This is a genomic window from Phycisphaerae bacterium, from assembly GCA_017999985.1.
GTDB lineage: Bacteria > Planctomycetota > Phycisphaerae > UBA1845 > Fen-1342 > JAGNKU01.
Genome location: JAGNKU010000002.1, coordinates 173014 through 229839 on the forward strand (window position 1 = coordinate 173014; position 56826 = coordinate 229839).

Below are 56826 nucleotides of genomic sequence, written 5' to 3' on the forward strand. Positions count from 1 at the left end.
GTGGGGCACCATGAGACCCTCGCGGCCCGCCGCCGTGACGGCGTATCGCGACAGGTCGACACCGGTGCGCACCACCGTGGTTCGGGCGCGGCACTCGGCCGGCAGCTTCGCGCGCTCGCACTCGTTCACCAGCAAGCTGACGTCATGGGTGCGGACCCAGGCGGCTTCCGCCCGCGGCAGGCGCTGCGCCTCCAGCCGGTAGAGCCAGCTCAGCGGCGGCGTGCCGTGCTCGGCATAGCTCGCCCACTTGCAACTCTCGACGTCGTTCATGTCCAGCACGCGGCGCGTGGCCTGCACCCGCTCCGCGTAGAGCGACATGACCGGCGAGAAAGTCAGAACGGCATCGAATCCCACGCTCGCGCCCCAGCGCTGCACGATGTCGGCAAGGCGCTGATCGAAGAAGTAGCCCTCCGTCAGGCTCCGCCCGGCCAGCAGGCTCCAGCCCCCGCGCAGCAGTGACTTGAATCCGGAGCGCACCACCACCGCGACGGCGCGACAGCGGCGGCGGGCCTGCGCCAAATGACGGGGCCAGGGCGCCGTGCGGTCCACGCACGCCAGCCACACATCGTGCCGCTGCGCCAGGTACTCCAGCTCGCCCCAGGCGCGAATGGAGTCGCCGCGCACCGGCGGATACGGAAAACGATGCGTAAGCATGAGGATCTTCACGGTACGCTCGTCATCCTGGAATCGACCTGGACAGCCACGCACCCAGCGCGCGCGTCACCACCAGCGGCAACTGCTGCCACGCGCGGCGCGCCAGCGCAAAACGCGGGTTGGAGGGCCGCAAGTCCGGTGCCTGCCGCCCCGGGGGCACGTAGCGCTGATAGCCCAGCGGCCGCGGCTCAAAACCCTGGTTCTTCTTGAAGCCCACCGCGCCGCTGTTGCCGGCCCGGCTCCGCCCGTAGTCAAAGGTCCGCAGGCCCGCCGCAACCGCCCGCTCCATGACGGACCAGTACAGCAGGTTCGCGGCGCCGTCGCAGCGCACGCGATCGTCGGCCCCGAGCACATAAGGCATGATCGTTTCGCCGAAAACCAGGCTGAGCGTACCGGCCAGCGGCCGCGCGCCGCCGTGAGCGACCGACACCCAGGCCCGTTCACCAAACCGGGCCACCAGCTCCTCAAAGAAGCGGTATGGATAGTTGATCGAACCGATACGCCGCATGCTGCGGCTGTAGAGTTCCCACATCGTGCGCAATTGGTCATTGTCGTGACGGACAACCACGCCATCCCGGTCCCGCGCGTGCCGCGCCGCGGCGCGGGCGCGCTTGGGCAGGAACGCAGCCACGTCTTCCGGTCGCTCCGGCAGCGTCCGCGTAAACCCGAGATAGCCCTCGAGCGGCGTGAACTCCGGGACGACGGCCTCCGCCGAACGCAGCTCCAGCACACGCGCTTGGCGCTCGTCGGCCACGCGCACCGCCTCCGCGGCCAGTTCCTGCGCCGCCGCCGGATCATCGGCCAGGAGGCCGCCGTACGTACCGTACGGCACGCTGACGTGCAGCCGCCCCGCGAGGAAGCTGTCAACCTCCATCAGCGGCAGGATGCCGACCGTCTCGGTGCCGCGCGTGGCGCGCAGGTGCAGCGGCCGGTGGCCGAACACCGCGGCGACGCTGGCACACCACTCGGGAGTATGAAAGACGCTGGCCCCATGCGCCGATCGCACATAACTCGCCCAGGCGCTCAGGCCCGCAGCGTCGTCAAGCGGGCGCACCAGCACGTAGCTGGTCCGCGACGTCGGGCGCGGCGCAGCGGCGTTAGTGGTAATAGTAGGAAGAGTAGTAATGCTCATAATAGCCTGCGCCGCGCTCGCGATAGCGTGACAGTATCGAGCCTAGAATCTTGATGTTGTTGGCCTGGAGCGTCCGCACCGCCTGCTGCACTGTCGGCTCCGGCGTGCGGCGCATCTGTATCACCACGATCACGCCGTCCGACTGCGGCGCCAGCAGGCACACGTCCGAGACCGTCGTGATCGGCGGCGTGTCCAGAAACGTGTAGTCGAACCCGTTACGGAACTCCTCGAGTGCGGCGGCGACGGCATTTCCGCCGAGCAGCTCAGCGTAGCCGTTCTCTCCAGTCCGGCCCGCGGTCAACACCTTGAGATTGGGGAACGGCGTCGGCTGCAGGGCTTGTGCCAAGCCGATTTCGCCGCGCAGGACCTCGGCCAGCCCCGGCTGCTCCGGGATGCCGAGCATGCGTGCAATCGACGCGCGCCGGAAGTCAGCATCCGCCAGCAGAATGCGGTGCTCGCCGCCCTCGGCCATCACCAGGCTCAGGTTCAGCGCCGTGACGCTCTTGCCTTCCTCGGGGATGGCGCTCGTGATGCCGATTACCTGGGCCGCCCGGCTGGTGTTGATGGTCAGCAGGCGCGCCCGCACCGAGCGGTACTGTTCGCAGACGGCCGAGTACCGGTCATGAAAGGCAACGACGACCGGGTCGACGCGCTGGGGATTCCAGGCACCGGGAGGCTGTCTGGGCGCGCGCTTCGGCGGCGCGGTGCTCCCCGAGCGCCGCGCACCAGACTTGTCCCGGCGCGGCGCCGGCGCGGGGACCGGTTTCGGTTGCGGCGGCGACGGCACGGGCGATGGGTGCGAAACCGGCGGCGACGTCAGCGGCGCGGCCGGTGGTTCCGGCGCTGGCGGCACGAGCGATTCAGGTTCGGTTGGCGCCTCGGCCGGCTCAAGCGGCGGCGGTTGAGTCTCAACGGGCGTGAATTCCGGTTCGGGCGACACACATTCGGTCACCGGCAGGTCGGCCACCGGCGTGGGCAGAGTCTCCAGCCCGGATTCGAGCGCCTCGTCCTCGACAAACGCGGAGGCGCGCGACTCTGCCTGCCCGCTGGGCAAGCCCTCGGGGGCGGGCGCGGCCGGCGCTTCCGCCGCGAGCACCGGTTCGGACTCCGCCGGCGCACCGTCGGCCAGGATCTCGGCGACAAATGCCTCGGAGACCGGCGCCGGCGACTCCGGCGGCGTGACGACTGACTCCGGGGAGGTCAGCTCGCCGGCCGGAAGTGGTTCCGACGGCATCCCTTCCTCCTGGATCTTGCGCATTACGTCCGCCATCGATCCCACGGCACTACCTCATCCCGTCGAGTGCTGGTCGGAGCGGTACAGGGCCGCAACGCCCAGCGCGTTCAGCACATGATCCACACGCTGCATCGTCCGCTGGTGCAGGTCGGGACGGGCCAGGCTGGCGTATGCCAGGCCGGCCGTCGTGACCAGCGCCAACACGAGCGCGGCCAGCGTCGGGGCCCAGACGAGCCGCCCAATCAGCGTTCGGCGGCGCTCGCGCGGCGTGGGAATCACGCCAACACATTCGAGCACCGGGATTCCCAGCGTCCTGGTGACCTGTCCCATGGAGCGGAACGAGCGGTCGAAGAGTTCGGCCAGCGCCACGGCCAGCGCCGCCGCCGCTAGACCCAGCCCCGAGCAGACCAGGAAGATCGACGCGACGCGCGGCTTGGTGGGCAGGGTCACGTTCTTCGGTTCTTCGATCAGGCTGAACTGCGTGCCGCGCTCGCCGCTCTCTGCCGTCATGATGCGGTCCAGGCTCGCCAAGTGCGACTGCCACAGGCCAAGCTCGACCGCCCGGTCACTGCGGCGTTCCCGCAACTGGCGGAGCTCGTCGCCGTTCTCCACGAGCTGCCCGTAGAGCGTGGTGAAGCGCGCGACGCGCGCGTCAACTTCCTCCCACTGCCGTTTGGTCGCGTCGAGCTGGCGGCGCAGCGAATCCAGCTCCAGGCTGATGCGCAGTTGCTGGGCCTGCCACTCGCGCGGCACCGCGGTGACAGCCGGCGGCGTCTGCGCGACTGTTACGCTGTCCGGCGTCGGGGTCGCATCCACGAGCGTCCGGCGCAGGTCCTCCAGCGCCTCGAGTTGACCGAGCAGCCGCTTTACATCGGGATGCTCCATCGTCATCCGCCGCCCGGTGACCAGCTCCACCACCTGTGCCTTGACGCTCTCGATCCCCTTGCGCAGCACGGCGTCCGCCGGGTCGACGCCCGCGGGCACGACCAGCGCGGGGGCGGAGGACGTGGGGTCCGGCGGCAGCACGTAGTATTCCGGCGCCTCGACCAGGAACTGCTCGCGCGCGGCGATCTGCGCCTCCAGGTCCGCCTTGCGCTGCTGCACGTTGTTGCGTTCGGCGCGCAGGGCCTCCAGACGGCTGCCGACGGCCACGAGGTTCGTTGGGTCCAGGCCGGGGAACTCCTCGAAGTCGCGCTGCAGCGCCTGCTCCGTCTCGACAATCTCGCGCTGGATGCGCTCGACTTCCGACTTGAAGAAATCACGCGTGCTGGTCAGGATTTGGCGGATGCGCTCGCGCGTGTCCGTGATGTAATTGTCACGGATCGCGACGACAAACTGGCGCGCCATGCCGGGGTCATTCGCCACGCAGACGAGCTGGATCGTGTCCAGGCTGGCCGAACTCTGCAGGAGACCCACCGACGGCCGCAATCCGTGTTTGCCCAGCACGCCGTCGAGCGCGCGCCGCTCCGTCTCGGACAGCGCCCCCGTGCCCGCGTCGGTCTCGGGTGGCAGCAGTCCGGCGGTCACGGCCGCCTTGAGCAACGCCCGCGACCCGATCATGTCCATCGTCAGGGTCGTTTTCATGTGGCTGAAGCTGTAGGGCGAATTGCTCTGGATGAGGTTCTGGAGGACCGCATCGTCGCGCCGCTCGAACAGCGTGGTCGCGGTGTACTCGCGCGGCAGGAACTGGCTGTACCAGAAGGCGGCCGAGCCGACGACCGACAGCCCGATCAGGGCCAGCCGCCAGCGGTGCCGGATGATGCGCAGACACCCGCTGAGAGTGTTGCGCAGGTCCTCGAACGCCTGGCCTTGCTGATTCGTCATGCGCGCCGTCGTCAATAACGTGGCCACTGCGTGCGGCGTCGGTCGCCATCGTCGCCCGACCCGAACTCGTCCTCGTACGCGTGCGTCGCCGTCATCGGACCGGCCGGCAGCGTGTACGCACTCATCAACGGCCCCACGGGGTACAGCACTTCGCGAATCCGGTGCCCGACCCACGCCATCGGCGTCGGCGGCACTTCGATCACGTCGCCTTCCTGAAGCAGGATGTCGTTCGTCAGGTCGCCGCGCTTCGTGATGTCATCGAGGTTCACCGTGATCGTGCGGGCCTCGCCGTCCTTGGCCGACGGGCGGGTCAGCTTGATCTGCGAACGCCAGGCCAGGAACGTCGGCTGCGCTTCGGCCAGCGCCTTCAGCAGCGTGTCGCGCCCCGTGTACAGGCGCGGCCCGGGACTGCCCACTTCGCCGAAGATGTAGAAGTACTTGCTGCGGTAGCCGACCACCTCGACCATCACATCCGGCTCGACGTAGTAGCGGCTCAGCAGCGACTTCAGTTTCGCCGCGATCTCCCCGGTCGTCAGGCCGGCCACATCCACCTCGCCCAGCAGTCGCAGCACGATCTTGCCGTCCGGCCGAAGCGTCTGCGAAGCACCATCCAGCTCGGGGACGTCCGCGGAGTGGATCGCGACCGTGTCCGGCGGGCGCACCACGTACGAGCCCGAGGACACTTCGACTTCGTGCGATCGCAGGAAATTGCTGCGCTGTCCGTGCGTCGAGGCGCAACCGGTCGTCCAAAGCGCAGCGCTCAGAGTCAGCCAACTCGCGTACCGCAGGCGTCGCGCGGCAGTCCGCGGGATTCGGCGGCAAGACGCAACCATCGAATGGTCCCTTAGCTTCCTGTAGCCACGTTGGCTCACACCAGTTTCCGGCCGTCCGTGGCCACGCTCCGCGCCTCCTGCCAACGCAGTTATCGACCGATTCCCGCTTCGCATAAAACATGGTCCGCGAAGAAGTAACGACACGGTTATCGGAAGTCGAGCGCCACACCGCGGCGGAGTTCGTCTTCGCTTTCAGCGCCTCCCGAACCTAGCCGATAACAGAGGTGTTGCCGGGGGATGCGCAGTGGCGGCGATGGAAACGTATCGGTTCTTTGGCTTGAACGCGGCCCCCTTCGACGGCCAGCCCGACCCGCGCTTCTTCCATGCCACCACCTCCCATGCCGAGTCGCTCGCCACGCTCCAGTACGCGCTGCATACCGGCAAGACCTGCACCGTCGTGGTCGGTGAATCCGGGTCCGGTAAAACGCTGCTCGGTCGCCTTCTCACCCAGACCGCCCCGCGGCGGACGGCGCTGCTCTGGCTGCATGGCATCGGGCAGCCCAAGGGCGAGACGCGCGTCACGGTGTGCCCGCCCGGCAACCCCACGCAGAACAACGCCTTTCAAGCCAAGAACGTCACCGAGACCACGCTGGCTGACTGGACACGGACCAATCTGCGCACACACCACGGCACGGTCGTCATCGCGGACAACGCCGACAGCCTGCGCCCCCACAACTGGGAAGACCTGCTCGCTCTCGCGACGCGCGAGGTCCGCACGCCCAAGCCGGTCAACCTCATCCTGCTCGGCCTCCCCACCCTGCTCGACGTGCTCGCGGCGCCCACCTTGCTCCGGCTGCACCGCCGGGTGTTTCGAACCTGCCACCTGGCACGGCTCGCGGAGGCGGAGGTGGACACCTACATTCGCCACCGCCTGAATGTGGCCGGCGGGACGACGATAGATATCTTCACGCCGGACGCAGTGAACCTGATCCACCGGTTCTCCGCGGGCAACCCGGCTCTCGTGAATCAGCTATGCGACAATGCGATGGTGGACGCATTCAGCGAAGACCGTCGCCTGATCGACGCGCGGCACATCGTTGCCAGCGTGCACGCGATCACCGGCGGTACGTCCCGCAAGCGTCGCAGCCTCCCGACCCCGCGGCTCGTCCGCCCGGTGCCGATCAAGGTGCGCGCGGTAGCCCTGCCGTCGCGGCCGCCGGCGAAACTGCAACCCATCACGCGCGCCGTATCCACCGCACTCGCGACCGAGCGCATGGACCGCGTGGCGCAGCTCTGCAAGATGGCGCCCATCGTCACCTATGCCCCGCTGGATGACCGTCTGCGCAGTCTGGAAGCGCGTCTGGCCGAGGCACTCACGCGCGTTCGCGAGGCACGTCAGCGGCCCGCCGCGCTATCGGCCGCACCGCTTGACGTGGCCGTCGAAGACCCCGCGGGCTAGCGAGGGCGCACGTGGCTGACTTTCCCGCGTCAGACTACCCCCGTCCGGCATGCACGGTCATCCAAGCCACGCAGGCGAGCCCGCTCATCGAGCTGCGCGAGCTGTGGCGCTTTCGCGAACTGCTCGGGTTTCTGGCGTGGCGCGACATCCGCGTACGCTACCGCCAGACGCTGCTGGGCGCGGCCTGGGCACTCCTCGAGCCCCTCATCAACGTCGTCCTGTTCACACTGCTGTTCAACCGGCTGGCCGGCCTGGACTCCGGTGCCATCCCCTATCCGCTCTACTGCTATGCCGCGCTGGTGCTGTGGAGCTTCTTCGGGCGCGCGTTACGCACGACAACCATCAGCCTCGTCGCCAATGCCGGGCTGATCACGAAGGCGTACTTTCCGCGGCTCGTGCTTCCGCTCGCCGGACAACTGGCCACGCTGATCGATTTCGGCTGCGCGTTGCTCGTGTACTTTGTGTTAATGGCTCACTACGGTGTCGCTCCCGGACTGGCCTTCCTGACCGTGCCGCTCTGGGTCTTGCTTGCCGCGGTAAATGCTCTGGGAGTGGGCCTCATCTTGGCCGCGATCAATGTCCGCTATCGCGACATCTCCCAGGCCGTACCGTTCATGACGCAGATCTGGATGTTCGCGACGCCCGTGGCGTACCCGCTGAGCGCGATCCCGGCGCCGTGGCAGTCCCTATACGAGCTGAACCCCATGGTCGGCGTGGTCGAGGGCATGCGTTGGGCGCTTCTACCCGGCTACAGTTTCGACCCGGTGCTGCTCGCACCCAGCGTGCTCGTGGGCGCTGGCTTGCTGGTCGCCGGCCTCGCGTGGTTCCGTTGGGCCCAGCGGCGCTTCGCGGACATCGTCTGACCTGTCAACCAGGCATGCTCCCCAGACAGACAGGTTGCCCAGCCGAGAAATCCCGCCTGGGCAACCCTCCAGCTTCACGCCGGATCGGACGCTTCATGGTCCAGTCTACGAACGCCGTCGGCGGCCAGTACTCACGTCCCCCCGTCGCGAAGTCCAGCCGCGGCGGGCACAAAAAAAACAGCGTCCAGATCCCTATTCCCGTCTGGACGCTGCCCCTGGCCCCGGGCCAAAAGGCTCGGTCTACCAAGATACGAACGACAACGCTTTCAGAATCTAACCTGAAATTATAGAATGTTTCAATTCAGTCATCCGCAACCGCTCCCGGTCGCGTGCCGCCCCCCGCCCCGCTTCATAATCCAGCGTCTGCCACTTACGGCTTCAGCGATGCCGGCTTGACGGCCGGCTCTTTCTTGGCGGCCGCCTGGAGGTCACGAATTTCGCGGAGCAGCGTGACGGCTTCGGCGAGCTTCTGATTGGACGCTTTCAGCTCCGAGATCATCTCGATCCGTTGCTGTCCGCTATCGGGCACCTGGCCATAGGCCCGGGGTGGGTCCGCGAGGCTCTGCCAGAGCAGCCCGGCAGCCATCACGGTCAGGCCGCCGCCGACGTACGCCGACCACAAGCGGCCCCTTCTGGTGAATGTAGACATGTGTGCTCCTTGCGCGGTGCTCATGGTTTCGGTGGGGTTGCGGCGCGCAGCCCGAGCTCGTCGAGCTGATCCTGCGCGACGGGACTCGGGGCCCCGGTCAGCAGACACGTGGCCCGCGCGGTCTTCGGAAAAGCGATCACTTCGCGCAGGCTTTGCAGCCCACCCAGCAGCATGACGATCCGGTCCAGACCCAGCGCCAGCCCCCCGTGGGGCGGCGGACCGTATGCGAGCGCGTTCAGCAGAAAGCCGAACCGCGCCTGTTGCTCCTCCGGCGACATCTGCAGCATCCTGAAGACGCGCTGCTGCACGTCCGCGCGGTGGATACGCACGCTGCCGCCGCCGATCTCCACGCCGTTCAACACCACGTCGTATGCCTTTGCGCGAGCCTTGCCCGGCTCCACGTCAAACGTCGCGACATCCTCGTCGCGCGGCGACGTGAACGGGTGATGCACAGCGTACCAACGCCCGTCCTCGGGGTGGAATTCAAACATCGGGAAATCGACCACCCACAGGAAGTTCCACAGCCCGGACGGAATCAGGTTCTTGCGTCTGGCCACGGTCTCTCGCAGCCACGCGAGGTGGCGGCACACATCGGCCTCCGGACCGGCGGCGAAGAACAGGACGTCGCCCGGTGCCGCCCCCGTCGCCGCGACCAGTTCGCCGATCGTCTCCGGGGTGAAGAACTTGGCGATGCCGGTCTGGAGGACCAGCTTGCCGCCCTCGTCGGCCACCTTCACCAGCGGCAGGCCGCCGGCGCCGATCCCCTTCATGTCTTCCGCCAGCGTGTCGGTCTCTTTGCGTGTCATGGCTCCGCCGCCGGGAACCCGGATGCAGCGGACCACGCCCTGCTTGGCCAGTGCCTCGGTGAACACGCCGAACGTGGTCTTCTGGGCGATGGCGGACACGTCCTTGATCCGCAGGTCGTAGCGCGTGTCGGGACGGTCGATGCCGTATTCGCGCATGGCCTGGTCATACGTCATGCGCGGCATGGGCAGCGGAATCTCCACGCCGAGCGTGGTGCGCATGATGCGCGCCAGGCAGCCTTCGACGACGTGCATGACGTCCGCGGGCTGCACGAACGACATCTCCATGTCGAGCTGCGTGAACTCCGGCTGGCGGTCCGCCCGCAGGTCCTCGTCGCGGAAACAGCGTACGATCTGCACGTAGCGGTCGAAACCGCTCATCATCAGCAGTTGCTTGAAGAGCTGCGGCGACTGCGGCAGCGCGTAGAACCAGCCCGGGTTGATCCGCGAGGGCACGAGGTAGTCGCGCGCCCCTTCCGGCGTGCTCTTCGTCAGGAACGGCGTCTCGATCTCGACGAAACCCTGCTCGTCGAAGTAGTCGCGAATGGTCTTGGCAATGCGATGCCGCAGCAGCAGTGCCTGCTGCATCGGCCGGCGGCGCAGGTCGAGGAAGCGGTACTGCAAGCGCGTCTCCTCGTTGGTGTCGATCTCGTCCGCCAGCTCGAAGACCGGCGTCTCCGACGCGCTGAGGATGTCGACTTCGCGCACCTCGATCTCGATGGCGCCCGTCTGCATCTTCGGGTTGACCAGCCCCTCCGGGCGCGGCACGACGAGCCCGCGGACAGCGATGCAGAACTCCGTCCGCAGCTTGCCGGCGGTCGCGTGGCTCTGCGGGTCGGTTTCCGGGTTGAACTTGAGCTGCACCAGCCCCGTGCGGTCGCGCAGGTCCACGAATACCATGCCGCCGTGGTCGCGGCGGACATGCACCCAGCCGCAGAGCAGGATCGACTGACCGACGCGGTCGAGCCCCACGTCGCCACAGTAGCAGGTGCGTTGGTTGTACGGCAAAGCCACGGCTATCTCCTCATAGGTCGCGCAGCAACCGCGAGATGCTATCCGTGACGCGCGGCGCGCGTCAAAGGTCGCCGGATTTACGGACCGGGCGCCCTTTGCGCCCGCCGGCCCCCTCTGCCGCGTATGAAATCTTTCGCGGCGCCCTGTTGCAGTCGGCCCCGGGCCGCTACAATCCTGACGGTTGGTTTGCTGACTCAGGTCGTACGCGATGCTGCACTTGTCCCGCACCTCCTAGATCACCCGCCTACCTTCTCGGCCGGAACTGCGGCCGCTTTCACATGCGATCCTGAAAGCGAAACAGTGGGTCGCCAAAAGCGTTATCGGAAGAGAGCAACGCAATGGGTAAGAAACTGTATGTGGGGAACCTGGGCTACAATGTCACGAGTGCTGATCTCGAGCAGCTTTTCGCGGCCCACGGTTCGGTGCAGAGCGCACAAGTCATCGAAGACCGCGACACCCGTCGCAGCAAGGGCTTCGGTTTCATCGAGATGAGCACGGACGAGGAAGCCCGCAATGCCATCGCCGCACTCAACGGCCGGGACCATGACGGTCGGGCGCTGACGGTCAACGAGGCCAAGCCGCGTGAGAACCGCGTCGGGGGCGGCGGCCGCGGCGGCTACGGCCGGCGCTAGCCAGCTTCGCGCATACCGCATGGTCCGCCGTGCGGTCGCGGCTGAGCAGCGGACCACACCCACGTGAGGTCCGCCGGACTTTGCAGCGGGAGCCTCCACGACCCGTGGACGGCTCCCGCTATCTTCGTCTGGTCGCCGGGGCGGCAGCGAAACCGCACACGGCGACATCGGAGAATTGGATGCCTGCGAAGTACCCGAACAAGTGGAACGTGCCGAAGCTCTGGCGCTTACGCGGCAAGGCACCGGATGGTGTCACCGTCACACTTGGGCGCTACGCAACTGCCGAAGAGGCCGAAGCAGATTGTCAGAAGCACGCGGCCGAGGGAGAGTACCGCGACTTGGCCATCCAAGCCATCGAACCTCCGCCCCAGCCGCTGACGGCCTGACTCGTGATGATCTGAGCAGCACGCTGCTCCGTCCCCTCCTTCCTGATTCGCCCGTCCGACGGCAAAACTCGCGACATTTATCGCTGCGCGTGTGGACAGAATCCACCCTCCGGCCACTATTGCGGTAGATGGCCATCTTCCAGACGGAGGTGCCGGCGTGGCGGCTTCAGACGGAACCCTGGTTCTCGGTGTGCGAAACGGCGATCGCTCGGCCTTTGCCGAGCTGTATGACCGCCGGGCACGCCTGGTTCGGGCGATCTGCTACGACGAAGTGCGGCACCTTCCCACGGCGGCCGACCTGACGCAGGAAGTGTTCCTGCGGGCATACAGGAATCTCAGCCGCCTCCACGATCCGAATCGGTTTGCCGCGTGGCTCGTCGGCATCGCGCGCCAGGTGTGCCGCGAGTGGCGGCGGAAACGCCGCCGGGAGCAGCGCGGCCTGGCGGGGTACGTCACCCGGGTGGCGCCCGGCCAGCAGGTCGTCGCGCCGCCGGAGCAGCGTCTCGTCGAGCTGCGCGACCAGATCGCGGGGTTGATGCGGCACGAGCAGAAGTCCGCGGCGGCGCTGAGCAACAAGGAGCGCCTGGCTCTGCACGTGTACTACCTGCAGGACCGCAACGTGGAGGACGCCCGGGCGATCCTGGGCCTCTCGAGATCGGGTTTCTATCGCGTGTTGTCGTCCGCGGTCAGGCGACTGCGGCAGTTGTTGGGGATGCAGGAGGTGCGGCCATGACGTGTCCGCGCACCGCAGAATGGGACCTGTTGGCCATGGAGACGTTGGCCGATGAGCCAGCACAGGCATTACTCGCCCATGCCCGCCTTTGTCCAACCTGCCGCGAGCTCTACGCCGCCGCCCGGCGCGATCATACGGACCGGGTGCGAATGTATGAAGCGTTCGACCGCGACCACGACGAGCAACGCGAGCAACTGATGGCGGCCCTGCCCGCGGAAGCACCCTACCGGTCCCCGGTGGACCCGCTGGTGCGCGGCTGGTACCGCCTCGGAGATTACGCCATGAGTTTGGGGAAGACGACCGGACGACAGACGGCGGCGCTGGTGGTGCCGGCTGCGGCAGTGATACTGATCGCGTTGTTCCTGATTTCGCCGGGGCAGAAGAGCGCCTTCGCAGCCGCCATCGAGCACCTGAAACGCGTGCACACGATCGTGTGTCGTGTGAGCATGCCCGAAGGCATCGAGATGCATGGAATGAAGATCCAGGGCGAAGGCCGGCTGCAGATTTCTGACCAGTTCGGCAGTTGCTCCGAGATGTCCGTGAACGGCCTGCTCGTTACGCGGCACTACGCGCCGGTGCACGGACCCATGATCGCCGTGCAGCCGATCACGAAGACCTGGATTGAGGTGGACACCAGTCAGATGGCCATGCTCGACGTCCATGAGCAGAGCCCCGATGCGTTCCTCCTCGCGCTTCGGAAGCTAACCGCCGACGCCGGGCAGGAGATCGGCCGCGAAACGATCGACGGACGAGCGGCGATCGGCTATCGCGTGCCCGGCGAGAAGCTCGGCTTCCAGTCATCGCGCGGCGCGGCGGCGGACGCGGCGTACGCGGAACTATGGATCGACGTGGAGACGCGCCTGCCGCTGAGGTTCCTGCTCCACACGCGGCCCGGCCCGGGCGGCCAGCCGTTCCAGATGGCGTACGACCAGTTCCAGTGGGACGTGCCGCTGGAAGCGAGTGCATTTGAGCCGAATCTGCCGGCGGACTACACGAAGATTGATGCCAAGCTCGCCCTGCCGACCGAAACGGCGCTCATCAACGCGCTGCGTCGGATCGGCGACCTGACGAACGGGCGCTATCCGACCGCGCTGGATGGCGTCTCTGTGCTCACGCAGCTGCATGGGATGATCCCGCCCGAGAACTTCACCAAGTTCGACGAGCTGGGCACCGCGGGCGTGACGCAACTGGGCCTGGAAATCGGCAGCGGCGCCATGTTCTACATGAAGCTCGTCCGCGACGGTTGCGAGCCCGAGTACTTTGGCGACGAAGTCACTGCCGCCGATGCCGACCAAGTGCTTGTGCGGTGGAAGCAGGACGACGGGCGGATGCGCGTGATCTACGGCGATTTGCACGCGGAGACGCTCCCGGCTGAGCAGTGACCACGCCGAGCGACACAGTTCACGCGAGCAGTCGGCCAACGGGCTGGCTGCTCGCTGCGTGTTCGCCCCCCATTGCCGCGATCAGCTCTTCGATCAGCTCACACACGCGGGCGCTTGCAGTGCCCTGCTCCAGCGGCCGCACGATCTCGTCGAGTTGCCGCGTCATCAGTGCGCGCCAGGTCGTATCGGTGAGCAATTGACGCGCCACCCCCGCGATTTCATCGACGTCCCGCACAAAGGGCATGAACTCCGGCACGATCCGTGCGCCCGCGAGGATGTTCATGAGCGACAAGTGCGGCGTCGTCACCAGCCAGCGCCGGAGCAGGCGATACGGCCAATACACCAGCCGGCCGGCGTCGTACATCACCACCATCGGCCTGCGGTAGTACGCCACGTGCAGCGTCGCCGTGCCGGACGCCACGAGCACCAGGTCGGCGGCGGTCAGCAGGCTGGCGTTGTCCGCAACGAGAATGTCAACCTTGCCCTCGCCGTCGGCCGCCCGCAGACCTTCGATGCGCTCGCGCTGTTCCGCGGACACGCACGAGATGACCGCGTGCACATCCTGTCCGGCAGCGCGGAGTCGCCGCACGACGGCCAATTGCAGCGGCAGCATCGTGTCAATCACGTGACCGCGCGATCCTGGCAGCAGCGCGACGAGCGGTCGCCCGGCCGCCTGCGTGCGCAAGCCGGCGACAGTCGCGGCGTCTGGGTGCTCCTGCCGCAACGTCTCAAATAGCGGATGACCAACAAACTCCGCGCGGAATCCCTCGTTCCCTTGATCCCTTGATCCCTTGATGCCTGCGAAGTACCCCTCTTCAAACGGCAAGATGCACGCCAGCCGATCGATGTCGCGAACGATCTGCCGGTTGCGATACGCGCGCGACGCCCAGGTCTGCGGCGCGATGTAGTACAGCACCGGAATGCCGAGCGCACGCGCGCGCCGGGCGAACTTCAGGTGCAGCTCGGGGGAATCGAGGAGTACAACCACATCCGGGCGTTGCGCCCGCCAGGAGCGCTCGACGACGCGCAGGGCGGCGTACGCCCGCCCGAGCACGCCCAGCACGCCGCTGAGCATAGCTGCGTGCGATGCGAAGTCATAGACCGTCTCAACCCCCAGCGCCCGCAGCCGCGGCCCGGTCAGCCCATAGAACACAGCCCGCGGCAATTGCTCGCGCGCCGCCCGCACCAGGGCTGCCGCGTGCACGTCGGCCGAGGCCTCGCAGACGGAGATGAAGATGCGCCCGCCCGCACTCCCTCGCAAGTCCGTCGCGGCCGTGGCGTCACCGGTCATCGAACGTGTTGTCCCACGTGCGCATGCAGCCTTCGCACCACGTCGGCGGCCGCAGCCCGATCGAGGCGTTGCGCCGCCGCCAGATCCTCGTAGCAGAACACCGTCCCGTACGGCGTCAGCGCATCCAACCCGTGCAGTCCGGGTGGCAGCGCGTGGCCGGTGTCGGTGACGAGGTCCATAAGTTAGCGCAGGTTGTGTGTCCGCGGAAACGCGACACCCAACTCTGACAACAGAGCTTTCAGCAGCTTCTCGGCCGCCTGCTGGCAATGAAACCCGATGATTTCATCCGTGACGCGCGCGGAGTCGAGCACTTCACCCAGCAGCGCCAGATCGTCCGCGGCCTTCTGCCGGAACAACAGCGCCTGCTCATGCAGTCTGCTCATACAGCACCTTGCCCTCCGCCGCCGCCGTCGAGTAGATGTTGCCGGGCGTGTCACGCCAGTGGCGAAACTGGTCCGCCGTCGCAACCAGCAGGTCCACCGGGAGCCGCAGCGGGCTGAGCACGCGATTGAGCCGCACCATCTCCGCCATGCGGTCGCAACTCTGCGGCACCACAACCAGCAGATCGATGTCGCTGTCGGTCCGCGCATCGCCGCGCGCGTGCGATCCAAACAGGATGATCCGCGTCGGCTGCGCGGACTGGCACAGCAACCGCGTCACGTTCGCCAGCAATAATTCGTCAACGGCCCGCACCATGGACCTTCTCCGGTCACCAGTATACTCATCTCGCGGACGCGGAACGCATGGTCTGCGCTCCTGCGCCGCTGAGCGACACGCGGCTATTTCTGCTCCAGCTTCACTTCCTCCCCACCCTTCTCCACATTCTCTTTCGTGTACACGCGCGTCGGCAGCGTGATCCGCTTTTCCACCTTCTCGCCCGCGAGAATCTTCATCGCGATATCCAGCCCCGTCTCGCCCGGCGTTGGATAGAGCAGTGTCGCCGTCAGCTCGCCGCCCTGCACCCAGCGCTGCCCTTCATCCGGCAGTGCGTCGATGCCGACGAACTTCATCTCGCGCTCCCGGCCGGCGGCTTTTGCCGCCAGGAACGCACCATGCGCCATTGGATCGTTGTGCGCGTACACCAGGTCGAGCTGCGGGTTCGCTTTCAACGCGTCCTGCATGACCGAATGCGCCTTGTCCTTTTTCCAGTCGCAGTCGAGGCCACCCAGCACCTTGATCCCCGGTTCTTTGTCCACCACCTCGTGGAACCCGTCGCGGCGTTCCTGCCCCGGCGTCGACGCCAATCCGCCGCAGATCTCGAAGATGATCCCCTTCGCCTTGCCCGGTCCGCCGAGCATGTCCACGGCGACCTTGCCGGCAGCGCGGCCGATGACCTTGTTGTCGCCGCCGATGAAGCAGGCGTAGCCCTTGTAGTTCACGTCGCGGTCCAGCACGATCACCGGGATGCCGGCCTCGGTCGCTTCCTTCACGACGCTGGTCAGGCCCGCCGACTCTTTCGGGCTGATGAGGATCGCGTCCACGCCCCGGCGGATGAACGTCTTCACATCGCCGACCTGCTTCTCGGTCTTGTCGTCCGCGTCGAGCATGTCGAGCTGCACATTGGGATACTTCTTCTCGGCGTGCTCCTTGAGCCGGCGGTTGAACTCGACTCGCCAGGGCTCCTTGACGGTGCACTGCGAAAAGCCAATGACGTACTTCTCTTTCGCGGGCGGCTTGGGGGTGTCCTGAGCCGGGGCCGCCGACACGAAACCCAGACCCAGCACAAAACCGGTGACGCAGACGAGACGGTGCATGCGGTTCCTCCTTGGTTCACGGCGGCCGGCGTCCAGGTGTGCCGGCCAGAGCCTGACCACGACAAGGTATCGCCGCCCGCGGCAACCCGCCAGCGGCGCGCGTGCACGCTTGTCCGCCGCGCCTGGGCGGCCTAACATATCGGGTTCGAGGTTCGGTCTCATGGCGCCTACTGCGAAGAAGGAGAGACACTTGCCCGGCACCAAGCACCATAAGCACCTGTTCACATCCGAGTCCGTCAGCATGGGCCACCCCGACAAGGTCGCCGACCAGATCTCGGACGCCATCCTGGATGCCATGCTCGCCCAGGACAAGTACTCCCGTGTCGCCTGCGAGACCCTCGTATCCACTGGCATGGCCGTCGTCGCCGGCGAGGTGACCACCAAGGCCTACGTCGAAATCCCCGACGTCGTCCGCGACACGATCAAGGAGATCGGCTACACGTCCGGCGATATGGCCTTCGACTACGAGTCGTGCGCGGTCTTGACCTCCATCAAGCGACAATCCCCCGACATCGCGATGGGCGTCGATCGGGACGGCGCCGGCGACCAGGGCATGATGTTCGGCTTCGCCTGCCGCGAGACACCCCAGCTCATGCCGCTGCCGATCCAGCTTGCGCACCGGCTGGTCGAGCACCACGTCGGCGTGCGGCGCGAGGAGCTGATCCCCGGTCTGCGCCCGGACGCGAAATCGCAGGTCACCGTCGAGTATGAAGACGGCAAGCCCGTGCGGATCGACACCGTCGTCCTCTCCACGCAGCACGCCCCGTCCTGGAACGACCGGCAGAAGGAGCTCGGCGAGGCGGTCAAAGCTGAGATCATCAAGCCCGTGCTCGGCGACTGGTGGAACCCCAAGATCACCATCCACGTGAATCCCACCGGCCGCTTTGAGATCGGCGGCCCGCACGGCGACACCGGCGTCACCGGGCGCAAGATCATCGTCGACACCTACGGCGGCCGCGGCCGGCACGGCGGCGGCGCGTTCTCGGGCAAGGACCCGACCAAGGTGGACCGCTCCGCCGCGTACATGGCCCGCCACATTGCGAAGAACATCGTCGCCGCCGGCCTCGCGGACGTCTGCGAAGTGCAACTCTCCTACGCGATCGGCATCGCCGAGCCGACGAGCGTGCTGGTCAGCACCGAAGGCACTGGCCGGATCGACGAGGACAAGATCAGCAAGCTCGTGCGCGAGCATTTCCCGCTTACGCCACGGGCAATCATCGAGTATCTGGACCTGCGCCGGCCGATCTATCGCGAGACCGCCCGGCATGGGCACTTCGGCCGCGAGCTGCCGACGTTCACGTGGGAGAAGACGGACAAGGCGGCGGCGCTGAAGAGGGCCGCCGGCGGGTGACGTGCGGCGCAGTCGGACCTGACGCTCTCCCTGCCCTGCCCCTGCGATGGGGAGGGGTGCTGGATCGGCCACTGTTGGAAATCTGTGATGGCCACCAAGGTATATGAAGACCCCGCCGGAGCCCTCCGGGAGCTCACATCCCGGATCCACGCGATCCGGGACTCTCTTTGACCTGCCCGCGAAGACCGCGCGGTTGACCGAGCTCGAGACCCGCATGCAGCAGCCGGGCTTCTGGGACAGCCAGGAAGCCGCCCAGAAGGTCGTGGCGGAGCTGAAGGCCCTGCGTGCCAAGATCGACCCGGTGCAGGAACTGCTGCGCCGGGCGGACGACGCGCACGTGCTCGTCGAGCTGGCCGCGGAGCAGGCCGATGACGAATCGCGTGCCGAGGTGCAACGCGAGCTGGAGCAGATGACCGCTCGCACCGACCAGGTCGAGCTGCTGACGCTGCTGTCCGGCGAGAACGATGCCCGCAACTGCTTCTTCAGCCTACAGGCGGGGGCGGGCGGCGTGGACGCGTGCGACTTCGCCGAGATGCTGTTGCGCATGTACCTGATGTACTTCGAGTCGGCCGGCTTTCGCGCGTCCGAGGTCGATCGTCGCGTCGGCGAAGAGGCCGGCATCCAGTCGGTCACGCTCTACGTCGAAGGCCCCTACGCGTACGGATACCTATCGTGTGAGGTCGGCGTGCACCGGCTTGTGCGGCTGAGCCCGTTCAATGCCCAGAGCAAGCGCCAGACGTCCTTTGTCGCGGTCGATTGCCTGCCCGAGTTCGAAGAATCCAAGATCGACATTGCCGAGGGGGACCTCGACATCGAAACCTTCCGGCGCGCATCGGGGGCCGGTGGGCAGAATGTCAACAAGGTCGCGACGGCGGTGCGCATTCGGCACAAGCCGACCGGCATCATGGTCGAGTGCGTGAACGAGCGCAGCCAGGCGCAGAACAAGCGCGTGGCTCTGAGCATGCTGCAATCCAAGCTGGAGCAGATCGAGGAGGCGAAGCACGACGCCGAGCTGGCGAAGATCTACAGCGAGAAAGGCGACATTGCCTGGGGCAACCAGATCCGCAGCTACGTCATCCACGGCTCGACGATCCACGTCAAGGACCACCGCACGAACCTCGCGATCGGCGACGTGCAGCGCGTCCTCAACGGCGACATCCAGCCCTACATCGACGCCCGCCTGCGCCAGCGGCTCAAGGGCGGCAAGTAGCCGGGGTGCTGCGAACCACGTTCGTCGATATGAATGCGCGGCCGCATTCCGGACAGCGCGGTTCGGTCAGGCCCGCCAGGGGATAGCCGCAGTGGATACATTCGCCGCGCCGTCGGCGCCGGGCGCGCCGCCGCGGTCCGCGGCGATAGGCGATGACCGCCGCACTCAGCACGCCGCCGGCCAGGAACCAGAACGGCAGCCCGACACCGAACGCCCCCGTGCCGCCATAGGTCACTTGGCGGAAATAGAACCACGCCAATTCCTGCCGGGATTCACTCGGCACGTTCAACTGCGGCGCGCTGTAGACCATGTGCAAGATGCCGCTGACGAGCGCGGCTCGGAGCTGCGGGGCGCGTTCGTCGCCGGTGATCCAGATGGTGTCCACCGGCACGCCTTGCCAATAGCTGATGCCACCCAGGACCAGGATGGCCAATCCGCCGATCAGGAAGCCCGCGGCGACGAGCCATTCGCGCGTGCTGCGCAGCCTGTCCGACTTCATGTCATCGCCCTACTTCTTCAGAAGCGTGTCTTCCAATAGCGACAGCACCGGATACGCCGCGTTGTAGTGCTTGTGCAGGAACAGCGGGTCACGTTTGCGATAGAGCACATTGCCCACGCGGTCCGCAATCGGCGTCAGCATCTGCTCGTAGCGGCACAGCACCGGCGAAATCCCGTTGATCGTTCCGGTCGTCTGCCAGTTCAGGCAGCCGCAGGTGTTGTGGCAGCGCTCTTTGAGGGTGCATTCGCGGCAGAAGGCTTTCTCCGCCTCGGACTCGTCGTGAATACGCCGGCGGGCGTCGTCGTCGATGCCGCGCGACACGTGGCCGATGCACCAGCGGCTGTCCGGCCCGGCCCGCGGGAACTGCACACAGGGAAACAGGTAGCCCTGCGGATCGACCGAGAGTTGTCGCTCGGCGAGTTCGCAGCGCTCCTTGCGCCAGCAATGCTGGTTGATGTGCGAGGAGAGCTTGACCTCGAACGGGCTGAGGTAGAACTTGCGGCCGGCCCGCGTCCATTGCACGTACAGCTTGCCGAGTCGCTTGAACTGCTTGCCGAGCACGCGGAAATCTGCTTCCTGCCAGTCCGCCGCGTAGTTGAGCGACACGATCAGGTAGCGGCAGCCAAGATCCAGCAGAAACGCGACGGAATCCGCCAGATAGCGCGCCGTGTCCGGGTTCACGGCCATCAGCACGCTCGAATATGGCCGGACGGACAGCAGCATCTTCAGGCGTTCCACGAGCACGTCAAACGTCGGTCCGCCGCCCGCGAGCCGACGATGCTGGTCGTGGGCTTGGCGGACCCCGTCGAGGCTCATGGCGATGAGGATGTCGTTGCGAACGGCGAATTCGAGGAAGGCGGCGTCGAGCAGCAGGCCGTTCGTGGTGATCTTGAAGTGGAAGCGGCCGGCGCGGTTGTGCTCCAGGTGCCGGGCATACGCGACGAGCGACGCGATGCGGTCTTTGCAGAGCAGCGGCTCCCCGCCGAAGAAGACGACGCCGCACGAGTCTGACGTGAGGCGCGCGGCGAGGTCGAGCGCCTGGCGGCCAATCTCGTCACTCATCGGCGCACCGTCATGCGGCGGCGCGTAGCAGTACGAGCAGCGCATATTGCAGGCGGTGGTCAGATGGAGCGTCAGGTGCATATCAGATCACACCCTGGGCCTTGAGCCAGTCGATGAAGTCCTTAACCTGTTCGCGGAGCTGGTTTTCCGCCTTCGCTTGATACTTAGCAACATCGCCAGTCGGCACGTTCGGCGCGCGCAGCGCGCGAAAATGGACGTTGGGTGCCTGCGCTGCGACACGCGCGGTCAACCGCGCATCCGTATCGCCAGTCCCGGCGGGTAAGCGCGCCTCCAAGCGCCGCAGGTCGTCGCGGGCAACGTATTCGAGCGCCCACTTCCATTTGGGATCCGAGAGGTCCACGACGAAGGGCTCGGCTTCGCCGGACGCCGAGGCGAGCGTCACGCCCGGCAAGGCAGCTTCCTCGACGATCGCGACGACGCCACGGTGACCGAGTTCGTCCCGGATGATCTGCCTGGCGCTGGATTCTGAAAAGGCTTCAACGACCGCCGGCGCGCCGAAGACACACCCGGACGTCGTCCCCAGCGTCGTGACACTGAGCAGCACTCCCGCGGCGGTCGCGATCTCACGGCGCCACAGCCACGCCGACGGTACGTACTGTTGTAGCAGGTCCGGTTTTGCCAGCACCGCCGTTCGAGTCGGATAGCACGGCGCGGGATAGGACCGCAGCACACGCGGACCACGCTTGGCCATCAGATCACTCCCTGAGCCTTCAGCCAATCGACGAAGTCCTTGACCTGCGCGCGCAGTTGACTCTCGGCTTCGGGCTGCGGCGTGTTGATGTCGCCAGTGGTCGAGTAGGGTGCACGCAGAGCTTGAAAGTGGACGTCTTCCGCCTGCGCAGCGACATAGTCTGTCAACCTTGCCGCGAGGTCACCAGTGCCGGTCGGCAGTCCCGCTTCGAGCGCGATGTAATCGTCATACGTGACGTACTCCAGGGCCCACTTCCATTCCGGATCCGACAGATCGACGACCAGGGGCTCGGCCCCGCCGGACGCCGTGGCCAGTGTGACACCCGGCAGCTCCGCCTCGGAGGCAATCGCCGCCAAGCCCTGGAGCCGCAGCTCATCCCGGATGATCTCCAGCGCGGTCGCCTCCGAAAAAGCCTCCACCGCCGCCGGTATGCCAGGGGTCACGAGCGGAGGACAACCCATGGTTCCGACCACGAGCAGCGCCCCCGCCGCCGCCGCGATCTCGCGCTGCGCGAGCCATGCCGAAGGCACATGCTGCCGCAAGAGCGTCGGGTCGGCGGCAATAGAGAGCTTGGTCGGGTAGGCGGGCACCCCGTAGCGCCGCACCGGCTGAAATGTCAGATTCCCCATGGCACGACCTCCGCCGCCGAGTTAGACGCACTCAGCGGGCAGTCGTTCCATTATACGAGAACACCAGGAGGCGGATTCAATAAGGCGGGAGGTTGGTGCAGCTCGGAATCTCTACCCCCACCCTGCCCTCCCCGCAACAGGGGGAGGGGTTGAACGCGATCACCCTCACCCTGCCCTCCCCCTGCAAGGGGGAGGGGTTGAAGGCAGTCACCCCCACCCTGTCCGCCTCCTGGGAGAGGGAAAGGTTGGAGCGTCGTCAATTCGGTCCCGCGGCCTCGGCGCGAGCACTGCCGGCCGTTGCGGACTCGAAACGCTTGAGTGCCTTCTCCATATCCGCGAGACCCGCGCCGCCGTTACGCTGTTTCGACAGCTCGATCGCCTTCTTCTCCAGCGCGATGGCCTGCTCCACGTTGCCCGTCTCGAACTCGGCCAGCGCCAGCGTGTCGAGATATGCCCAGTTTTCGTGCTTGGTCAGCTCGTTCGAACGGCGCGCGGCATGCAGGGCCACCTCGGTGTACTCCTTGCCGTACTGCTCTTCCGTCAGGAGCGCCCACGCAAAGCTGTTGAGCTCGTCGGCATCATCGTTCAACGCCGCGCACAGCCCCTCCGCCGCCACCAGCGCCGCCGCGTGGTCCTTCTGCCCCGTCGCGAGCACATCGAATTTCTTCCGGAGCAGACCGGCGTCCGCCGGCGACCGTGCGAGCCGCCGGTCCAACAGCGTCAACGCGCGGCCGGGGTCCCGGCCCTTCATCGCCCGCGTCAGCTCGCGATCACCCGTTTGCCGCTGCCGTTCTTCGGTCAGCTTCTGGTTCACGAGGTTACCGATGTTCGGCACACCCGTCACCGCCGCCGAGCAGCGCAGCAGCCGGTCCGAATGGTCCACCGTCACCAGTGCCGCTGTGTTCGTCAGCGTCGCGATGATCGGCTCCAGTTCGGCCGCTTCGTCCGGCGGCATGAACGGCCGCGCAATCGCCGCACAACGCGCGGCATGCGCCAGCACCGCCAGCGTCGTTTGCGGACCCACGTGCGAGAGCGGCGCCGCGAAGTCCGCATCGTCCAGGATCGACTTGCCGCCGCGCACCGGCTCCAGCGCCCGTGCGAGCGCCTGCTCGTTCGACGCAATCAGCAGCCGATGCCCGACCGTCGTCACGTAGACCGTCACGCCCTTCTCGAAGCGGTAGCTCCGCGCCGCCACGCCACCCACCTGGCGCGGTTCACCTTCAATCGTGGGCCCGCCAGACGCGAGGCTCGCGATGCCAAGCATCTCCGTCCACAGGGCCTGCGACTTAGCCGGATCATTCACGGTGATGGCAGCCACGATGTCTGGCACGACGTCCTTGCTCGGCGCACCGGCCGTGGGCGGCAGCACGTACACGGCAACGCCATTGATGTTCGCGAACACTTCGCGGCCAAGGTCGAGCGCGGTGACGACCGGCGGCGTCGCCGGCTGACCCGGCGGGACATCGCCGTACTTCGTCGGTGCTTCGTTCATGGCCAGGGCCAGTAGAGCGGCCGCACCCGACGGCACGGAGCGCAGCGTCTCTCTGTCGATCGCCGGGCGACGCAGGAAGTTGTAGACGAGATTGCGGTGCCCCTCGTCCAGCCGCAGCGTTACCTCGAGCACGAATCCCTCGTCGCTCAGATCCAGCCGGCCGGTGAGCGCGCGGAAACTCTTCGGATCAAGCAGCCCTTGCGCGATCGCGAACTCACGCGACTGCGACGCGCCGGCCGCCATCATGACATCCATCAGCGGCAGGAGCGGCTTCGGGTTCACGCAGAAGAAGAGAAGCTCGCCGCGGCGGTCTTTGAGCACGTCGGCCAGCTGTGGATCGGTGGCGAGCGACTCGGCCTGGTCATCCTTCATCCGGTCGAGCACGCCCTCGATCTCGATCGGACTGGAGCCGGCGATGACGAGCCGCGAAGTCAGCGTGATGTACACGTCTTCCAGTTCGTACGTCGCGTAGCCGGCGATCGGCTCGACGACGCTCGCGCCGGCGGGCAGGCCGGTTTCGATGAGGCCGCGCACGACGTCCATGTCGCCGGGGTGGAGTACGGCAACACCGGACGGGCGCTGCGCGCTCGGGTCAAAGCCGGTGACGGCCAGCGCGGCGCCGCGCATGCCCAGCACGGCGTCGACGAGTGCCGGGCTGATCGCGAGGCGATTCTGACCGACCACGGGTTTCTGGCCGTCCTTCGCAAGCAGGCCGAGCTGATCCAGCAGCTTGCGGACGCGCTCGCCGGGCCGATTGAGCTCGACGTATCCGAGCACGTTCGGCGGCATGAGCCGCGCGAAATCGGTGGTAGCCAGCTCCTCGCGGCAACTGGCGAGGCGCACACGCGCGGCGGCCTGCAGATTGGCCTCGGCCCCCTTCGCCTGCACGACTTCGGCGTACAGCTTCGCAGCGCCGGCGTAGTCGCGCTGGTCACGTTCGAGGTAGTAGGCGCGGTAGAACTTGTCGGCGACGTCTGCGGCGCGGGTGGCAGCGGTGCTCGTGAACAGCAGCAGCGCAGCGATCATGAGTCGAGAGATGAGACCAGCGGGCATCATGGCGATTCCTCCGTAGTGACGCCGGCGATGACGACGCGGCCTGACCGCGTGCGGCGCAGCGCCACATGGGCGCGTCGCACTCCGGGGCGCATGGTTTACCGGCCGCTGGTATTCGCGCAGGAGCGCGCGTTATTCGGAGCTGTGCAGGGGATGGCTCGCGGACGCCGCAACCGCCCTTCAGTGCCGCCGGCGGAGTTCCCGATCCATGTCACGGCGGTCGTCACGTTTTCGGATGTCGGCCCGCCGGTCGGCGTGGGTCTTGCCGCGGGCGAGGCCGAGGCTGACCTTGGCGAGGCCACGTTCGTTGAAGTAGATGGCCAGCGGGACGACCGTCAGGCCGCGCTGCATGACCTTCGCCTGCCACTTATGAATCTCGCGGCGGTGAAGCAGCAGTTTGCGAGGCCGGGTCGGCTCGTGCTGCGCGTAACCTGCCATCGGGTAAGGAGATATGTTGCAGTCGCGCAGAAAGAGCTCGCCGGTGCGGATGAACGCGTACGCCTCATCGAGGGAGGCCTTGCCCGCGCGCAGGCTCTTGACCTCGCTGCCGGTGAGGGCGATACCGGCCTCAACCGTCTCGAGGATTTCGAAGTTATACCGGACCTTCTTGTTGAGTATCCGGGGGCTGGCGGGTGGACCTTTGGCCATCTTGACGCTAAATTTAAACGGGCCGGTATGTTGCTGCAACTGCACGGCAGCACGCTGGTACAAGGTGGTGTGAAGTGGGTGAACTGAGGCCCGACGCGGCGAAGACGGCCATGCCCCGCAGCGAGGAGACGCGGCTGGTAAACCGTGCCAAGCGCGGTAATGCCGAGGCATTCCGCGCCCTCGTGGACGCGTACAAAGAGCGCCTGTTCGCGTTCATCTGGCGGATGGTTCGCAACCACCACGAGGCTGAGGACATCAGCCAGGCGGCGTTCGTGAAGGCTTACGAAGCTCTGGATACGTATTCCGAGCAATATGCCTTCAGCACCTGGCTCTTCACGATCGCGTACCGCATGTGCCTGAACCACCTCCGGCGGCGCAAGGCTTACGCGGGCGACGTGGACTTCAGCCGGATCGGGCGCGAGGAAGACGACGCGCCCCGCACGCTGGCGAACACCGAAGAAGCCCGCCGGCTGCGCAGAGTAATCTGGGCCGCGGTGGATCAGTTGAAGGCGCCGCAGAAGTCCGCGGTGCTGCTGTTCTACCGGGAAGGGCGCAGTTGCGAGGAAATCGGTCGGGCCCTCGAGATGCCGACCGTCACCGTCAAGAGTCACTTACACCGGGCCCGCGCGAAACTGCGCGACGCACTCAGCGCGGAGCTGGTCGACGATTGGATGGCCATTGAGTTCCTGAGCGATTCTCATTACGCATGAGCGGATGCCATGAACTGCTGCGAATGCGAACAACTCTTTGACGCGTATCTGGACGGCGGCCTCGCCGGGTCGCTGCGGCTCGAATTCGACGCGCACCGGTTGCGGTGCCGTCGCTGCCAGCAGACGCTCGCCATGCTGGAGACGGTCGGGCACGTCATCGCCTCGGATCCGCAGATGCCGGCCCTGTCGGACGACTTCACCGATCGCGTTATGCACAAGATCGTTCGCACGCCAAAGCACACCACGCGCATCCCGCTGCGGCGGGTCGCGGTGGTCGGCGCGGCGGTGCTGCAGGCCGCGGCCGTGTTGACGTTCGCGCTGCTCTGGACGGGGCGTCCGGCGGATGATGTGACGCCCGCGCCGGCCCCGGTGGTCAACGTGGCCGGCGAGTGGGACCGCGGCGACCCCGGCTACGACGCCGTGCTCGGCGAGATCATCGAGGGCGTTGAAGACCAACTGTGGGACATGCACGCGGCGGGCACGAAGCTGACCGCGGAAGTCGCCGGGCTGGCGCGCTACCTGAACATCACGGTGCCCGAGGACGTGATGCGCGCGTCACAGAAGGTGACGCGGGTCAATCCGTGGCAGAGCGTGTGGGACGTGTTCAATCCTCCCGCGGAAGACGAGCCTCAGCCGGCCGGTCCTGCCAGCGACGTACACTCGATCTAGCCGGGCCGTCTAACCGCGCTTCAGGTCGCCTATTTTCGTGAGACATCCAACCATCATCGTCAACGCCGTATCGGACCGTATCCGCCGCGGTCTGATCGTTCTGGCTGTCGCGCTGGCCGGCAGCGTAGTGGTCGCGGCGGATGATTCGCTCGCGCGAGCCGTGCCCGCCGACGTGGGCCTGTTCCTGGAACTGCGCAAGGCGGATGATCTGCTCGTGCCGCTGGTGGAGCCGCAGGTGTGGCTCACGCTGGCCGACCTGGCGGGCCAGCCGGCGGCACTCCGTGAGACCGAGCAATGGGAGCAGCGCATCCGGCAAACGGTCAACATGTCGTCGCGCGAGGCCATCCGCACGCTGTTTTCGCAGCGGGTGGCGTTCGTGGCTGAAGGCTTGCGCAGCACCCAGGAGTCGGTGATCCTCTGCCGACCCGCCATTGACGCACGCCAGTTGCTGAAGCGCTGGCCGGCGCAGCCACTGCCGACCGCCGGCCAGACGTCCGTCTACCGCCTACCGAACAACGTCAGCCTCGGCCTGCGCAACGAACTGCTCATCTTCGGTGACCAGGCCGCGCGCAGCCTGTTCGACCGCGTGCTGAAGCAATCGGAACCCAAGGCGCCAGTCGCGCTCGCGGACGACCCGACCTTCCAGTACTTGTTGGCACGCGTGCCGGCCGATCCCGACGGCGTGTTCCTGTTGCGCCTGGCCAACCCACCCGGGGCGGCCACCCCCACGACAACGGCATCCGCGCCGGCGGCGGTCAGTCGGCCCGCGTCGCCGCAGCGCGTCCCCGAATTGCCCGCGCTGCTGCGCGACTCGTCCAACGTCCTGTTCGCGCTGCACCGCGAGGGCCAGCTCCTGCACATCAGCGCGGTCGGCGACGCCCCCGGCACGACGACCCCGCCGGACGGCCTGCTCGACGAGCTGGTCGGCACGCTACCGCAACAGACGCTGGCGGTGTGGGCGGGACACGTGGATTATCCGCGCCTGGCACGCCTCGCCGCCGCGTTGCCGGAGCGGAACGTGTTCCGGGTCGCCGAGCAGATCCATGAGCGGGCGGGGACGCTGCAGCGTCTGACGGATGCCCTGCACCCCGCGACGTGTCTCGCACTCGGGACCGTGATGCCTGAAGCGCGCACCCTGCCGGCCCCGCCGATTCCAGCCGTCGCGATCCTGGTGACCTCACGCGACGGCGCCACCGTCGCCGCCGAATGGGCCGACATCTTCCACGCCACCCTGGCGCTCTACAAGTTGCTGTCGCTCAAGCTCGCCCAACCGCCGCCGCTGCCGCCACTGGAGGCGCTCACCGTCGCGGGCGTCGACGCTGAACAACTCGATCTCAGCGGGCTACTCGGCCCGCTGCCGCAGGAGACGCCGATCGGCGAGCTGCACCTGAGTTGGGCGCGGGATGGCAACGTCCTGATCATTGCATCACACACCGAGTGGCTGCGCCAGGTGCTCGAAGCGCGCCACGGCAACGGACCGCGTTTAGCCACCGTGCTCGACATGTCCCGGCGGCCGGCATCGCCTCACCGCGACACCATCTTCGTCGCGCAGACCGGCCCGCTGGCCGACCTGGGGAGCTTCTGGCTGCACTACTTCGAACGTTTTCGGCCGCAGGTGCTCGACGAGGACTGGTGGCGCGACTACCAGCCCGGGGGCGCCAACATACGGCTGGGCGCCCAGGTCACACAGGATCCCGAGGGCCGCCGGCTGATCGTGCAGTCCATTACGCCGGGCAGCCCGACCGACGGGATCCTGAAAGTGGACGACGAAATCATCGGCTGCAATCGCCGGCGGTTCGCCACGTCGCAGCCGGTGGAAGAGATTGTGCGCGGCGTGGCGCGGCGTCCGAACGCGCGGTGGGTCGATTTGCTGATCGAGCGCGAGCGCGTGGTGCGCGTGAAGCGTGTGCCGTTGCCGTTCGTGGATCCGATCGAGCTCCTGCGGCGGTCCACGGCCATCGGGCGCGTGTTGCAGCGCGTCGTGTACGTGGATGACGCACCCGACGCGGAGGGACCGCGCGGGTATCTCACGCTGGAACTGCGGACGGACCAGAAACCACTGTACGAATTCCCGACGAGCGCCCCCAGCACGGCAACGGCCGCACCACCCGCGCCGCCGCCCCCCGCACCGCCCGCGGCCGAGACTCAGCCCGCACCCCCGCCGGTGAGCGCACCGGCACCCGCGGCGAAGCCGGAACCGGCACCGGCCAGCGCGCCGGCGCCCCCGGTGGAATCCGCGCCGGTTGCCCCCACCACGCAACCCGCGGTCATCTCCGAGCCGGCACCGGAATCGCAGCCGACGACGACAGCACCCGCGGAGTGAGTGGGTAGCCGCGTTCGCTTCACCCGCCGAGGGAGCCACGCGGCCCCCCGTGGTCGCCCGGCTGGGGAAGACCCGAGCTGTGCCTTCCCCGAATCAGCGCCTGGTCGCGAATGACAGCAGCGCGGCCACATCCAGGCCCAGCGCGGCTGCAATCCGCTTCATGGTGCGCAGCGTCGTGTGATCGGGATGCTTCTCGATGCGCGAAATCTGCGATTGCGGGACGCCGACCCGCTCGGCGAGTTGCTTCTGCGTCAACCCGGCCCGCTGGCGGGCGGCCGCGATCCAGCTTCCTGCGAACTCCACGGCCGCCGTGCGGGCCGGCACCCACTGGGCGGTCGGGTCCTCGAGCCGCGCTACGACCTGCTGCACTTCGGCGCCGTTGACGAGCTCTTGATACTCATCGATCGGCACCAGCACGTGCGTCGGGCGGTTGTTCCGCATGACGTAGAGCGGCTTTGAGGCTGCACGCCGCCGCGCGACCGCTACGGAGGCGCGGCTGTGTCCGGACCGGGGGGCCGGCGTGTTTTTCGGGGTCTTGCTCGTCGGCATTTCAACACTCGCACAAGACGGCCGTCGTAATAAAAGATGGCAATCTTCCCGACGCCACCGCCAAACGAAAACCACCGCAGGGCATATCGGCTGACCGTCGGGTCACAAAACAGCTCCGAATGCCGGATCGGATCGGTGCAGACGTGCGCCAGTGCGCGGTAGAAATCCGCAACTTCCGCCGGCGGGCACGCGTGCCGCAGCTCCGCGATCACTTCCGGGTGCAGGTCTGCGCTGACGCGCATGCACATGCCTCCCCGGAAACTCCCGTTTTCACGTGTGTCAGACCGTCAGCGCGAACCACACTGCTCGCTTTCGCCCCGGCCGACCCCGCCCCGGGCCGGGCCGGGCCGGAGAACGTATTTCGTCTCATACCAATAATAGTATATAACACATTTGATATGTGTCAAGCTCGCGCCGACCTATTTGCCCGAGACCGCCACGATGAGCTGATCGTCGCCGTCCAGCGACAGCCCGCCGAAGAGCTGAAACTGCCGGGCCTTGATCGTCACCGTCGCATTGACCTGCTGCTTGTCCCCCTTCAGCACTTCCACCGCCAGCGTCACCCGCTTGTCGTCGGCCTTCTGCGGCGTGACCTTGGCTTTGTAGCTGCCGGGCAGCGCGGTCGCGTAGGCCTCGCCGACCTTGGTCGTGCCGGCCGCGCGCTGCTCCAGCTTGAACCCGGTGAACTTGGACTCGCGCTTCAGCTTGTCTGCAATCTCGCGCAGCTCAGGCGAGATGTCCTTATTCTTGGTCGTCGCGCGGATCGACCAGACCTGCAGGTCCACCGTCTTCGGCGGGTCCTTCGGCTGAGCGGCCGCCAGCAGCGCGCCGGCGTACACCACCATCAACCCCCAGGCCCAGCGGGACTGTAAACGTGTCATGTCGGTTCCTCCTGGCCTGTACCGCACACCGCGCCCGCGATCCACCCCGGCGGCCTTCCGTCCTGGGGCGGACACGCAGCGCCGGCTTTCAGCTCTCATCCGGCAAGATCCAGATCAGTTTGTAATTGTCATCGCCGCCCGCGACGATGAGCGACGTCATGCCGTCGGGCACCTCCAACGAATCAATCTGCACGTCCGTGGCCAACTGCATCGGCCAAGCGTCCTCAGTGGGTGATGACGTCGTGCGCCACATGACGGCCAACATCAGGCAGGCCGCGGCCGCGACCAGGGGCTGCCACAGCCGGATCAGACGCCCGGCGATGCCAGCGTGCGCGCGGCGCTGCGTCAGGGGCGCGGCTGCATCAATGCGCTGCCAGGTAAGATCCCACCTCTGCGCTGGTGGCAGCGCGGCCTGCTCCGCCGCCTGGAGGGCCGTGGCCAGCTTCGGCTCGGGCGCAGGCGTGCATGCGGCCAACCGCGCGGCGACCCCCGGCTCGTCGTTCAGTACGCGCTCCAGACGAGCAACCTGCTCGGGAGTGAGTGCGTCGAGATTACCGGCGGCCACCGCCCGCAGCGCCTCGTCCAGGTTGTCGTAATCGCGGCTCATCCGCTCTCTCGAATTGGGCACCCGCGACACGCCCGGGGTGCTCAAGTGGCTGGACGGCCCAGCCGCGCTAACTATTCTCGCCCTTGCGAGTTACCGGCGCAAGGTCTGGTAACATATCGTGCAACCTTCGCCGAGCGTGATATAAGCGACTCATCACGGTCCCGATCGGCACGCCCAGCATCTCGGCAATCTCTCCATACGTCACATCACCGGTTGCGTAGAGCGCGAATACGGCGCGCTGGTCCGGTGGCAGCGCCTCGATCGCCCGCCGGAGCCGCTCGGCGAGTTCGCCGCGTTCCAGGTCATGCCCCGGCACGGTCGCCCGGTCGGTGGCCACGGGCTCCGGGCGACGATCCTCGTCATCCCCGGCGAGGGGCACGGCCACTCGCACACGGCGAGCCCGCAGGACATCGAGCGCCCGATTGCTGACGATCCGCAGGAGCCAGGTCTGGAACCCGGACTCTCGTTGGAATTCGCCCAGCCGGTCGAAAGCCCGGATGAAGCTGTCCTGTACGACATCGAGCGCGTCTTCGGGCCGGCCGGTGATACGGAGCGCCACGCGGTAGGCCGGCTCGCGAAAGCGCTCGAACAGCGTGCGGCGGGCGTCGCGGTCACCCGCAGCCGCCCGGTCCACAATTTCAGGTTGCGACGTATCGACGAACAGACGATTCACGCTATTCACGAAAATCCAGAAAAATCGGCGCGCCACACAATACCCGCTCCGGCCGTTGATTTCCCGTCCCCCGGGGGTTGAATAACCGGCCGCCACCCGCCGTCCAATCCCGCGACGAAGGCTCCGGCAACGACGCACGGAACCGTGAAGCGAAAAGGAGAAACACCATGAAACGCTCCCTGGCACTTACTGCGGCACTGGCCATCCTGCTCCCCGTGGCCGCCCTCGCTGGCGACGCGATCGCCGTCGCGACGAGTTCCAACGGCGGGAGCGCTTCTGCCACGGCGACCGCGGTCGGCAATGCTGACTCGATCGCGATCGCCGGCGCGACCAACGGCGGTCGCGCGGTGGCCAACAGCACGGCTATCGGCGAACGGAACGGCTACGCCAACAGCCGGGCAGTCGCGACCGCGGATCGGGGCGTGGCGCTCAGCAACTCGCTGGCAGACGCGCGCGGCCTCTTTGGCGGCAGCGCCATCGCGGACAGCGAGAGCATCGCCGCGGCGCTGGGCGGCCTGGCAATCAGCAACAGCGCCGCCATCGCGCAGGGCACGTTGTTCGGGCAGGCCCGCAGCCGATCGACCTCGACCGCGCTGGGCATCTACGGCACGGCGCTGAGCGACAGCCACGCAGGCAGCCACGGGTACCTTGGCGGCCGCGCGAACAGCAACAGCGATTCCATCGCGACGACCTCGGGCGGTTTCTCGGACAGCCGGACCCGCGTGATCAGCGACGCCGGCTACCGGGCGAGCGCGATGGCCAATGGCACGGGTATCAGCTCCAGCGGCCGCTGGCGGTACAGCAAGGCCGGTGTGCGGGCCGAAAGCCGTGCGATCCGCGGCGGTCACAGCGACTCGAACGCGGTGCAGATTCGGATTGAGCCGTAACACGCCCGGCCGGAGGGCAGCCCGGCGGCAGTGTGTCGCCGGGGCCCTCCGCGGGGCGCGTCCATAGGTAGAGAAAAGCGAGCGTCGGATCCTGGTCCGACGCTCGCGTCTTTTGGGTATCGTGAGAGCGGTCGGCGGGACCTACTTGCGCTGATTCATGGACTGAAATTCATCGTTGCGCTGCAGGCAGGCCGCCATGAACTTCGGCTCATAGTCGCGCTGCCGGCAGGAATGCACGATCGCATTGCAGTCCTTCGGCAGGCACTTGCCGGAGAAGCCACGGTTGTCGGGATAGACGAACGTGTGATCGCGGCTGATGCGCGTGTCCGCCAGCCACAGCTCGCGGAGGACGTTGAAATCGACGCCGTGCACGCGGGCGATATCGTAGAACTCGTTCACGAATGTGACCTTCACGGCGTAGAACGCGTTCTCCATGTACTTACAGACCTCGGCGGTGGTCGCATCGGAAAAAAACATGTGGACCATCGAGTTGTAGTAGTGCTTGTAGAAGTCGGCCGCCTTCGACACGTCCTCCGGCGTGCCGCCCAGCACGAGGAAATCGCGCTCCGCCATGTTGCCGAAGACGTGGGCCGTCGTCTCGCCGAGGTACTCCGGCTGGAAGACGATGTGCTTGTTGTATTGCTTGCAGAGGCGGTCGGTCGTGCCGGGGGCAACGGTCGAGCGGATGATCATCAGCGGGGCCTGCACCCAGGCGACCGCCTCTTCGACGATGCTCGTGTCGCAGTGGCCGTCCTCGGCCATCGGCGTGGGGACGCAGATGAAGACGACATCGCAGCGGTTGATCGCGTCCCTGTTGTTGGCCAGTTCCTTCTTGTACGGGTCGTAGACGATCGTGTCCGGGCCGCAAAGCTTGACCGTCGCCCCACCGACGACGCCGCCACCAACCACACCAACCTTGGGTTTCGCCACAGGTACACTCTCCACTCAGCCTACACGGGAAGCGTCCAGCGCACTCGCACACCAGTCCTGACGCCCGCAGGAACCCATTTCGATATCCGTTTCGGCGCGCGCGGTCAACCCCGGCGGGTCTGAATCGCGTGCCGGGCGTCGCGGGGGCGTGTCGGACGAGCCCAACTGGGCGGGCGCGCTACGTGTAGACCGGCGGCGGCGGCGGGAGCGGCGTGAAGTGAGCTGCGCAGCGTGGCTCGTATTCGCGCGGGCCCCCTACCATCTGTCCGCCGACGACCGGAACCATGCGCTGCGAGAACCGGGCCGGCACACCGCACTGGGTGCACGACACCGTCAGCAATTCCACCTCGTCCGCGAAATCCCGCAATTCCGGCAGCGGCGGAAAATCCTGGCCCCACGCGTCATGGTCGATGCCAGCGACGATGACCAGCGTGCCGGTGGCGAGGAGTTGTCGACACACAGGTACCAGCGCCCGCCCGAAGAACTGGGCTTCATCGATGGCGATGACCGGTGGCGTACTCCCGACCGTCCCCCGTGCTAAGCGAAATTCCTCCCCCCGCCCGCTCCCTGCGTGGCCGGGGAGTATGCTCGCGGCCAGCTCTGCTGCCTCGCTGACGGGTGTAGACGGAAATGACCGCCCGTCGTGGGTCATCAGGCGATACGGATCGTACCGCACGTCAAGACGGTGCTTGAACACGCGAACGTCCGCGCCCGCCGCCGTTGCCGCCAGCGCACGGTCAATCAGCCGCGCGGTCTTGCCAGCAAACATGCAGCCACAGATGACGACGAGGCGTCCGGGATGCTGCGCCGCGTGGTTCGACATCAGGCATCGCCCCGTCGGACCTGATCGCGCAACAAGGCCACGGCGTCCAGGAACCGGGCCACGCGTGCTGGGTCGATCTCGTTCGCCCAGAGGCCACCGGCCTTGAAGTACGAGCCGACGATGAACACGTCCGCGTGGGGCCAGAGAGCGGGCAGATTCTCCGGCGTCAGGCCGGAGCCGATGCACACCGGCAGACGGACCGCGTGCCGCACGGTCTCCACGTCGCTGACCGCCGTCGGCTGGCCGGTGGCCGCGCCAGTCACGACGATGCCGTCGGCGCCGAAGAACTCCGTCGTTTTCGCCGCCTCGGCCAGCGAGACATCCGCGGTGATCGCATGGCTCGAGTGCTTCTTCTTCACGTCCGCGACGAGGCCAATGTGCTCGGCGCCGATCTGCCGGCGATAACGCAGCAACGGCCCCGCCTCTGCCGTTGGCATCAAGCCTTCGTCAGCGACATGCGCGTACGCGAAGTTCTCGACGCGGGCATACGACGCCCCGCACGCCAGCGCGACCGCCAGGGCTTCGCGATTGGCCGCGGCGAGGATTTGCACGCCCAGCGGCAGCGGGCTTTCGCGGCGGACGGCGAGTCCGACAGCGGTCAGCGCAGCGGTGATCTCCGGACCGACCTGGCCACAGAGGTACGGCACGTCGTGCATGTTCTCGATCAGCAGGCCGTCGACGCCGGCGCGCGTGTACAGGGCCGCCTCGGCAACGGCGCGCGCAACGATCTGCTCCATCGACTCGCCGTGCCGGGGCGTGCCGGGCAGGGCGTGCACGTGAATCATGCCGACGATCGCCTGGGGTTGCTGGAACAGCGCGCGCAGGTCCACGGGGTCTCCTTGACAGAGGGTCCAGCGCCTCAGCGTAGTGCCTCGGGGCCGATCCGCAAGCGGTACGGCTGGTGCGCCGGCTTATTGAAAGTCCGTCATAAGAGGCTTGGTGTGGGCGTCCCGCCCGTCGCAAGAGCGGGCCAGATGCGCGTACCACCCATGTCGGAGTCATTGTGCGGCGCCATGCTCGCGCGGCCGGACGGTCGGGAGGGCCCCCATCCTCCGCGTGTCGAGTGTGTCTAAAACGGTATATTGGGGTATACTGCCGACGGCTGAGCTGGCCGGCACAGGAGCATTGTGCATGAAACTGCGAGTCTTGGGTGTTCTCGTCGGTCTGGGTGTGCTCGTCGCCGCCACCGCCTGCACACGCGCATTCACGAAGGACCGGTTCGAGCTGATCCAGGTGGGCGTGGACGACCGCACGGATGTGCGTGAGATCCTCGGGAAACCCACCGCGGACCTGAACGACCAGTGGTTCTTCGACGACGTCGATCGGCACTACTCCGCCGTCGTTTTCTTCGATCCAAACGGGCGCGTGAGCGGCAAGGAATGGATGGACGCCCGCAGCGGTGCCTGGGAAGGCCGCAACCCCAACGCCAATGAGCCGCCGCAGGGCGACGTCCGCGAGCGGACCACGAAGACCCGCCGGATCGACGACGACTAGGCGGCGGCCCGATAGCGCACGTACGTCATGACGACGTCGCATCTGGACCGCGTTCGCGACTTCTTCGGCCTGCGCCGCGGCATTGTCGGGCTGCTGGCCATGGTCATCCTCGTCGGACTCGGCGAGAAGATGGCCGAGCGGTTTCTGCCGGTCTACCTCATTGCACTGGGCGGGGGCGTCCTGTCGGTTGGGCTCCTTAACGGGCTCGATAACCTGCTATCGGCGTTGTACTCCCTGCCGGGCGGATATCTGTCCGACCGCTACGGCACCAAACGCGCCCTGCTGCTCTTCAACCTGCTCGCGATGGCCGGGTTTCTCGTCGTGATCCTCATTCCGGCCTGGCCAGCCGTGATCGGCGCGTCGTTCCTGTTCCTGTCGTGGACGGCCATCTCGCTGCCGGCAAGCATGAGCCTGGTCGCGCAGGCCGTGCCCGCGACGAAACGCACGATGGGCGTGTCGATGCACTCGCTCGTCCGCCGCGTGCCAATGGCGCTCGGCCCCGTCATTGGCGGGCTGTTCATCGACCAGTGGGGCGAGACGACCGGCGTGCGGCTGGCGTTCATCGCCGCGCTGGTACTGGCCGGCGTCGCGATCTTGCTCCAACAGGCATTGATTCCGGCCGATGCGCCTGCGGCCAGCGGCAGCCCGGCCGCGCCGCACCATCCACTCCGCGTCCTGCGCGCGATGCATCCCGACCTGCGCAATCTGCTCGTGTCCGACATCCTGATTCGCTTCTGCGAGCAGATCCCCTACGCGTTTGTCGTGATCTGGTGCCTGAAGACGATCGCCGACCCCGTCGGCGCGCTCGAGTTCGGTCTGCTCACGACGGTCGAGATGGTCACGGCGATGCTGGTCTACATCCCGGTCGCATACCTCGCCGACCACAGCGCGAAGAAGCCCTACGTCCTGATGACCTTCGTGTTCTTCACACTCTTTCCGCTCGCGCTGCTGTTGTGCCAGTCGTTCTGGCCGCTGGTGGCCGCGTTCGTGCTGCGCGGCTTGAAGGAATTCGGCGAGGCCCCGCGCAAGGCGCTGATCATGGACCTCGCCCCCGAGGACCAGAAGGCACTCACGTTCGGCGTGTACTACCTGGTTCGCGACTCCATCGTCGCGCTGGCCGCGTTCGCCGGCGGCCTGCTCTGGATGCACAGCCCGGAGGCCAACTTCCTGACCGCGTTCGGATGCGGGGCTGTGGGCACTCTGTGGTTTGCGCTGCGCGGGGGGCGCGCTCGGATCACGCGGGACACACGCGCGCCGCGCGCCGCGGAGTCAGGCCCGGCGTCGCATTCTTCGTAGGGCGGTCATGCCGGGCGACGACCTCCTCCATGACACGAAATTGCGGTGCAGGCCGCGTCGCCGGTCCGGCCTCTCGACGCCCCCGGACCGCGTTCACCCCGCGCCTTACGGCTTGGCCTGGGTAACGCGCGCGTACTCGCCACCATCAAAGAAGTCCGGGGGCAGCTCGAGCACTTCCGCCGCGTGACGGATGCGGCCCCACGCAATCTGGGCGTCATGGGCCAGGCGTTCGAGGGCCTGGGCACGGGTGATTTCACCGCTGCGAACGACGTTGGCCACGTAAGCGTCCGTGTACGACGCCCCCATCGTCTTGAGGAACATGAAGTTCTTCAACTCGGCAAACGAGCAGTCGGCACGCCAGTCCGTGATGCAGTCCGGCGGACGCTCCCAGCCCAGCTCCCGACGGATGATGTCCATGCATTGCGCTTCGTCGTAATCCATCAGGAAAAAGTAGTCCACGCACTGCACGTCGCGGTAGCGGAGCTGCAGGTAATTGGTGTGCGGCGTTATGTAGAGCAGCGCTGCTTTGGCACCCACGGGCACGTGGCGGAGAACGCGTGGGCACTTGAGCAGCAGTGACATCCCGCGCTGAAAGACACGCAGCATCTTGCGCCCTTGCGCCATGAAGCTGTGCGCGGCCGCGGTTTCGTCGCTGGCCGTGTACGCCGGCAGAAACTGCACTTCCTCGTGCTTCGTGCCGCCCAACACGATCGTGGGCACCCGGTGGTCCCGCGCCACGCGGAAGAGTTCCCGATGGACCAGCTTGCACACGGCGCAGGAAAGATTGATCAGTTCAGACGTCGGATGCCGGCGCCAAAGCAGTGTGCAGTCGCGCGCGACCCGCACATGGTGTGCCTGGCTGATGTCGGCCTCAACCAGCGTCGCACCAACGATCTTCACGGCCCGCCGCACGTTGGCGTCAATTACGTCCGACGTGAACGGCGTGCGGTAGTAGACGACCAGGCAGCGCAGCCCGTGCTCGCGCGCCAGCTTGTACAGCAGGTACGTGCTGTCACGTCCGCCGCTCAGACCCACCACACAATCGTGGGAGCAACCGGCCGCCCGGGCGCGGATGTCGGCCAGCCAGTCCGCCAGCGAGACCGGCGGACGATCGTCGCTCTTGTGTTGCACCGAAGCGGCCGGACCCGCCCTGCATACGCCACAGCGGCCCTGCGCATCGAACTCGATCCCCCGGAGTGTCCGCGGCAGGACACACGCCGTGCACCGGCCTAACGTCTCCGGCTGATAGGTGGACAAGTCGTGCAACTGCAGATTGCCCAGCGATTCTGATGTGGCGCCAGCCAAGATCGCACCTGGCCCCCGTCTAGCCGAACCGGCCCGCGGCAACCCACGGGAGAGGTCATGGCACCTCGCCGGGGTAATCGACCTCACCAACGCTGGCGTGTCTGCAACAACCGCGGGAACTGACTGTTGAAGCCCAGTATGCCGGAATGTCACCCGCGCTGCAACCCGATTTGCGGTCTCCCCGCCGGGCGACCGACGCCGCACCGTTCGCGGGTCGCGCGGACCCCCTATTCGGCGAAATTATCGCTGCCTGGACCGAACGCCGCCCGGTGTTCCCGTTTAGTCGCGCGCCCCCGAACAACAGCACTCCCGGACCGACAGGCCGGTTCAAACACTTCAAGAGTCGCTGGTGTTTGTACGCACGCCGTTGCTGAGGTGCGGCATCGGCGGGCTCGCCAGCCTCGCGCAGACGTTGGCGCCGCGCCCTGCGGCCGCCCCGTGGTCGGTCCCCGACGCCGGCCGTCCCCCCTTTCGCCGGGACTACGCCGCGGGGATGTCCCGGCGGCCGAAGTGCCAGAGCCCGGCGCTCCAGGCACCGAGGCCAATCGCAAGCAGCACGGCGATGTCACCCGCGGGGAATTCTCCGCTGCGCACGACCGGCAACAGCCGGTAGTAGTGCAGAAAGCCAAGAAAGCTGAAAGGACGCACCGACTCCCAGAACTGCGACAGAAAGTTCATCAGGTCCGATGCCAGCAGCCCCGCGAGCAAGATTCCCACCGCCGTTCCGCGCCTCGAAACCAGGCTCGACACGAGCATGGTTACGGCACCGACGCTCAGGTTAAGCGCCAGGAAATTCACGGCCAGCGGCCACAAACGCCGCAGCGCCAACGGTTCGTGCAACGGGCACAGGCGCTCGCCCAGCCAGAGCCCCAGCATGGGCGCGAAGCTGACGAGCACGGCGGCGACGACCCACGCCACTGACGTGCTGACGTAGATCTGCGCGCGGGAGACCGGCAGTGTCAGCAGCAGGTCCGCCGTCCCGCGATCAATCTCGCCCGCGATCACGCCGCTGCCGATCGTGAGCAGGAGCGTCCAGGCGAAGGCGTAGAGCAGCGGGTGGCCGAGCCCAAAGGTCGCCATCGTGGTCGGCGTAAGATCCCCCAGTATGTCCGCCCCCATGGCGATGCGAAGCAGGTCGCGGATCAGTGGCAACTCGAGCCAGCGGCGCAGTTGCTCCACGTCGCCGCCGATCTCGCGCAGCATGCGGACGATCGCCATCTCCAGCCCGACCGTCGCGAGCGTCAGCACTACGACCAGCGGCAGCGCGTCGCGCAGCGTCTTGAGGAGGACCGCGCGGCTCATGCCGACACCGCCGGAGGATCGGAATAGTACGCCAGGAACAGGTCGTCCAGGTCCGGCGGCGCGATCGTCACGTCGTCCACCGGGCACTGTGCCAGCCAGGCCAGGAGCGGCGCCGGCGGGCCGGTCCAGGTCCCGCGCCACTGTCCGCCGGTGCGGTCCACCAGTTCGAAGCCGGCGGGCGGCGGTGGGACAACCGCTCCATCGCGCAAGCGCAGTTCCACGTGTCGCAGGGCCCGCGCCCGCAGAACGTCGATCCGTTCCTGCTCCACCAGCCGCCCGGCCCGCAGGATCGCGACTTCGTCGCAGAGCTCCTCGACCTCCGCCAGCGTGTGGCTGGAGAACAGGACCGTGCGGCCGGAGGCAACAACGGCGCGCAGCTCGTCGTACAGTGCCGCGCGCATGAGTGGATCAAGCGCGGTCGTGGGCTCGTCCAGGATCAGGAGCCGGGGTCGATGCATCAGCGCGGCGATCAGCCCCAGCTTCTGCTTCATGCCACGCGAGTAGTCACGCACGCGCCGGTCCAGGTCCAGGTCGAAGCGCGCGACGAGGCGCGGCAACTCGTCACCGGCGCGATGTCCCCGCGCGGCGTCGAGAAATGCCAGCGTCGCGCGGCCCGTGAGCCAGCCGTAGAAGCGCACGTCGCCCGGCAGGTAGCCGACCTCGGCCCGCAGGGCCGGTCCGGCGCGCCAGGCGTCGCGGCCGAGGACTTCGGCACGGCCGCGCGTCGGGCGCAGCAGGCCCAGCAGCAGGCGGAGCATCGTGGTCTTGCCCGCACCGTTGGGGCCGAGAAATCCGAAGAGTCTGCCGGCCGGGACGTGAAAGCTGAGGTCGCGCAGCGCGGCCTGCGCCCCGTAGCACTTGGTCAGCCCAACCGTCGCGACTGCGTTCATGGCGCCGGTCACAGGCCCAGATGAAAGCCGCGCTGCGCGATGGCCACCTCGCGGAAGCCGAGCGCGCGGGCCTTGTCCGCCAGCACCGTCGATTGGTCCGGCTCACCGTGCACGAGCACCAGCCGCTTCGCGGTGCCGACGCATTTCCCGAGCATCCGCAGCAACTCGGCCTGGTCCGCGTGGCCGCTGAAGCCGTGGATCTGCACGACCTCCGCCTGGACCTCGTATTCCTCGTGAAAGAGCGTGATCATCTTGGCGCCGTCGGCGATTCTCCGCCCGAGCGTGTTGGCCGCCTGGTAGCCCGGGATCAGGATGGTGTTGCGCGGGTTGGTGATGTTGTTCTTCAGGTGGTGGCGGATGCGGCCGGCTTCGCACATGCCACTGGCCGAGATGATGATGCACGGTTCCTTGCGCAGATGCAGGGCCTTGCTCTCCTCCACGTTGCGGATGTACGTGCAGCACCCGCTGCCCAGGATGTCGCCCGTCACGCGGTGAAAGGCCCGCGCCTCAGCGTCGTAGCACTCCGGGTGCAGCTTGAAAACCTCCGTCGCGTTCACCGCCAGCGGGCTGTCCACGTACACTGGAATCCGCGGGAGAGCCCCCGTCACCATCTGCTCGTGCAGGTAGTACACAATCGTCTGCGTTCGTCCCACCGCGAAGGACGGGATGATCACTTTCCCACCCCGGCGAAGCGTGCGGCTGATCACCGCGCGCATCATGTCACGGGCATCATCCACCGCCTCGTTGATCCGCGCCCCATAGGTGCTTTCCATCAGAATCGTGTCGTCCTCCGGCAGCGGCGCCGGATCCCGCAGGATCGGCTTGTCCGGCCGGCCCATGTCGCCGCTGTAGAAGAGGGACGGCGTGTCGCCGTTGCGCTTGCCGAACGCCAGCCGAATGCCCGCCGAGCCAAGCATGTGCCCAGCCTCGGAAAAGCTCGCGAGCAGCCCCGGAACGACCGGGAACCAGCGCCCATACGGGATGCTGTGGATCAGGGTCACGGCAGCCAGCGCGTCTTCGTAATCGTACAGCGGCTCGATGGGCGGCAGCCCCTTCCGCTTGCGCCGCTTGCTGACGTAGTACACGTCTTCCTCTTGCACGTGCGCCGAGTCCGGCAGCATGATCGCGCACAGGTCGCGCGTCGCCGGCGTCGCGTAGACCGGGCCGTCGAAACCCTCTTTCACCAGCAGCGGCAGCCGGCCGGAATGATCGATGTGCGCGTGCGACAGCACCACGGCGGCGATGTCCTTCGGCGACACGGGCCACTGCCGGTTCTTCTCTTCCGCCTCCGCCCGCTTGCCCTGGTACATCCCGCAGTCGAGGGCCACCCATTGCCCGTCCACGCGGACTGCGTGCATCGACCCGGTGACCTCTTCCGCCGCACCGTGAAACAGAATTTCGGCCATACACATGCTCTCCGACTCAGGTTGTGCGAATGCTACGGCGGGGCCGTGCTTACGGCAAACCGAGTGCCTTTACGACGGCGGCCGGCGCGAGGCCCCAGTCGCCCGCTGCGGCTCGCGGGTCGCCCGACAAGACGCGGACGTCCGCTCCCAGCGGCCGCCAGACCGACGAGGCCGTGGGTCCGAAAATCACGACCGTCCGCGCGCCCAGCAGGGCCGCGAGATGGCTCGGGCCCGCATCGTTGCCAATCAAGGCCGTGGCTCCAGCGATCACCGCAACAAGTTCATCGGGCGACGGCGACCGCAGAATGGGGAATTCGTCCGCGAGGACGGCAAGCTGCGTGTCGTCCCAGCGCTCCAATTCAACAGGGCCGACGAGGAAGAAGACACCCACATTTGCCTTACTCAGACGGCGTGCGACATTGACAAAGCACGCGAGTGGCCAGCATTTCGACGCACCGCCGCTGCCAGGGTGAACGAGCACGCGCGTTCCATCAGAACCCCGAGCGGCAGCAAGCGGGTCAGATGCGGATGCGGTGTTAGCGCCCGCACGTGCTACGCATTCCGCCAGCAACTGCCGCCCGCGTGCCCGCAGCTCCTCCGGCACGCCTAGCCCGCGCTGTGCCGGCCGCTGATGCACGCACTTCGGCACGAGCAACCCCTGCTCCTCGAGCTGCGTCTGCCATTGTTGCGTAACGTGGCGGTCGACGCCGTCGCGCGGCCGGGGATCGATGCTGTACAGCGCGGCGGGCGCCAGGGCGTCGAGTCGATGGTGCGTGATCGTGTGCGCACCGCCCAGGGCACTCAGCACGCGGGCCCCGCCGATCAGCGCCCGCAACCGCTCCGGCGGCGGTTCAGCCTGGTCGCCGAAGAGCCAGTGCAGGCCGAGGCCCTCCGACGATCGCCGGACGATGCTCGGCCGGCAGGCGGACAGATCGCCGGGGTCGGTGCGTGAGACCACGCGTACGCCTTCGCTTTCCGCGACACCCGGCAGCCGCAGTGCGAGCTGGAGCGTGAGCAGCAAATCGCCCAGTGCGCCGGCGTGCAGGATGAGCCAGTCGTCAGCCACTTATGGTCCCTTACCCATCGCTACGCCTGGGCGGCCTTCGCGATGCCCTTGATCAATTGGATCTGGCCAGCGTGATAGACGTCGTGCAACGCGACGCCATGCAGCAAGGCGAGGTTGCTCACTTTGCTGCCGCCGGGCTTGGCGTCAATCTGCGTCGCCGGCAACTCCGCCACGGCGGCCTGCAGCGCCCGTTGCTCACTGTCGAGCAGCGCGACGTACTGCTTCCAGTGTGCCTCATCCAATGGCTCGGGCAGCGCGAACCAGTTGCTGCCCTTCAGCGCGAACGAGCCGCGCTTTTCGTTGCGCAGCCGGCGGCGGACGGTGTATTTCCAGTATGCGCAGTGGACGACAATTTGCGCGATGCTGTGCTTGCCGGCGCGAAATGCCGCCTGCGTGGCCGACATCCCGCGGATCGAGCCGCGCAGGTTCGTACCGTGCCACGATTTCTTGTTGTACGCTTCATCGATGAGGTGCGCCACAGGCCCGAGATCGAGACTACACCTGCCTGACTTCGTCATCGCTGCTCCCTCCGGCTGGCCGTCGCATCTCCACCTGTCACGCGTCCCTGCGGCGACGCGTGCGCGATCCAGCCACCGCCCAGTACGAACTCGCCATCGCAGAACACGGCTGCCTGGCCCGGCGTGACGGCGGCCTGCGGCTCGTCGAAGCGAGCCTCGACGCACGATTCGGGCAGCGTCGTGTTCGCCTCACACGGCCCGGCTGCGCCGGACCGTGCCACCCATCCTGCTACGCGGATCGCGCCACTCGCCGGCGTGTGCGTGTGGCGGATCTTGATCGTCGCGGGTCGCCACTCCCCTGCCGCCGGCGGATCGGTCAGCCAGTTCACGCGCTCGGCGACCAGGCCACCGCTGAGCAGCTCCTCGCGCGAACCGACCGTCACCGTGTTGTCGAGGACGTTCAGGCGCGTCACGTAGATCGGTGCGCCGGTCGCAATGCCCAGTCCGCGGCGCTGGCCGACCGTGAAATTCGCCACGCCATCGTGCGTGCCCAGTACGTGACCGGCGGCATCACGCACCTCGCCCGGGCGCTGTGTCTCCGGCCGGCGGGCGCGAACCAGTTCCTTGTAGTCGCCATCCGGAACGAAGCAGATCTCCTGGCTGTCCGGCTTGTCGTGAACTTTGAGCCCGAGGTCGGCCGCGATCCGCCGGACCTCGGCCTTGTCGGCGATCTCGCCGATGGGGAACAGGCAGCGCGGGAGGTCGGCCCGCTGGATGCCGAAGAGCACGTAGGACTGGTCCTTTGCGCGGTTGAGTGAGCGTGCCAGGCGCGGCTGCCCTTGATGCTGCAACACACGGGCATAGTGCCCGGTCGCGACGAACTGGGCATCAAGCGTGTCGGCGTAGCGCAGCAGCTTGCCGAATTTCAGGTGGATGTTGCAGAGGACGCAGGGATTCGGCGTGCGGGCCTGCGCATATTCGTCCACGAAGTAACTGATGATCGCGTCGAAATCGCGTTCGAAGTTGAGCACGTACAACGGAATCCCGAGCCGCCCGGCGATGGCGCGCGCGTCGAGGGCGTCGGCTACGGAACAGCAGCCATGCTTGAGACGCGTGGGAACGTGCGAAGGTGGGAACGCGGGAACGTGGTAGCGTGAGCGCGTGGGAACGGGCTCTCCCTCCGTGGCTTCGTGGCTTCGTGGCTCCGTCGCTTCGTCGCTTCGTCGCTTCGTCGCTTCCAGCCCCACCCGCATGAACACGCCGACGCAGTCGTAGCCCTGCTCCTTGAGCAGACACGCGGCGACGGACGAATCCACGCCGCCGGATATCGCGACGATGACCTTACCGTTGCGGGACATCGCCCTATCTTAGCACGTGGCTGCCCGTACCGCGTTTGTCGCTCCGGTGCAGGCACCCAAAGCCACGGCCTCGGGCGAATACTCCGAGGCCGTAACGGTGCTCGTACGTTAGCGGGGAGCGCGGCCTAGTCGCCGAATTTGATCCCCTGCGCCAGTGGCAGCTCCGTGCTCCAGTTAATCGTGTTCGTCTGGCGGCGCATGTAGGCCTTCCAGGCGTCCGAGCCGGATTCGCGGCCGCCGCCCGTTTCCTTTTCGCCGCCGAACGCGCCGCCGATTTCCGCGCCGCTGGTGCCGATGTTGACGTTCGCGATGCCGCAGTCGCTGCCCGAGTGCGCCAGGAACCGCTCCGTCTCCAGCATGTGCGTGCTGAAAATCGCGGACGACAGGCCCTGCGGGACGGCGTTGTGCAGCGCGATGGCTTCGTCGATGTCCTTCACGGCCGCCACGGCGTTGGCGCCCTTCTGACCGTAACCGATGATGTACAGGATCGGCGCGAAGGTCTCCTCCTGCACGATCCTGAACTCGTTCTTCGCCGCGGCGATGCACGGCCGCACGTAGTGCCCGCCGGGATAGTCCGCCCCGTCGAGCTTCTCACCGCCGTACAGGATTTCGCCGCCCTCCTGCTTGATCCGCGCGATCGCGTTCTGCATGTCTGTCACCGCCTGGTGCGTGACCAGCGGCCCCATCAGCGTGCCTTCCTTGCGCGGATCGCCGATCGGCACCGACTTGTACGCCTTCACCAGCCGCGCCACGAGATCGTCGCGCACCGAGTTGTGGACGATGATCCGCCGCGTGCTCGTGCAGCGCTGCCCCGCGGTGCCGACCGCGCCGAACAAGATTGCCCGTACGGCCATGCCGAGGTCCGCGCTGGGTGTCACGATGATGGCGTTGTTGCCGCCCAGCTCCAGGATCGTCCGACCCAGGCGCTGGCCGACGACCTCGCCGACGCGGTAGCCCATCTGGCAACTGCCGGTCGCCGACACGAGCGGAATCCGCGGGTCGTGCAGCAGCCGCTCGCCCACGGTGCTGCCCTTGCCGATGACCAGCGAGAAGATCGCCGGATCGTAGCCGTTGTCCTTGCATACCTGCTGCGCGCTCTTCGTGCAGGCGATCGCCGTCAGCGGGGTCTTGCTGGCGGGCTTCCAGAGCGTCGCATCGCCGCAGACCGCCGCCAGCGCGCTATTCCACGACCACACGGCGACGGGGAAGTTGAACGCGCTGATGACGCCGACGACGCCGAGCGGGTGCCACTGCTCGTACATGCGATGCCGGGGGCGCTCGGAGTGCATGGTCAGGCCATAGAGCTGGCGTGACAAGCCGCAGGCGAAATCGCAGATATCGATCATCTCCTGCACTTCGCCTTCACCCTCGGCCGCGATCTTGCCCATTTCTAGCGTGACCAGGGCCCCGAGCTCCTTTTTGAACTGCCGCAGCCGCACGCCGAGTTGGCGGACCAGCTCGCCGCGCTTCGGGGCCGGCACCATGCGCCAGTTTAGGAAAGCCTGCTGGGCCCGCGCGACGATCTTGTCGTACTCCTGTTCGGTGACCTGCGTGACGGAGCCGATCGTGCTGCCGTCGATGGGGGTGATGACGTCGAGCTTGGGGCCGGAGCCGATCCACTCGCCGTGGAAACCGCCGAGGTTGGTCTTCTCGATACCGAGGGTCTTCAGGAAATCGCTCATGGGTACACCTGTTCGACAATGTGGGGTCTAACCCTGCCACACAGCCGACGCCTGGGTCAGCCACCGGGTAAATTCGCGAGATCACAGTCTAGCGGCGTAATGTCGCGGGGCCAAGGCCGTTCGGCCGTTGGACGGCGGTGAATCGCCGGTTATCATTTGGTGCTGGATTTGCAGGCCCGGGTTGGCTGTGCAGGCCGCCCTCTGCCGCCGGCGCCTGGGTCCAACGTGCAGGCTCTCAAGGAAGGACGATTCGTGCGCATCGTGGCGACGATCATCGTTGTGCTGGCGTTGACCACGGCGGGTTGGTACGGCTATCGGACGTGGCTGTTGCCCACCGCGCCGGTGACCTACAAGACCGCGGAGGTGAAGCGCGGGACAGTCGTCTCCACGGTCTCGGCGACAGGCACGGTGGAGCCGCTGCTGAAGGTGCTGGTCGGGTCACAGGTCAGCGGCACCGTGACGCGCTGGTACGCCGACTTCAATGACAAGGTCGCGAAGGACTTCGTGCTCGCCGAGCTCGACCAGGACCGCTTCAAGGCGCAGCTCGAACAGCGCAAAGCAGCCGTGTCGGTCGCCCGGGCCCGCGTGGAGGAGCAGCGCGCCCTGCTCTCCACCGCGACGCTCGAGCGCGAACGGATCGAGCAGGCCTTCACCCGCAACGCGGCCTCGGAATACGAGGTGCAATCGACCAAGGCGGCCGAGGCCGCCGCGACGGCGTCCCTGCATGCCGCCGAGGCCCAACTGGAAGCCGCGGAAGCGGACGCCCGCATGGCGGCGATCGAGCTCGAAAAAACGATTATCAAGTCGCCGATCGACGGGGTGGTGATCTCGCGGGACGTGGACGCGGGACAGACGGTGGCGGCGTCGCTGTCGGCCCCGACGCTGTTCACGATCGCCAACGACCTGACGAAGATGCGGGTAAACGCGAACGTCAGCGAAACCGATATCGGCAACGTGCGCGAGGGGATGGCGGCCGAGTTTCGCGTGGATGCCTTCCCGGGGCGGCGATTCCGCGGCACAGTGTCGCAGGTGCGCTACGCGGAAACCGTGGTGGACAATGTGGTCACGTACACCACGCTCATCGACGTCGAGAACCCCGATCTTTCACTGCGGCCGGGCATGACCGCGACCATCCTGTTCGAGGTGGCCAAGGCCGACGACGTGCTCATGGTGCCCAATGCCGCCCTGCGCTTCAATCCGCAGGCCGCGGCGGAGGCGGCGCAGGTGGATTGGCGCCGCCCGGGGCGCGGCCAGCCGATTCAGCCGCGGGTCTTCCGCCTGGAGGGTGCGCAGCCGGTCGAGGTCGCGGTCGAGCTGGGCCTCAACGACGGCAGCTTCACCGAGGTGAAAGCGGAGGGGTTGAAGGAAGGCGACGCTCTGGTCGTCGAGCAGGTGCTGAACGCGAAGGCCCGCCTGCCGGCCGCCACACAGCGGATGCCGAGGATGTAGTGGACACGCCCCTGATCGACATTCGCGACGCGTGGAAATCGTACCACATCGAGGAGGTGGAGATCCCCGCGGTGCGCGGCGTGTCGCTCGCCATTCCAACCAGCCAGTTTGTGGCCGTCACCGGCGCGAGCGGCTCCGGGAAATCCACGTTTATGCACCTGGTCGGCTGTCTCGACCAGCTCGACCGCGGGCAGTACTTCTTCGAAGGCCAGCCGATCGAGCGCCTGTCGCGACGGCAACTCGCGGCGCTGCGCAATCGGCGCATCGGGTTTGTCTTCCAGAGCTTCAACCTGCTGGCGCGCACGTCCATCGTGGACAACGTGGCTTTGCCGCTCGCGTACCAGGGCATCGGGCGGCGTGAGCGCCGCCGCCGGGCCACCGAGGTACTCGAACGCGTCGGCCTGGGCGACCGGTTGAAGCACCATCCGAATCAGCTTTCCGGCGGGCAGCAGCAGCGCGTGGCCGTCGCGCGGGCGCTGGTCACGCGGCCCGCGGTCGTGCTCGCGGACGAGCCGACCGGGAACCTGGACAGCCGTACCAGCCTGGAGCTCATGACGCTCCTCCAGACGATGAACCGCGAGCAGGGCATCAGCATCGTGCTGGTCACGCATGAAGCGGACATCGCCGCGTTTGGCGAGCGGCAGGTCGTGTTTCGTGACGGTTGCATCGTCCGTGACAGCCACAACCCGGTAGGCGAGGCGGCGTAGACCATGAGCCCACTGACCGTCATCGCCGAATCGCTGCACAGCCTGGGCAAGAACAAGGTCCGCACCGCACTCTCGATCCTCGGCATCGTGATCGGGATCGGGGCGGTCATCGCCATGGTCGCCGTCGCGACCGGCGCGCAGCGCAAGGTCGAGCGCGAGATCGCCGCCATCGGCGACGACTGGCTCACGATCTGGTACATGGGCGAGACGCGCGGCGGCGTGCATCGCGACCAGGCGACGCCGCTGAACATGACCCGCGACGATGCCGAGGCCATCGTGCGCGAGTGCCCCGCCGTGCGGGCGGCCTCGCCGACCAACCGCGTCCCCGCACAAGTGATCTCCCAGTATGGCAACTACCGCTCCGGCGTGATGGGCGTCTACCCGAGCTTCTTCGACATCCGCCGCTGGAATTGCTCCGTCGGCCGCTGCTTCGACTACGAAGAGATGGCCATGAACGCGAAGGTCTGCTGCATCGGGTCGACGGCCGCGCGCGAGCTGTTCGGCGCGGTGCCGCCGGTGGGGCAGACGATTCGCGTGAACCGCGTCGCGTTCGAGGTGATCGGACTGTTGGAGTCGAAGGGCGTCGGCAGCGACGGCCGCGACTTCGACGACATCATCCTCTTCCCGTTCACGTCGTTTCAACGCCTGATTGCGGGCAACGAGCCTTCGGGCACGCTCTTCGCGGCGGCGAAGCCCGGGGTGCCCCTCGCGGAGGCCAAGAAGCAGATCCGCGATCTGCTGCGGCAGCGCCGCCGGCTCGGGGACACGGACGAAGACACCTTTCGGATCATGGACCGGTCGCTGATGGCCCAGGCCAACGCCGAAGCCACCCGGACCTTCAACCTGCTGCTGACGTCCATCGCGTCGATCTCGTTGATCGTCGGCGGCGTCGGCATCATGAACATCATGCTCGTGTCGGTGACGGAGCGCACGCGCGAAATCGGGTTGCGCATGGCAATCGGCGCCAACGGGCTGCACGTCCTCGGGCAGTTCCTGTGCGAGGCGGTCGTGCTCTGCGCGATCGGCGGACTGTTCGGCTTCGCCGCCGGCTGGGGCGTGGCCAACGTCGTGTCGCAGCGGCTGGGCTGGGAGACCGAGGTGTCGTACTGGATGGCCGCGGTGGCGATCGCCTTTGCGACCGGTGTCGGGCTGTTCTTCGGGTTCTATCCAGCCTGGCGCGCCAGCCGGCTGAATCCCATCGACGCGCTGCGGTTCGAGTAATGCGCCACGCTCGACCCTCCCCCCGCCCCCTCGCTGCGAGGGAGCGGAGTTCATCCGAGCACGCGGCAAACTTCGTCTTCCGTGGTGAGGTTCGCATCGACCAGGCGCTGCGCGTCGGCGCGCAATGAGCCCGGGGACAACGCCGGCTGGGCCAGTGCCGCTACGTCCGCGCCGTCCAGGATCGCCTGCCGCAGCGCCGCCGACAGCGTCACGCAGTGCCCGATCGCGGTCCGCCCGGCATAGCCGCTGCCGAGACAGCGTGGGCAATCCATCCGCCCCGCCCTACCGACGCAATCGGGGCACACAGTGCGCAGCAACCGTTGCGCCAGCACCGCGTGCAGCGTGCTGGTGATCTGGTACGCCGGCAGGCCCATCTCGCGCAGCCGCACGATCGCTTCCGCCGGCGAGCCACTGTGCATCGTGGACAGCAGGAGGTGGCCCGTGAGCGCCGCCTCGACGACCAGCCGGGCCGTCTCGGCGTCGCGGACCTCGCCGATCATCAACACCTGCGGGTCCTGGCGGAGCAGGCTGCGCAGCGCCACCGGGTATGTCAGCCCGCGCTCCGGCTGCACCTCGACCTGCGTGATCCCATCCAGCCGAATCTCGACCGGATCCTCCAGCGAGATGATGCTCACCCCCGGCCGCTGGGCCAGGATGCGCTGCAGCAAGGCATGCAACGTCGTGGTCTTGCCGCTGCCCGCCGGGCCACAAACGAGCAGCAGCCCCTGCGGTTGCGACAGCAGCGCCTCCAACCGGGCAATCAGGGCCAGCGCGTGCCCCAACTCATCCAGCGTCCGCGCGCGCACCGTCTCGCCCAGCAAGCGCAGCACCACGCGCTCGCCGTAGATCGTCGGAAACGTCGCCACGCGAATATCGCACCGCGGCAGACCCGGCACGTTGGCGATGCTCCCCTCCTGCGGCAGATCGGACCGGTACGTCAACAGGCCGGCCATGACTTTCAGCCGGGCGACAACGTTGGGCGCGATCGCCGCCGGCACATCCTCAACGTCGGTCAGCAGCGCATCGACCCGAAACCGCACGCGCAACCCGGTCCGCCCCGGCTCGAAGTGCACGTCGCTTGCCCGGGCCGCCAGCGCCCGCCGCAGCAGCTCATTAACCAGCTCAACCACGCCCTCGGCAGGAGTCTGTGCCATCGGTATTCCGTGACCTCCGGCGGCCGCGCGCCGGCGCACGCCGCCACAGAGTTATACGCGAAACAGCGCGCCGAGACGTTTTCCGAGCGCCAAAGATGCACCGATGATGGTCGCCGTCAGGATGATCATGCCCCACACGCCCAACGCCGCCGCCATCTGCAGTCCGACTTCGGGATTGTCGGTGATGTCGTAGATCGCCTTGGTCATGGGGTAGGCGCCCTTGTCGAACGCCAGAATCAGGCTGTCCGAGACCTCCAGCATGGAGCGGCTGAACACCAGCAACCCGCCCGCGATGAAGTTCGCCGTCAGCAGCGGCACCGTGATCCGCAGCATGGTCCGCAGCGGCCCGGCCCCGAGGTTGATCGCCGCTTCTTCCAGCGCTTCCGATGCCTGCTCCAGCCCCGCCGCGCACGACCGGACCTGGAACGGCAGCCGGCGGACCGCGTACGCGATCACCAGCAGCGGCGTCGGATCGTGCTTGAGGGGGTTGAGGAACTCGAGCGGCGTTTCGCCCTGGGTCATCACGAAATAGCCGAACGCCATCACGAGCCCCGGCACCGCCAACGGCAGCATCGCCAGGCTGTCGAGCAGCGCGGTCAGCCACGAACGTCGGCGAACAACGAGGTACGCGATCGCGAAGCCGAGCACCAGGTCGACCACCGTCGCGATGATCGAGTACTTGAAGCTGTTGACGACGCTGACCGCGGCCATGCCGCGCCCGGGCTCGCCCAGTGCCACGACGTCGTGCAGCAGCGTGGCGTGGAAGCGCCAGGTGAGTTTTTCCGGTGAGAGCTCGATGACGCCGGTCGAGGTGAGGCTGCCGAGCACGACCGCGATGTGCGGCAGAACGGCGACGACGAACACCAGCGCGAACGGCAGCGTGACGAGCAGTGTGCCTCGCCAGCCCAGCCGCTGCGGCGCGCTCGCGACCGTCGCCTTCGCCATCATCCCTGGCACCGGTCGACCGAGGATGAGCTTCCCGACCAGGTAGAGGACGACGCTGACAACCAGCATGACGGTGACGAGGGCGTAGGCCTCGCCGGTCGGGTTGGTCGTGCTCAACTGGTCGAAGACCTGCACGGCGGTCACGTCGCGGTAGCCTACCATGAGCGGCGTGCCCAACTCGGTGAAGGCCCAGATGAAGACGATCGTCGAACCGGCGAAGATGCCCGGGCGCATCAGCGGCAACGTGATCCGCCAGAAACGCCGCCAGCCGCCGGAGCCGAGGTTGCGAGCGGCCTCGTCGAGCGCGGGGTCGATGTTCGCCAGGGCCGCCTGGACGTTCAGGAATGTAATTGGGTACAGATAAAGGGCTTCCAGCACGACGCAGGACCAGAACGGGTACTGGAGCCAGTCGATCGGGTTGCCTGGGTCGATCCAGCCCCAGTGCGCCAGCAGCAGGTTGAGACCGCCGTTACGCGAGAGCAGCCCCTTCATCCCGATGGCCCCGACGAACGGCGGCAGGATCATCGGCACCTGGACCAGGGCGAGCCACCAGCGCTTGCCGGCGAAGTTGAAACGCTCGGCCAGCATCACCAGCGGAATTGAAATGACCAGGCATAGTAGGGTTGAGAAGCCCGCCAGCCAGACGCTGTTCCAGAGCCCCTCCATGTACGCCGAGTAGCTGAAAACATCCTCGAACCACACGAGCGTGAAGCCCCCCGCGTCGTCCTCGAACCCTGCCCGCACGACGGCCCAGATGGGCGCAAGCAGCACGGCGGCCAGCACGGCCAGGAGCAGCAGTGTCAGACTCAGGGACGGCAACCGACGGCGCATCGCGGGCGGATTTCCTCAGGTGCGCGGACACATAAACGGGGGGTCACTATAGAGGATGCAATCCGAGTTGTCCCGCCAGTACACACCGGGTGGTTTAGGCGTCCCGCCCGTCGAACGGACGGACAAGATGCCCGTACCACCCGATTGAGGATGCCCGTACCACCCATTTCGGGATCGCCGTACCATGCGTCCGGCGACCGTCCGCGGACATCAGACTATGTCGGCGTCGGCGGCAGAGCCGTCCCTGGAGGGATACTCGGCGGCATGCCGGGGCCTTGGGGTCGGACCCACACCTGGAACCGGCGTCGACCCAGCAACTCCCCCCCACTCAGCAGCTCGAATGCGTACTGCCCGGCCTCGGGGATTTTCACGCCCTGCATGGCAAAGAGCAGGTCCACGACCGCCAGCGGGTCCGGGGCCTCTACCGCGCCCTTGCCGCTGAACAGCACGGCATCGTCGGAGTCGCGCACGAGCCGGATTTCCAGCTCCACCCGGCCCACGATTTCCGTCACCGAAGCGAGGATCGCCAACTGGTGAATCGCCATGGGCACCTTCGGCACGAGGATCGTGTTGAAGATGCCGATGGCGCTCTTCTTGTTGCTCAGCTTGTCATCGATAACCTGGTCGCAGACCAGGATCGAGACCAGCGTTGGGACCGCAGCCGGTTTGTGTTCGGTCATGGCGTTCTCCCACGTCCATGTATGATAACGGGTCGGCGGCAGCGCGCCTGCCGCGCGGGTGGGTTCACCGGCGCGCGCTGGCCGCGTACAATGTTGTGCTCCGCCGCGCCACGGAGGCGTGGCGCCGAACTGGGTCCGAACCCGGCCCGCCCGTGGGGCCGTACTACCGGTCATGAGGCGATACGCACCTGGCATCCGCTGGACGCTTGGACTGCTCGTGCTGGCGTGCGCGCCGGCGCTCGTCGCCCAGCCGAGTGTCGAACTGAAGGTCAACAGTCGCGAGCAGCATGCCGGGGAGGCGTTCACTGTCGCGATCGAAATCACCAACTTCCAGTCCTGCGAGCCGCCGAAGCTGCCGGAACTGGCCAACGCCACCGTCCGCGATCTGGGCGGCGCGTCCGACTTCGAGCAGACGTCCATCATCAATGGCCGCGTGACGCACTCGCGCTCCCGCACGTATTCGTTTGAGGTCACCCCGACAGCCGTGGGCGAACTTGTCATCCCCGCCGTCCCCGTCACGGTGGATGGCCAGGCGTTCAGGACGCGCCCCGTGACGCTGACCGTCCGGCCCAGCGATGCCGGCCAGCTCTGCCTCGCCGACATCGTGACCGGCCGCAGCCGCCTGTACGTCGGGCAGCGGGTGCCCATCACGCTCACCCTCTGGATCAAGCCCGCCCGCTACGGCAACCAGATCCTCGACGCCGGCACCATGCTCCGCCAGATCCGGCCGATCGAGTTTGGCCCGTTCCCGCTGCAGATCAGCAACGACCCGCGCCGCGCGCGGCCGCGTCCCGGGGGTGACCCGCAAGAGCTCTTTTATGCGTACGAATTCACGATCCAGTTCGTCGCCGAACGACCGGGTCCGCTGACCTTCGACAACATTGAGATCGGCGTCGATTACCCGACGCGCGGTGGCATTCGCAACCTCCGCATCCGGCCAACCATCGAGTCCGTCGAAGTGCTACCGGTTCCCATGGAGGGCCGCCCCGCGGACTTCAACGGCGCAGTTGGACTATTCGACATCCGGGTGGGGGCCCAGCCGCGGACCGTTCGCGTGGGTGATCCCATCGAAGTGACCGTCGATCTGCTCGGAGAAGGCCCTGTCGAGACGCTGCCCCCGCCGCTGCTCAGCAGCAACGCCGCGCTCGTCGAGGGCTTCCGCCTGCCCACCGAGCTGTTGACAGGCGAGGTGTTCGAGGGCCGGCGGCGGTTTCGCTTCACCGTCCGCGCCAAGCGGGATGATGTGCGTGAGATTCCGTCCATCGCCTACCCCTATTTCGATCCGGACGCGGAGCGCTTCGTGGTCGCCCGCAGCAAGCCGATCGCGCTCGAAGTGCTGCCGTCGGCGGAAGTCTCCGCCCCGGATGTCGCCGTGCCGCGTGCGCCGACTCCCGCGCCGGACGCGACGAATCTGCAGGCACTCGACGGCCTGCGCGACGTCGAGACCAGCGAACTGGCGTTGCTGAGCAGCCCGGCGATCATCACGCCGCGCGCGGTTGCCATCGCTGCGTTCGCGCCGCCGGCCATCGCCTTCGCCGCCTGGGCCGGCCTGGTGTTCGTGCAACGCCGGTCGGCGGACCCCGCCCGGCTGCGGCGCCGCGCGGCCCTGCGTACCGCCCGCCGGCGCATAGACCAGGCGCGCAGCTACGCCGGCCCCGCGCTCGCCAGCGAAATCACAGCGGCGCTCGCCGGCTACCTGGCCGACCGCTTCAACGAGCCCCCGGCCCGTTTCGCGGGGGCCGCGGCGCTTGAATTCCTGCAGGGTTGTGGCGTCCGGACCCAGCTGCTTGCGCAGTGGTCGGCGGTAATTCAGCGTTGCGAAGAAGCCGCGTTTGCCGGCGCCGCCCCGGCGGCCGGCGATGAGTTATGCACCCAGGCGGTTGCCTGTCTCCGGGCGTTGGAGCGGGAGCGACTATGACGGGCTGCGCGAGCGTGGTTCCAGGTAGCGTCTGCCAACTTCCCTCCTTCCCTGGGAGGGGGCAGGGGAAACGTTTGATCTCCCGGCATCTCGCGTGCGTCGGGCTTCTCGCGTTGCTCGTCGTCACCCTGTTCGTTTCCCCCGTTCAGGCGGACTCACTCCCCCCGGCCCGCCAGCGCGAAATCCTCCGCGACGCCTTGCAGGCCTACGACCAGGCTGTCGCCATTGCTCGCCAAGATCCCACGCAGGCCGCTGACCTGTATCGCCAGTCCGCCGACGGGTTCCAGGCGCTCCGCGACGCCGGCCTGTGCAACGCCGGCCTAGAGTACAACCTCGGTAATGTCTACTTCCGCCTCGGCGATGTCGGGCGTGCAATTGTGCATTACCGCCGCGCCGTCGCGCTCGACCCCGGCGACGAGCGACTGGCCGCGAACCTTCGCTATGCCCGCGACCGCGTGGAGCCGCGCATCACGGCCAGCGGCGAGACACGCCTCGCGCGGCAGATCCTCTTCTGGCACTACAACACGTCTGCGACCGGCCGCTTCTGGGCATTGTCGCTGCTGTCCATCCTCGGTTGGCCACTTTTGTTCGCCGGCGTCCACTGGCGGAAACGCACACTCTGGATTCCCGGCGCGCTGGCTGCGGCGTTCGCACTCGCCGCGGCGGCGTCACTGAGCTGGCAGATTCACGACGAGGGCGTGCGTCCGCCGGCGGTGGTCGTCGCGGAAACGCACCTGCGACTGGGTCGTGGCGAAGGTTCCGATCTCGCGTTGAAGCAGCCGCTCGGCCGGGGTGTCGAGCTGCGCATCCTCCAGCAAGTTGGCGATTGGGCGGAAGTCCGGTTGCCCAACGATCAGACCGGCTGGGTGCAGGCGGGCGCGCTCGAACGCGTCTAGTCGCTGCGCCGCGTAACAAGGGAACGGGGTAACAAGGTGATAATGCGGGCCACTTCGCGCCCGTTGAGGGTGATTCATGCCGCCCGCCGTGCGCAGGGCGTGAATCTGCGCACGGGGCACACTTTGTTACGTTGTTGCCTTGTCACCTTGTCACGTTGTTGCGCCCGCTACAGCTCGTATTGGCTCCGCTCCTCGTCCGCGAGGATGTCCGCGAGCCGCATACGGACGTAGTCCACGTCGATCGTGACGTCCTTGTTCGCCGCATCGGACGCGTTGAAAGCGATCTCCTCAACGACCTTTTCGACAATCGTGTACAGCCGGCGGGCGCCGATGTTCTCCAGGATCTGGTTCGCGCGGAACGCCATCTGCGCCATCTCGACGATCGCCTCGTCGGTGAACTTCAGCGTCACACCCTCGGCCTGCATCAGCGCGACCTGCTGCTTGATCAGCGCGTTCTCCGGCTCCGTCAGGATGCGG

The 56826-nt window shown here is 67.2% G+C and carries 56 protein-coding genes (2 of these 56 cut by a window edge); 19 read left to right on the forward strand and 37 right to left on the reverse strand.

The window, feature by feature from the left end; all coding sequences use genetic code 11:
- The 5 genes in view from KA383_04230 to KA383_04250 are tightly spaced (at most 54 nt apart) and all read right to left on the reverse strand, a layout consistent with a single transcriptional unit that may run on beyond the window.
- A protein-coding gene (locus KA383_04230; GenBank protein ID MBP7745315.1) for a TIGR03087 family PEP-CTERM/XrtA system glycosyltransferase crosses the window boundary here: on the reverse strand, window positions 1-666 show its 5' portion. Its footprint begins 621 nt before the window's first position; only the first 666 of its 1287 coding nucleotides appear in the window; it begins with the start codon at window positions 664-666; its stop codon lies off the left edge, out of view.
- 10 nt (window positions 667-676) lie between these two features.
- Entirely contained in the window at window positions 677-1786 is a 1110-nt protein-coding gene (locus KA383_04235) for a FemAB family PEP-CTERM system-associated protein (protein MBP7745316.1), read from the reverse strand.
- Complete coding sequence (locus KA383_04240) at window positions 1752-3020, reverse strand: CpsD/CapB family tyrosine-protein kinase (GenBank protein MBP7745317.1); 1269 nt, start codon at window positions 3018-3020, stop codon at window positions 1752-1754. The genes KA383_04235 and KA383_04240 overlap by 35 nt, the downstream gene beginning before the upstream one ends.
- 54 nt (window positions 3021-3074) lie before the next feature.
- Complete coding sequence (locus tag KA383_04245; protein MBP7745318.1) at window positions 3075-4844, reverse strand: hypothetical protein; 1770 nt, start codon at window positions 4842-4844, stop codon at window positions 3075-3077.
- 11 nt (window positions 4845-4855) lie between these two features.
- A complete protein-coding gene (locus tag KA383_04250; protein ID MBP7745319.1) occupies window positions 4856-5527 on the reverse strand; it encodes a polysaccharide export protein in 672 nt (223 codons plus the stop codon).
- A 403-nt stretch (window positions 5528-5930) separates the two neighbouring features.
- Between KA383_04250 and KA383_04255 the strand changes: the two genes are divergently transcribed.
- Entirely contained in the window at window positions 5931-7076 is a 1146-nt protein-coding gene (locus KA383_04255) for an AAA family ATPase (GenBank protein MBP7745320.1), read from the forward strand.
- Between the two features lie 59 nt (window positions 7077-7135).
- Window positions 7136-7939 (forward strand): ABC transporter permease, encoded by an 804-nt coding sequence (locus KA383_04260; GenBank protein MBP7745321.1) that lies wholly within the window; start codon window positions 7136-7138, stop codon window positions 7937-7939.
- A gap of 370 nt (window positions 7940-8309) precedes the next feature.
- Here the strand turns inward: KA383_04260 and KA383_04265 are convergent, their stop codons facing one another.
- Together KA383_04265 and aspS are read right to left on the reverse strand one after the other, a co-directional pair.
- Window positions 8310-8588 carry a hypothetical protein gene (locus tag KA383_04265; GenBank protein ID MBP7745322.1) on the reverse strand — a complete coding sequence of 93 codons (279 nt, stop codon included), beginning with the start codon at window positions 8586-8588 and terminating at the stop codon, window positions 8310-8312.
- A 20-nt stretch (window positions 8589-8608) separates the two neighbouring features.
- Window positions 8609-10411, reverse strand: a complete 1803-nt coding sequence (gene aspS, locus KA383_04270) for an aspartate--tRNA ligase (protein MBP7745323.1) — start codon at window positions 10409-10411, stop codon at window positions 8609-8611.
- Window positions 10412-10743: 332 nt separating this feature from the next.
- Between aspS and KA383_04275 the strand changes: the two genes are divergently transcribed.
- From KA383_04275 to KA383_04290, 4 genes are all read left to right on the forward strand, one after another.
- A complete protein-coding gene (locus KA383_04275; GenBank protein ID MBP7745324.1) occupies window positions 10744-11037 on the forward strand; it encodes an RNA-binding protein in 294 nt (97 codons plus the stop codon).
- A gap of 179 nt (window positions 11038-11216) precedes the next feature.
- Window positions 11217-11423 carry a hypothetical protein gene (locus KA383_04280; GenBank protein MBP7745325.1) on the forward strand — a complete coding sequence of 69 codons (207 nt, stop codon included), beginning with the start codon at window positions 11217-11219 and terminating at the stop codon, window positions 11421-11423.
- Between the two features lie 157 nt (window positions 11424-11580).
- Window positions 11581-12156 carry a sigma-70 family RNA polymerase sigma factor gene (locus KA383_04285; protein MBP7745326.1) on the forward strand — a complete coding sequence of 192 codons (576 nt, stop codon included), beginning with the start codon at window positions 11581-11583 and terminating at the stop codon, window positions 12154-12156.
- A complete protein-coding gene (locus tag KA383_04290) occupies window positions 12153-13538 on the forward strand; it encodes a hypothetical protein (protein MBP7745327.1) in 1386 nt (461 codons plus the stop codon). The genes KA383_04285 and KA383_04290 overlap by 4 nt, the downstream gene beginning before the upstream one ends.
- Before the next feature lie 19 nt (window positions 13539-13557).
- Here the strand turns inward: KA383_04290 and lpxB are convergent, their stop codons facing one another.
- The 5 genes from lpxB to KA383_04315 form a co-directional block, all read right to left on the reverse strand.
- Window positions 13558-14829: a lipid-A-disaccharide synthase gene (gene lpxB / locus KA383_04295; protein ID MBP7745328.1), complete on the reverse strand. Its 1272-nt coding sequence runs from the start codon at window positions 14827-14829 to the stop codon at window positions 13558-13560.
- Window positions 14826-15008 carry a hypothetical protein gene (locus KA383_04300; GenBank protein MBP7745329.1) on the reverse strand — a complete coding sequence of 61 codons (183 nt, stop codon included), beginning with the start codon at window positions 15006-15008 and terminating at the stop codon, window positions 14826-14828. The genes lpxB and KA383_04300 overlap by 4 nt, the downstream gene beginning before the upstream one ends.
- Window positions 15009-15011: 3 nt before the next feature.
- Window positions 15012-15212, reverse strand: coding sequence for a HEPN domain-containing protein (locus KA383_04305; protein MBP7745330.1), 201 nt, complete (start codon window positions 15210-15212; stop codon window positions 15012-15014).
- Entirely contained in the window at window positions 15196-15525 is a 330-nt protein-coding gene (locus tag KA383_04310) for a nucleotidyltransferase domain-containing protein (GenBank protein ID MBP7745331.1), read from the reverse strand. Before KA383_04310 ends, KA383_04305 begins: the two co-directional genes overlap by 17 nt.
- Before the next feature lie 83 nt (window positions 15526-15608).
- Window positions 15609-16583, reverse strand: a complete 975-nt coding sequence (locus tag KA383_04315; protein MBP7745332.1) for a substrate-binding domain-containing protein — start codon at window positions 16581-16583, stop codon at window positions 15609-15611.
- Between the two features lie 160 nt (window positions 16584-16743).
- On the opposite strand from KA383_04315, the gene metK reads away from it, so the two are divergent.
- Together metK and prfB are read left to right on the forward strand one after the other, a co-directional pair.
- On the forward strand, window positions 16744-17934 hold the full coding sequence (metK, locus tag KA383_04320; GenBank protein ID MBP7745333.1) for a methionine adenosyltransferase: 1191 nt from the start codon (window positions 16744-16746) through the stop codon (window positions 17932-17934).
- Window positions 17935-18021: 87 nt separating this feature from the next.
- Window positions 18022-19144 (forward strand): peptide chain release factor 2 gene (gene prfB / locus KA383_04325; GenBank protein MBP7745334.1). Its coding sequence is split into 2 segments (ribosomal slippage): window positions 18022-18102 and window positions 18104-19144, totalling 1122 coding nucleotides; the frame shifts between segments, so codons are not numbered across the junction.
- On the opposite strand, the gene KA383_04330 is transcribed toward prfB, so the two are convergent.
- The 6 genes from KA383_04330 to smpB form a co-directional block, all read right to left on the reverse strand.
- Window positions 19128-19643 carry a hypothetical protein gene (locus KA383_04330; GenBank protein MBP7745335.1) on the reverse strand — a complete coding sequence of 172 codons (516 nt, stop codon included), beginning with the start codon at window positions 19641-19643 and terminating at the stop codon, window positions 19128-19130. The genes prfB and KA383_04330 overlap by 17 nt on opposite strands.
- Before the next feature lie 9 nt (window positions 19644-19652).
- On the reverse strand, window positions 19653-20786 hold the full coding sequence (locus KA383_04335) for a radical SAM protein (GenBank protein ID MBP7745336.1): 1134 nt from the start codon (window positions 20784-20786) through the stop codon (window positions 19653-19655).
- A 1-nt stretch (window position 20787) separates the two neighbouring features.
- Window positions 20788-21417: a hypothetical protein gene (locus KA383_04340; GenBank protein MBP7745337.1), complete on the reverse strand. Its 630-nt coding sequence runs from the start codon at window positions 21415-21417 to the stop codon at window positions 20788-20790.
- Window positions 21417-22046, reverse strand: a complete 630-nt coding sequence (locus tag KA383_04345; GenBank protein ID MBP7745338.1) for a hypothetical protein — start codon at window positions 22044-22046, stop codon at window positions 21417-21419. Before KA383_04345 ends, KA383_04340 begins: the two co-directional genes overlap by 1 nt.
- Before the next feature lie 256 nt (window positions 22047-22302).
- Window positions 22303-24594 carry a hypothetical protein gene (locus KA383_04350; GenBank protein ID MBP7745339.1) on the reverse strand — a complete coding sequence of 764 codons (2292 nt, stop codon included), beginning with the start codon at window positions 24592-24594 and terminating at the stop codon, window positions 22303-22305.
- A gap of 177 nt (window positions 24595-24771) precedes the next feature.
- Window positions 24772-25239, reverse strand: a complete 468-nt coding sequence (gene smpB / locus KA383_04355) for an SsrA-binding protein SmpB (protein ID MBP7745340.1) — start codon at window positions 25237-25239, stop codon at window positions 24772-24774.
- A 74-nt stretch (window positions 25240-25313) separates the two neighbouring features.
- Between smpB and KA383_04360 the strand changes: the two genes are divergently transcribed.
- From KA383_04360 to KA383_04370, 3 genes are read left to right on the forward strand one after another with little or no spacing between them, the layout of a single operon-like run.
- A complete protein-coding gene (locus tag KA383_04360; protein MBP7745341.1) occupies window positions 25314-25949 on the forward strand; it encodes a sigma-70 family RNA polymerase sigma factor in 636 nt (211 codons plus the stop codon).
- A 9-nt stretch (window positions 25950-25958) separates the two neighbouring features.
- Window positions 25959-26618: a zf-HC2 domain-containing protein gene (locus KA383_04365; protein MBP7745342.1), complete on the forward strand. Its 660-nt coding sequence runs from the start codon at window positions 25959-25961 to the stop codon at window positions 26616-26618.
- 37 nt (window positions 26619-26655) lie between these two features.
- The gene (locus KA383_04370; GenBank protein ID MBP7745343.1) at window positions 26656-28941 is read left to right on the forward strand and encodes a hypothetical protein; all 2286 of its coding nucleotides are present in this window, start codon (window positions 26656-26658) and stop codon (window positions 28939-28941) included.
- Between the two features lie 93 nt (window positions 28942-29034).
- Here the strand turns inward: KA383_04370 and KA383_04375 are convergent, their stop codons facing one another.
- From KA383_04375 to KA383_04390, 4 genes are all read right to left on the reverse strand, one after another.
- A complete protein-coding gene (locus KA383_04375; GenBank protein ID MBP7745344.1) occupies window positions 29035-29382 on the reverse strand; it encodes a helix-turn-helix transcriptional regulator in 348 nt (115 codons plus the stop codon).
- A 527-nt stretch (window positions 29383-29909) separates the two neighbouring features.
- On the reverse strand, window positions 29910-30371 hold the full coding sequence (locus KA383_04380) for a hypothetical protein (GenBank protein MBP7745345.1): 462 nt from the start codon (window positions 30369-30371) through the stop codon (window positions 29910-29912).
- A gap of 88 nt (window positions 30372-30459) precedes the next feature.
- Window positions 30460-30978, reverse strand: coding sequence for a hypothetical protein (locus KA383_04385; protein ID MBP7745346.1), 519 nt, complete (start codon window positions 30976-30978; stop codon window positions 30460-30462).
- Window positions 30979-31045: 67 nt separating this feature from the next.
- The gene (locus KA383_04390; GenBank protein ID MBP7745347.1) at window positions 31046-31687 is read right to left on the reverse strand and encodes a sigma-70 family RNA polymerase sigma factor; all 642 of its coding nucleotides are present in this window, start codon (window positions 31685-31687) and stop codon (window positions 31046-31048) included.
- A 131-nt stretch (window positions 31688-31818) separates the two neighbouring features.
- Here KA383_04390 and KA383_04395 point away from each other — a divergent pair, with 131 nt between their 5' ends.
- The gene (locus KA383_04395; GenBank protein ID MBP7745348.1) at window positions 31819-32538 is read left to right on the forward strand and encodes a hypothetical protein; all 720 of its coding nucleotides are present in this window, start codon (window positions 31819-31821) and stop codon (window positions 32536-32538) included.
- Between the two features lie 141 nt (window positions 32539-32679).
- On the opposite strand, the gene KA383_04400 is transcribed toward KA383_04395, so the two are convergent.
- From KA383_04400 to KA383_04410, 3 genes are all read right to left on the reverse strand, one after another.
- Complete coding sequence (locus KA383_04400) at window positions 32680-33468, reverse strand: hypothetical protein (protein MBP7745349.1); 789 nt, start codon at window positions 33466-33468, stop codon at window positions 32680-32682.
- A 178-nt stretch (window positions 33469-33646) separates the two neighbouring features.
- Entirely contained in the window at window positions 33647-34291 is a 645-nt protein-coding gene (locus tag KA383_04405; GenBank protein ID MBP7745350.1) for a thymidine kinase, read from the reverse strand.
- A complete protein-coding gene (locus KA383_04410) occupies window positions 34291-35121 on the reverse strand; it encodes a BtpA/SgcQ family protein (GenBank protein ID MBP7745351.1) in 831 nt (276 codons plus the stop codon). The genes KA383_04405 and KA383_04410 overlap by 1 nt, the downstream gene beginning before the upstream one ends.
- A 301-nt stretch (window positions 35122-35422) precedes the next feature.
- On the opposite strand from KA383_04410, the gene KA383_04415 reads away from it, so the two are divergent.
- The gene (locus KA383_04415; protein MBP7745352.1) at window positions 35423-35785 is read left to right on the forward strand and encodes a hypothetical protein; all 363 of its coding nucleotides are present in this window, start codon (window positions 35423-35425) and stop codon (window positions 35783-35785) included.
- A 27-nt stretch (window positions 35786-35812) separates the two neighbouring features.
- The gene (locus KA383_04420) at window positions 35813-37081 is read left to right on the forward strand and encodes an MFS transporter (GenBank protein ID MBP7745353.1); all 1269 of its coding nucleotides are present in this window, start codon (window positions 35813-35815) and stop codon (window positions 37079-37081) included.
- Window positions 37082-37186: 105 nt separating this feature from the next.
- Here KA383_04420 and KA383_04425 read toward each other — a convergent pair whose 3' ends face one another.
- The 8 genes from KA383_04425 to KA383_04460 all read right to left on the reverse strand — a co-directional run bounded on the left by KA383_04425 (window position 37187) and on the right by KA383_04460 (window position 46548).
- On the reverse strand, window positions 37187-38386 hold the full coding sequence (locus tag KA383_04425) for a hypothetical protein (GenBank protein MBP7745354.1): 1200 nt from the start codon (window positions 38384-38386) through the stop codon (window positions 37187-37189).
- Window positions 38387-38866: 480 nt separating this feature from the next.
- Complete coding sequence (locus KA383_04430; protein ID MBP7745355.1) at window positions 38867-39688, reverse strand: ABC transporter permease subunit; 822 nt, start codon at window positions 39686-39688, stop codon at window positions 38867-38869.
- Entirely contained in the window at window positions 39685-40578 is an 894-nt protein-coding gene (locus KA383_04435) for an ABC transporter ATP-binding protein (GenBank protein ID MBP7745356.1), read from the reverse strand. The genes KA383_04430 and KA383_04435 overlap by 4 nt, the downstream gene beginning before the upstream one ends.
- Before the next feature lie 8 nt (window positions 40579-40586).
- The gene (locus KA383_04440) at window positions 40587-41984 is read right to left on the reverse strand and encodes an MBL fold metallo-hydrolase (protein ID MBP7745357.1); all 1398 of its coding nucleotides are present in this window, start codon (window positions 41982-41984) and stop codon (window positions 40587-40589) included.
- Between the two features lie 49 nt (window positions 41985-42033).
- Window positions 42034-43050, reverse strand: a complete 1017-nt coding sequence (locus tag KA383_04445; protein MBP7745358.1) for a glycosyltransferase family 9 protein — start codon at window positions 43048-43050, stop codon at window positions 42034-42036.
- A gap of 20 nt (window positions 43051-43070) precedes the next feature.
- Window positions 43071-43568, reverse strand: a complete 498-nt coding sequence (locus KA383_04450; GenBank protein MBP7745359.1) for a DinB family protein — start codon at window positions 43566-43568, stop codon at window positions 43071-43073.
- On the reverse strand, window positions 43565-44866 hold the full coding sequence (mnmA, locus tag KA383_04455; protein MBP7745360.1) for a tRNA 2-thiouridine(34) synthase MnmA: 1302 nt from the start codon (window positions 44864-44866) through the stop codon (window positions 43565-43567). Before mnmA ends, KA383_04450 begins: the two co-directional genes overlap by 4 nt.
- Before the next feature lie 125 nt (window positions 44867-44991).
- A complete protein-coding gene (locus KA383_04460) occupies window positions 44992-46548 on the reverse strand; it encodes an aldehyde dehydrogenase family protein (GenBank protein MBP7745361.1) in 1557 nt (518 codons plus the stop codon).
- A gap of 252 nt (window positions 46549-46800) precedes the next feature.
- On the opposite strand from KA383_04460, the gene KA383_04465 reads away from it, so the two are divergent.
- Genes KA383_04465 through KA383_04475 form a run of 3 tightly spaced genes read left to right on the forward strand, consistent with a single transcriptional unit; the run spans window position 46801 to window position 49925 of the window.
- Entirely contained in the window at window positions 46801-47997 is a 1197-nt protein-coding gene (locus KA383_04465) for an efflux RND transporter periplasmic adaptor subunit (protein ID MBP7745362.1), read from the forward strand.
- Window positions 47997-48704: an ABC transporter ATP-binding protein gene (locus tag KA383_04470; GenBank protein ID MBP7745363.1), complete on the forward strand. Its 708-nt coding sequence runs from the start codon at window positions 47997-47999 to the stop codon at window positions 48702-48704. Before KA383_04465 ends, KA383_04470 begins: the two co-directional genes overlap by 1 nt.
- Window positions 48705-48707: 3 nt before the next feature.
- Window positions 48708-49925 carry an ABC transporter permease gene (locus KA383_04475; protein ID MBP7745364.1) on the forward strand — a complete coding sequence of 406 codons (1218 nt, stop codon included), beginning with the start codon at window positions 48708-48710 and terminating at the stop codon, window positions 49923-49925.
- Between the two features lie 50 nt (window positions 49926-49975).
- Here the strand turns inward: KA383_04475 and KA383_04480 are convergent, their stop codons facing one another.
- From KA383_04480 to KA383_04490, 3 genes are all read right to left on the reverse strand, one after another.
- Window positions 49976-51079 (reverse strand): type II/IV secretion system protein, encoded by a 1104-nt coding sequence (locus tag KA383_04480; protein MBP7745365.1) that lies wholly within the window; start codon window positions 51077-51079, stop codon window positions 49976-49978.
- 51 nt (window positions 51080-51130) lie between these two features.
- Complete coding sequence (locus KA383_04485; GenBank protein MBP7745366.1) at window positions 51131-52855, reverse strand: iron ABC transporter permease; 1725 nt, start codon at window positions 52853-52855, stop codon at window positions 51131-51133.
- Between the two features lie 215 nt (window positions 52856-53070).
- A complete protein-coding gene (locus KA383_04490) occupies window positions 53071-53535 on the reverse strand; it encodes a hypothetical protein (protein ID MBP7745367.1) in 465 nt (154 codons plus the stop codon).
- A gap of 172 nt (window positions 53536-53707) precedes the next feature.
- Between KA383_04490 and KA383_04495 the strand changes: the two genes are divergently transcribed.
- Both KA383_04495 and KA383_04500 read left to right on the forward strand, forming a co-directional pair.
- The gene (locus KA383_04495) at window positions 53708-55453 is read left to right on the forward strand and encodes a BatD family protein (protein ID MBP7745368.1); all 1746 of its coding nucleotides are present in this window, start codon (window positions 53708-53710) and stop codon (window positions 55451-55453) included.
- Window positions 55454-55527: 74 nt separating this feature from the next.
- Entirely contained in the window at window positions 55528-56349 is an 822-nt protein-coding gene (locus tag KA383_04500) for a tetratricopeptide repeat protein (GenBank protein ID MBP7745369.1), read from the forward strand.
- Between the two features lie 167 nt (window positions 56350-56516).
- Here KA383_04500 and hslU read toward each other — a convergent pair whose 3' ends face one another.
- Window positions 56517-56826: the end of an ATP-dependent protease ATPase subunit HslU gene (hslU, locus tag KA383_04505; GenBank protein ID MBP7745370.1), read on the reverse strand. 1031 nt of this gene lie beyond the right edge of the window; only the last 310 of its 1341 coding nucleotides appear in the window; its start codon lies off the right edge, out of view; it ends in the stop codon at window positions 56517-56519.

What these genes read in the sequence shown, in the direction of transcription:
- KA383_04235 (MBP7745316.1), bottom strand. Translation starts at nt 1,786, where the DNA reads ATGAGCATTACTACTCTTCCTACTATTACCACTAACGCCGCTGCGCCG.
- KA383_04240 (MBP7745317.1), bottom strand. Translation starts at nt 3,020, where the DNA reads ATGCCGTCGGAACCACTTCCGGCCGGCGAGCTGACCTCCCCGGAGTCA.
- KA383_04245 (MBP7745318.1), bottom strand. Translation starts at nt 4,844, where the DNA reads ATGACGAATCAGCAAGGCCAGGCGTTCGAGGACCTGCGCAACACTCTC.
- KA383_04255 (MBP7745320.1), top strand. Translation starts at nt 5,931, where the DNA reads ATGGAAACGTATCGGTTCTTTGGCTTGAACGCGGCCCCCTTCGACGGC.
- KA383_04265 (MBP7745322.1), bottom strand. Translation starts at nt 8,588, where the DNA reads ATGTCTACATTCACCAGAAGGGGCCGCTTGTGGTCGGCGTACGTCGGC.
- KA383_04275 (MBP7745324.1), top strand. Translation starts at nt 10,744, where the DNA reads ATGGGTAAGAAACTGTATGTGGGGAACCTGGGCTACAATGTCACGAGT.
- KA383_04280 (MBP7745325.1), top strand. Translation starts at nt 11,217, where the DNA reads ATGCCTGCGAAGTACCCGAACAAGTGGAACGTGCCGAAGCTCTGGCGC.
- KA383_04290 (MBP7745327.1), top strand. Translation starts at nt 12,153, where the DNA reads ATGACGTGTCCGCGCACCGCAGAATGGGACCTGTTGGCCATGGAGACG.
- lpxB (MBP7745328.1), bottom strand. Translation starts at nt 14,829, where the DNA reads ATGACCGGTGACGCCACGGCCGCGACGGACTTGCGAGGGAGTGCGGGC.
- KA383_04300 (MBP7745329.1), bottom strand. Translation starts at nt 15,008, where the DNA reads ATGGACCTCGTCACCGACACCGGCCACGCGCTGCCACCCGGACTGCAC.
- KA383_04305 (MBP7745330.1), bottom strand. Translation starts at nt 15,212, where the DNA reads ATGAGCAGACTGCATGAGCAGGCGCTGTTGTTCCGGCAGAAGGCCGCG.
- KA383_04310 (MBP7745331.1), bottom strand. Translation starts at nt 15,525, where the DNA reads ATGGTGCGGGCCGTTGACGAATTATTGCTGGCGAACGTGACGCGGTTG.
- KA383_04315 (MBP7745332.1), bottom strand. Translation starts at nt 16,583, where the DNA reads ATGCACCGTCTCGTCTGCGTCACCGGTTTTGTGCTGGGTCTGGGTTTC.
- metK (MBP7745333.1), top strand. Translation starts at nt 16,744, where the DNA reads ATGGCGCCTACTGCGAAGAAGGAGAGACACTTGCCCGGCACCAAGCAC.
- KA383_04330 (MBP7745335.1), bottom strand. Translation starts at nt 19,643, where the DNA reads ATGAAGTCGGACAGGCTGCGCAGCACGCGCGAATGGCTCGTCGCCGCG.
- KA383_04335 (MBP7745336.1), bottom strand. Translation starts at nt 20,786, where the DNA reads ATGCACCTGACGCTCCATCTGACCACCGCCTGCAATATGCGCTGCTCG.
- KA383_04340 (MBP7745337.1), bottom strand. Translation starts at nt 21,417, where the DNA reads ATGGCCAAGCGTGGTCCGCGTGTGCTGCGGTCCTATCCCGCGCCGTGC.
- KA383_04345 (MBP7745338.1), bottom strand. Translation starts at nt 22,046, where the DNA reads ATGGGGAATCTGACATTTCAGCCGGTGCGGCGCTACGGGGTGCCCGCC.
- KA383_04350 (MBP7745339.1), bottom strand. Translation starts at nt 24,594, where the DNA reads ATGATGCCCGCTGGTCTCATCTCTCGACTCATGATCGCTGCGCTGCTG.
- smpB (MBP7745340.1), bottom strand. Translation starts at nt 25,239, where the DNA reads ATGGCCAAAGGTCCACCCGCCAGCCCCCGGATACTCAACAAGAAGGTC.
- KA383_04365 (MBP7745342.1), top strand. Translation starts at nt 25,959, where the DNA reads ATGAACTGCTGCGAATGCGAACAACTCTTTGACGCGTATCTGGACGGC.
- KA383_04375 (MBP7745344.1), bottom strand. Translation starts at nt 29,382, where the DNA reads ATGCGGAACAACCGCCCGACGCACGTGCTGGTGCCGATCGATGAGTAT.
- KA383_04380 (MBP7745345.1), bottom strand. Translation starts at nt 30,371, where the DNA reads ATGACACGTTTACAGTCCCGCTGGGCCTGGGGGTTGATGGTGGTGTAC.
- KA383_04385 (MBP7745346.1), bottom strand. Translation starts at nt 30,978, where the DNA reads ATGAGCCGCGATTACGACAACCTGGACGAGGCGCTGCGGGCGGTGGCC.
- KA383_04395 (MBP7745348.1), top strand. Translation starts at nt 31,819, where the DNA reads ATGAAACGCTCCCTGGCACTTACTGCGGCACTGGCCATCCTGCTCCCC.
- KA383_04405 (MBP7745350.1), bottom strand. Translation starts at nt 34,291, where the DNA reads ATGTCGAACCACGCGGCGCAGCATCCCGGACGCCTCGTCGTCATCTGT.
- KA383_04415 (MBP7745352.1), top strand. Translation starts at nt 35,423, where the DNA reads ATGAAACTGCGAGTCTTGGGTGTTCTCGTCGGTCTGGGTGTGCTCGTC.
- KA383_04420 (MBP7745353.1), top strand. Translation starts at nt 35,813, where the DNA reads ATGACGACGTCGCATCTGGACCGCGTTCGCGACTTCTTCGGCCTGCGC.
- KA383_04430 (MBP7745355.1), bottom strand. Translation starts at nt 39,688, where the DNA reads ATGAGCCGCGCGGTCCTCCTCAAGACGCTGCGCGACGCGCTGCCGCTG.
- KA383_04435 (MBP7745356.1), bottom strand. Translation starts at nt 40,578, where the DNA reads ATGAACGCAGTCGCGACGGTTGGGCTGACCAAGTGCTACGGGGCGCAG.
- KA383_04440 (MBP7745357.1), bottom strand. Translation starts at nt 41,984, where the DNA reads ATGGCCGAAATTCTGTTTCACGGTGCGGCGGAAGAGGTCACCGGGTCG.
- KA383_04450 (MBP7745359.1), bottom strand. Translation starts at nt 43,568, where the DNA reads ATGACGAAGTCAGGCAGGTGTAGTCTCGATCTCGGGCCTGTGGCGCAC.
- mnmA (MBP7745360.1), bottom strand. Translation starts at nt 44,866, where the DNA reads ATGTCCCGCAACGGTAAGGTCATCGTCGCGATATCCGGCGGCGTGGAT.
- KA383_04460 (MBP7745361.1), bottom strand. Translation starts at nt 46,548, where the DNA reads ATGAGCGATTTCCTGAAGACCCTCGGTATCGAGAAGACCAACCTCGGC.
- KA383_04475 (MBP7745364.1), top strand. Translation starts at nt 48,708, where the DNA reads ATGAGCCCACTGACCGTCATCGCCGAATCGCTGCACAGCCTGGGCAAG.
- KA383_04480 (MBP7745365.1), bottom strand. Translation starts at nt 51,079, where the DNA reads ATGGCACAGACTCCTGCCGAGGGCGTGGTTGAGCTGGTTAATGAGCTG.
- KA383_04485 (MBP7745366.1), bottom strand. Translation starts at nt 52,855, where the DNA reads ATGCGCCGTCGGTTGCCGTCCCTGAGTCTGACACTGCTGCTCCTGGCC.
- KA383_04490 (MBP7745367.1), bottom strand. Translation starts at nt 53,535, where the DNA reads ATGACCGAACACAAACCGGCTGCGGTCCCAACGCTGGTCTCGATCCTG.
- KA383_04495 (MBP7745368.1), top strand. Translation starts at nt 53,708, where the DNA reads ATGAGGCGATACGCACCTGGCATCCGCTGGACGCTTGGACTGCTCGTG.